This is a genomic window from Shewanella sp. BJSY2023SW007, assembly GCF_047314525.1.
Taxonomy (GTDB): domain Bacteria; phylum Pseudomonadota; class Gammaproteobacteria; order Enterobacterales; family Shewanellaceae; genus Shewanella; species Shewanella chilikensis.
Genome location: NZ_JBKORL010000075.1, coordinates 1 through 43,686, shown reverse-complemented (window position 1 = coordinate 43,686; position 43,686 = coordinate 1). Strand labels below are relative to the sequence as shown.

Sequence of the window (43,686 nt, the reverse complement as noted above, 5' to 3'; positions counted from 1 at the left end):
TAACTATTGAGCAAGGAAACCACCGGGTAATCGAGAATAAATACAGTATGATACTGTATTTATTCTCCCCACAAAGGCACGACCATAGTCGTTATTTGATGCCGGTAGAGATAGGCACAATCCCCACTCTCAGGCCAAAGGGTTTAAACAATCGGTCGAGAATATCAGTCTTATAGCTACCCCGATCGTTCTCAACGTCAGAGAGGGTCTTACGTGACACTTTAGCCAAATTTGCATACTCGTCTTGGGTTAGGCCTAAAACCTCAATACGTAAAGCTTTAAGAGCTTGCCCTTGAGTAAGTTCTCCGCGTAATAGCCTTTGCGTAACGCCTTCGATGGCCTTACGTCTCTCAACAGTACTCACCCTCCCGCTATGCTTGGAAGCACGTTGGGGAGGGGGAGCTTGCTTTGCGTGAGTCTCTTCAGCGTCTAGTGAGAGCTGATATTGTGACGCTTCAATTACAACGTCACCAGCTTGCCGACGATTAGCTCTAAGACGAGCAATAGCCTCTTTAGCAGACTCAAGGGTAGATGTTTTATCACTCATACCAATCCCCACCTTGTTAGCTTGTCTTCGATATAAGTAAAGCCAATCGCAGGCATATCGATAATCCGTTCCGGTACACCACGCGCAATTAAGCGCTGCTTCAAGTTAAGACATTGCTGGGCGGTGAGCTTTAATGCTGCCATTAACTCTTGAGCAGGCACCAAATCGGCCAACGAATCGGCAATACCTTGAAAGTCATACTCACCCCCAACTTCGAGCGGTGATTGCCACTTTGTGGTTCTGGCCACCCCTTCAGGATCAGCCTTCATTGGTGCAAAGTCATAGATAGGGGCAAGCTTTATCCAACCATCACCTTTAAGAAATGCGGTATTACGCCCGTGGTTATCGCTGTTACCAAATAGGATATTGAGTAAGTCTCTCTGAACCAACTCAAGCACAAAAGCCTGAATATCAAACTGATAACCTTGCTCTAAGACCATATGGCTATGAGTGATCTTGTGGACGAGCGTTCTTATGGTTTGCTCGTGATCTAAGGTAACTCCGGCAGCTTTACCCAGTATCGAGTAAACCGATTCCATTGCGTAACGCTGCTGGCCGAGTTCATTGAAATAAATATCAAAACGCGGCAGCCACAATGATGGGTAGGAATGGCCCTCCTCGAGTCGCATATTGGCCGTTGGAATAGTCTCAAAGCCCATTTCTGCCAGCTCGTGGTAATAGTGGTACTCTGCTCGCAAGATGTCACAATCAACGGGTGAACGTGAGCCTCTTGGGTATTTCACCAAATAATGCAGGTCTCGGTTTTGTTGGTCGTCCTGATAGCTATCAATCCAGATGTTTTGCTCATCGTCACAACGTAACAGCAACTTGGGTGCTTCCCCGCCAGCTCCTGTTGCACCACCAGCAGCAGCGCCTCGGTATTGTGCGTAATCCAGAATATCAGCCGCGCGATTTTTAACGTCATCCACGGTGAATGTCAGCCTGTCAGCAATGACTGAGCGCTCAGGCAATGATTCCTTGACCCGTAAATTACCTACCGGCGCGATAGTGCCAAACTTTAACAGGATAAAATTTTGCTCATCTAAGCTCAGATCTGCGATATCGAAGTACTTAAGCCAGTAGCGGCGACTTGCACCGTCAGGCATGATGTCATCGAGGAAACAAAGCCACCTCGGCTCTTCAAAAAACAGGCTGACAGGGTGGTTTATCGAAACGGCATGCATGTCGTCTTTATTGAGCTCTGCCAGGGCATAATCTTGCTCGTAATCTAACGAGGTAAGCCGATAATGACCTTGTGCGCTGTTTGGAAAAGAGAGCTTGGCAATATCTATCCATTGGCTATTGATAAAAGCCTGAATGGTTAAATGTTCCATGAGCGCTCCTAAAGACACTATGAGTAACTAAGTACTCATTAAATCCAAAAAAGACAATTAATGAGTAACTATTTACTCAAATTCTACTTTAGCCTAGAAAATACACAAATCTTTTATAAGCAATAAACAACAATAAGCTTAAATCAATAGATTAATGCCATTAAGCGAATACCCGATACCCTTCCCATGAGGCGGGTGTGGTAGCCCCACTCTCAAACCAAGAACCATCAGCATTGAGCACAGTCTCTGTGCTTGTCCCGCCCCGCTAGTCCCTCCAAGCTGCCATTCGGTTTCATTCCTGACCTCACAATTTGCTGCAACTTATTTTGGTATAAGTGAAAAATCAGGCTACTTTTATACCATTCTGCTTAGATATTGACTTAATTCCGATTAGTGCCAGCTTCTATCAGGAAGATTATTATTTAACTTCAAACTAAAAGACTAAAATATGAAACCTTACCAAGCGATAGATTGCGGCCGCTATGATTACCTCGAGTTGGCCTGTATTCGCGGTTATCCGCTGAAAATAGAGCTGTTGCAAGGAGAGATACTTCATGGCAAGGCGCTGATCACCGAGACCCGTCCCGACAAGAGCGAGTGGCTGTTGGTGCAAACGACCACCAGCAACCGCGCCATTCGTATGGATCAGCTGCTGGCAATCACTCCTGAGCAGGAAGGCGCTGAATTTGGCCGGGTGCTGATTGCCTCGGCCGGCAGTGAGATTTAAATCGCCGCGATAACTGAAATTTCCACCAGATACTCGGGCTCGGCAATCGCGGCCTCCACACAGGCTCTAGCCGGTGCATGCCCTGCCGGTAACCAGGCATCCCAGATGGCATTCATGGCATCATAATCACTCATCTGTTTCAGGTAGATAGTCGCTGAGAGGATCCGTTCACGACTGCTGCCAGCCCGCTTGAGCAGCTCATCCACTTCTTCGAGCATGGTTCGGGTTTGCTGCTGAATATCGGCGAACTTATCCTTGGCAACCTGACCACAAAGATAAACCGTGTTGTTGTGGATCACTATGCTGCTCATGCGTGGATTGGTATCGATACGTTGAATTGTCATCGGCTGGGTTCCGGGGCGAAAATTATTATTTTATCCGGCAAAAGCTCACTTGGGACAGCCGGGATTCAGATAAGTGAAAAAAACTATCAAACAACCAATTTTATCGCATATTTTTTGGACACTTGGAGATAAGAGCTATTCCTTAAGCCAGTGGCACTGATAGAATCAATATCTCATTCGCCCAACTATTTAAGGACTCCTGTATGAGCCTAGAATTACTGTCCAAACTGGAGACCAAAATCCAGGCTGCGCTCGAAAATATTGAGCTTCTGAAAATGGAGCTGGAAGAAGAAAAGCAGAAAAATGCTCATCTGATAGAGCAAAACCAACAACTTCAGCAAGATCTCAACTCGTGGAACGAGAAAGTTACCGGCCTTGTTGGTCTGCTCAACGACGAAGTCAACTGAATCTAAACGGTTTTAGCTTGACTATTCTGAGTTTCAATGAGTTCGTTCAATTCCATGATAGCCTGCTTTACCTTTGGCAGGCTTTTTCTCGGCAGCAAAAAGCGCCCCTTATCAAACTCTAATCTTCCCAGATCTTTCACCCAGACGGCGCCGGTCAAAAATATCCTTACGTGTTTGACAATCAGCTTGGGAGCATAGACAGGAAATACACGCACGAGAAACCTCCTTTAGTTGATTTCCGATCCCGAAGTTTTGACCTCCTAACCCGGCAGAAGGTTTCATCTCAATTCAGTAAAATGAGCCAAAAATCGTAAGTAGAAGTCTTTGTTGTAAAAATATTCCTGTTATACATCCATACCTGACAAGCAAAGTCAAAAACACATCACTTGCCAATTTTTTGACGCACTGTTAGAGTGATCGCGTTACTCAGGGTAAAAACTGAGCCTTATGGCTCTAATCCGTACTTCTTGCGACCAAGGAGTACGGTTTTTTTTGGGGTTTCTACCAGTATTTCCGGGTAACAAAAAAGGGCCATGTCGGCCCTTTTGGTATCTATATACCGAATTACTTCAACTGAGTCAGGTAGATAGCAATATCCAGCATCTCGTCATAAGACTTGATGGCACCAGTTTCAACTCGATACTTACCATTCACTACCAGCGCTGGCACACCTGAGATCTTGGCGTTTTCTGTGTTGCGCTTCATGTTGGCCATCATGCTGTTGACCATAAAAGAGTTGGCCGCAGAATCAAACTGCTTGGGATCTACGCCATTGGCCACAAAGAGCGCCTTGATGTCATCACGATTGGTGAAGTGTTGCTTCTTGTCCTGAATCGCACTGAACATGGCATGATTGACCTTGTCAGACACCTTCAGCACTTCGGCAGTGGCGAAAGCACGGGACATCTCCACCCCCATCTCGCGACCGATAAAGTCGACATGGTTTTGCTCAAAAGCGACTCCTTCGGGCAAACGCGCCTTCAGCTTGGGGATCACGTTCTTTTCGAAGTTATAGCAATGGGGACAGTAGAAAGAGAAAAACTCTGTGATTTCAGGCTTAGCGGACGCAGGGCCTTCACTGACCACAGTATAATGCACGCCTTCTTTGTACTGGGCCGCTGTGGCCGCCAGGGGAAGCAGCAAAAATGCTGCTGCCAACATCAGGATTTTCTTCATTGGAGTTCCTTGTTTATTAAAATTTCAGCCAACACTGCTGGAATTGCTGAATAACATAATCTTCTTTTTGAGTCGAACTCAAGCCCTGAGTTCCCTTTTTGTTAAATCCAAGCCCCTTCAGGTATCGCCTTTGGGTCTCAGTACCACTCAATAGGGAATAAGGCTCAGTGGCGCTTCGTCCAGACGCTGCCGTTGTTCTTTAAAGGCCTGCAACTGCTGTCGCCAGTATTCTTCGGTCGCAAACCAGGGAAAATGGCGCGGAAACGCGGGATCGTCCCAACGCTTGGCCAACCAGGCGTTGTAATGCAACATTCGCAGAGCCCTGAGTGGCTCTATCAACTGCAGCTCCTTGGTATCGAAGTTGGAGAAAGCCTCGTAGGCTTCCAGCAAGACTTCCAGTTGCAGCGTCTGTTGTTGCCTGTCACCGGATAGCATCATCCACAGATCCTGCACCGCAGGGCCGTTGCAGGCATCGTCGAGATCGACAAACCCAGGGCCATTGGGGGTCCAGAGAATATTGCCGGGATGCAGATCTCCATGCAGGCGCATACTCTGGTATTCGATACCTTGCCAGCGCAACTGCAGCTCAGAAAAGAGGCTGGATGCCGCCTCGAGCATATGTTCCCGCAAAGCGTTCGGGATCAGTTCTGTGTGCTGCAGTTGTTCCAGCGCCGGAGTCCCCAGGGTTGTCGGCGTCAGGTTCAAGCGCTGTTTGAACAGGCTGCCACGGGAATACTGGTGTAAACGGCCGATAAACTGGCCGGCGCCCTCTATCTGATCCAGGTTGTCCACCTCAAAGCTGCGACCTCCTATGGAAGGAAACAGCGCGAAACGCCACTCTTTGAAGTGATGCAGACTGCGGCCGTCGAGCACCACAGGGGCGGCAATGGGGATCTCGGCTTCGGCCAGCTCGAACGTAAATTCATGTTCTTCCAAAATCTGGGCATAGGTCCAACGTTCGGGGCGATAGAACTTAACCACGTACCTCTGACCGCGATCGCAGCGAAACTGATAGACCCGGTTCTCATAGCTGTTGAGTGGCGTCAGTCCCGTCTCCGGGTAAATCGCCAGACTTTCGATGGCATCCAAAATCAGTTCAGGGGAAAGATCCCGATAATGAAACTCCGCCGTGGCCTGCTTTTCTGTCATGCCTGTGACTCCAGTAAATGTTTCAGATATACCAATACTTCCCAGTCTTGTTCACTCTGGCAGCTTAACCAGCACACATCACCGTAGAACTCATAGTTGAGCCACAAGAGACTGCCTTCAAAATCCAGCAACCATTGGTGACGATCTGCCCCCCATTGCCGCTCCAGCACCTTGGCATCGAGCGCCCGGCACAGGTGCTCGGCAAAGCTGTCGAAGGCTTCAAACTCGACCCTGGCCGTCATCGACAAGGTTTTATGCTCGGGATCCAAGCTAAGATTTTGATACTGCATCTTTTAATCCTATTTCTTAACTGCTGCAGGACATGATCAACCCCTGCCCCCAATCCGGTGGTCGCTTGGCAAACTCCTGCATCTCAGGCTGCTCATCGAACGGACGCCTGAGGAGCTGGTACAACTGCTCAAGCGGCTGGCTATTGCCCTCCTCTTCGATGGCAATTATCGCTTCCTGAGCCAGATAGTTGCGCAAGATATATTTGGGGTTATGGGCCCGGCGCTCGGCCTGCCACTGTTCAAGCCCCTGGCGGATATCGATACGGCGCCGGTACTCGGGCAGCCAATCATCCCAGCCCTGACGATTGATAAAATCATCCCTCAGACTGCTGTTTTCTGCCTTGGGGTCCAGCTCGCCGAAGCGGCGCAGGCTCTGGGTGTAGTCCAAGGCGTTTTGTTCCAGCAAGCCGGTAAAAGCGCCGATAAGTGCCAGGTCCTTGTTGTCCTGCTCCAGCCGGTCATTAAGGCTTAAACCTTCGGCCAAGGGCGCCAGCCCCAACTTGGCGCGCATCAAGCCAAGATATTGCTGCACCAATTCGTGCTGATAGGTATTGAGCGCGGCTATCAAGTCATCGGAAGCCAGCACGGGCGTCAACGCCTGCGCCAAACGTTGCAAGTTCCACAAACCGATGCCGGGTTGCTGACCGAAGGCGTAACGCCCCTCGGGATCTGAATGGTTACAGATAAAGTCTTCCTTAAAGGTATCGAGGAAGGCGAAGGGGCCAAAGTCAAAACTGTCGCCGAGAATCGACATATTGTCGGTATTCATCACCCCGTGGGCAAAACCCACCGCTTGCCAGTGGGCTATCATGCGCGCGGTATCACGCACCACCAGCGCAAACCAGGCCTTGTAGCCCTCATAGTCCAGGCTGAGCTGGGGATAATGTTGGCTCAGGGTGAAATCGAGCAGCTGCTTGAGCTTGTCGGCCTGACCCTTCTCGCTGTAACAGAAATACTCGAAGTGACCAAAACGTATATGACTGCGGGCCAAGCGCACGGTAATGGCGCCTTTTTCCAGCGACTCACGCCACACCGGCAACTCAGAGCCGATCACCGCCAGCGCCCTGGTGGTGGGTACGCCCAAATGATACAGCGCCTCGGACACCAGAAACTCGCGCACCGCCGAACGCATCACAGCACGGCCATCACCGTGACGTGAGTATGGCGTGGGTCCCGCCCCCTTCAAGGCCAGATCCCAGGCACCTTCTGGCCCCAGTGCCTCACCGAGAATGATCGAACGGCCATCACCCAACCTGGGGCTGTAGCCGCCAAACTGATGCCCGCTATAGACCTGGGCGTAATATTCGGCGCCCGGCATTCTTTGGTTGCCGGCGAGTTGCTGCAGCAGGGTTTCACTGGGGCCATTCAGGCCCAAAAGCGCCGCCGCATCATCGCTCCAGGCCAACCAATGGGGCGAAGGTAACCCGGCGGGCAGTACCTGCTGGTAAAATCCCGCCAGGCGGGTGAAGTAATCCTGTTTAAATTTCATGTCCCTTAGGGGCCGTTATTGTGCCATTGGTCACAGATTACCATATCCCTGTCGTCGAGACGGCAGTTGTGACCACACTCGAAGCTGCCCTTGCCTTCATTGAGGTGTTGCATACCTCTGCCCTTGTCCTGACACTGCTGCAGAGTTTGATAGTAACCGGCAATAGCATGATAACGGTCCATTTTCTCGGCCGCTTGCGGCTGGGTATCCGGCTTGTCTATATCCAGCTGCTGTATATCCGGATAGTAAAACAGAGTCCATTGCGGTTGTTTGCTGCAAGCTGCCAGCAGCAACAGCGAAGTAAGTGCAACCCATAAAGTCGCTGGTTTCATTGCGGCTCTCCATCAATAAAAAAAGCGAACCCGCAGGCTCGCTTAGCTTGGGAAGAAGTGACACGGCAGTTAGCCCGGCCCTCCTTGCTTGATTCTACACATTGAATCGACTTTTGTACTCAAGCCAAGGCTTTATCTCTGGCCTTTTCGATACGCTTAATACGACCTTCAAAACCTGTGACTGTGCCATCTTGTAGCCCATATTCAATCGCCTTGTTGCACAGGGCTATGGCGGCATCGAAACGGCCGGCATCGTTGCACAGGGTGGAGAGCTGCATAAATCCTGTGCCCTTGAACTCAGCCTTGGGTGATTTGCTGATCACTTTCTCCCGACTGGCGGCAAACAATGCACTGTATGCGGTATCGTACTCTTGCCCCAACTGCAGATACTTGCTGTTTTTCCGCTGTTTGTAGCATTCACCTATCACGGCCAGTAAAGCATCATGCGCTTCGATGGCACCTTCAGCAGCCTGATATTGCTCCATCGCCCGCTTGAGGGTGATATTGCCCCAACTGATATCCGGTGCAGCCGCCTTGACTGGCTCTGGCTCTGGCTCTGGCTCTGGCTCTGGCTCTGGCTCTGGCTCTGGCTCTGGCTCTGGCTCTGGCTCTGGCTCTGGCTCTGGCTCTGGCTCTGGCTCTGGCTCTGGCTCTGGCTCTGGCTCTGGCTCTGGCTCTGGCTCTGGCTCTGGCAGGACAGTCTCGACCTCGGCGCGGCCGACTTCCACCTCTGACGCACTGTTTTCGGTTTGAGAATCAAGCTCAGGCGACTCGGTAACCACTTGCTCAGCCGACGGCTGAGATTCAGCTTGCTCTTTCGTTTCGGCAAAATCCAAATCGACACTCTGGTGCCCCTCCTGAGTCTCGCTTGCTGTCTCGGCCTGTGGCGCCTGAGGCATGGCTGAAGCCCTATCTTTGAGCTTGAGCGCCTCATCACGCTCCTCTTTTGCCAGACGCTGCGCTCTGTTGTAGAGGAAAATACCCGCTGCGACCAACAAGACTATGACCAGGATTTTAAACATCTTCGTCCACCATTTTTTGAGTGCCGGGCCAACTGACAGCCCTGTTTTGTGGTAATGGCAATCTGCCAAAGCCACCCTTCTCTGCACAGAGTTTAACCGATATTAATAGAGTATCGTCTTAGTATAAATCAAGTATTTATGCTTTTTCTTCCCGGTTTGAGACGCATTTTGCGAGTGAAACTCGGTCTGTGAAGCTCAATCTGCCATTAACAACGCCAAAACTGATACACTCTATGAGTTTTGATCCCAAGAATGGCAAACAAGGATTCAGATGCAAAAGTTACTGATAGTGGCGCATGCCAGCCCTTATGGCACAGAAAAGTTATTCAACACTTTGCGTATTGCCCTGGCGTTGAAAGACCAGGAGCAAACCGAAGTGGAACTCAAGTTATTCCTGATGTCAGACGCTGTCTTTGGAGCAGTAAAAGGCCAGAATACGCCGGATCTCAGCTACAACCTGCAGCAGATGTTCGAAATTCTTACCGCCCAAGGCGTCCCTCTACTGCTGTGCAAGACCTGTGTTGAGGCCCGCGGCGTAGTGGCCGACATGTTGCTGGATGGCGCTGCCATTGGCACGCTCGGCGATTTGAGCCGCTGGACCCTGGAAGCCGATAAAGTTATCCACATCTAGAGTAAACCTGCACTTTAACCTTGAGTGCGCATAAAGCTTCATTTTGTGCGCACCTTCATAATTCCTGCCACTGACTTTGAACCAGCCCCCTTCTCAGGACTAAGATAACCATAGTTGAGTCATTTACTAAGGTAAGGCTATGGAACTGCTGCAAGGAAAACTGCTGACCGAATTCCGCACTGTTTCTGCCATGGTGTGGATCTACTGCCGTGACCATCATCCCAGAAGCGACGATGGCAGCCTCTGTCCCGACTGTCAGGCCTTGATGGAATATGCCCATACCCGTCTCGACCGCTGCCCCTACGGTGAAAGCAAGCCCACCTGCAATAAATGTCCGGTACACTGCTACAAACCTGAACCCAAAGAGCAGATGCGTCAGGTAATGCGTTATGCCGGCCCAAGAATGCTGTTGAGCCATCCCATACTGGCTCTGCGCCACCTCTGGTGCGAACGCAAAGCCGCGCCGGGCAAGCCACCGAAAGACGCCTCAAACCGCCATAAACGCATGCAGAACAGCAGAAACTAACTATTTTTTTGTTGCGCCCCTCAAGTGGCTGAGATAAGAATGTCGTTAAGGGGGTCAGATGACTGCATTCAGCGACATTTTTACCCAAGCTTACTGGTGGCTATCGCTACTTGGAGGCCTGCATTGCCTGGTGTTATCCATCTACGCACGTTTTGTCTATCAGGACAGCCATAACCAACGTCTGCTACTCGCCGGTATCTTTGCCTTGATGGCGCTCTATTTCTTTACCGGCCTGTTCAACCACGATAATACTCCGGCGCCTATCCATCTACTGTTTCTGTTATTGCTGCCGTTGTACTTCCTGTTAATGCCGGCTCTGTACCAATACCTGAAGCAGCAACTCAGGCCGACTATAGATGCAAAGTTGCCGCTCAAGCATCTGTTGCCATCCATACTTGCCATGTGTCTGGTAATGTTGTTGTGGCTATTCAATCCCAGCCTGGTCACAGGTGTGGCCTTACTGGGGTACCACCCCAGCCTGAGTTGGGGTTCATTGCTATTACCGCTGTTGCTGTTACTGCAAACCACCCTGTATCTGGTATTGGTGTTACAGTTGATGCAGCACTACTACCATACGCTGGATCAACAGGAAAATCGGCTGCGACAACTACGCAACAACGGGCTGCTGGTGCTGACTCTGGCGCTGATTCTGAACTGGCTGGTTCGTAATATTGCCGTACTCTTGACTCTGTTTCTCGGCGATCAATTTTCGGTTGTGGCGCAGGCAATCCCGAGGCTGGCGCTGCTGCTGACCCTCTATCTGCTGGCCATCTACGGCCTCAATCAGCTCACCCGTGCCGCCTATCTGCGTGGACGCGAATCCCGTCCCCAGGGCACCTCTGTACCCAAACAGCCGCTCGATAAAGAGGAGCTGGATTTTCTCAATGAGATACTGCGCGAAAAAAAAGATAAGTAACATCGCCCAGGTTGTGGCCTTTACGTTAATCTAATGCGGCTTTTAATAACAAAAACAAAGGAACAGAGATGGGATTGCCTAACAGCTACAGCCTGCTGGCCCTATGCTTTATCGGTATGGGAACCCAGGCCTTGGCCGCAGAGCGGCAACATAAAATAACCAACCAGGACTTTTTCGAGATAGCCAACATGGGCCAGGTCGCTCTCAGCCCGGACGCCAAAATGGCTGCCTGGTTGGAGTCACGCTGGGACAAAAATCTGGATAAGGCTCAGAAAGACATCTGGCTGGTCGACAGCAAGAGCCGCCAAAGCAAACGCCTGACCTTCAGCAACGAGAGTGAAAGCGCTATCAGTTGGAGTCCCGATGGCCAATATATCTACTTCCTCAGCAGTCGCGGCGATGCCGAGCAGCCGGCCCCATTCAACGCCAAGCCACAGATTTATCGCCTTGCGATTCAGGGCGGCGAAGCCGTTCCCGTTACCCAGGAGGCCGGTGGCGTCAAGAGTTACCAACTGAGTGACGATGGCAGTCAGCTCTATTTCCTGACCCATAAAACCCTGACAGATAAAGATCCCTGGGCCGATATGCGCGCCGCTCACCAAGGCCCTGAGTATGCTCATGGCAGCCGCGATACCAACCCCCTTTACCGCCTGGATCTGCAGCATTTTCGCAAACAGTTGCTGCTGGATGATGACAAGGTGGTTTGGGAATTCAGCGTCAGCCAAGATGGCAATAAACTGGCACGGATCACCACAGAAGACAATGAGTTGGTCAATCTGGAAGGTGGGTCCCAGGTAGAAGTCTTCGATATCAAAAACGCCACCAATCAGATTCTGGCCGACCAGCGTTGGCGTGAACAGGCGCCCTCTCCCTACGGCTGGTTGCTGGGGCTGAGCTGGGCAGAGGACAACCTCCGCCTCGCCTTCAGAATCGACTTCGACGGCCATCCCGGCAATCTGTTTATCAGTGATACCAGTAAACCCGAACAGGCACCTTTGAGTGTTAAACGCCAGGGCGCTATGACACTCAGTGGCGGCGACATCCAATGGCGTCCGGGTAGCGAAGATATCTGCTATCGCGGTGCCGATCACGCACTGGTGCGCATCTACTGCACCGAAATCAATGATCTGAAACAAGGCAACACCCGAACCCTGCTACAGAATGATACCGTCATCGGCAGCTACAGTTTCAGTCACAACGGCAAGCAACTGGCGTTCAGCCATAACGGCCTGGATCACTTCTACGATCTGTTTATCGCCAACGCCGAGAAGCGCAAAGCACCGGCCAAACGCCTGACCCACATCAATCCGCAAACCGATTCCTGGCTGCTGCCACAGCTGAGCATAGTCAAGTGGCAAGCCGCCGATGGCACACAAGTTGAAGGCATACTGGAATTACCACCCGGCTATCGCAAAGCCGATGGCCCGCTGCCGCTTGTCGTGCAAATTCACGGCGGCCCCACTGCCGCCACCCCATTTGCACTGCAACACAGATCCTATGGCCGTGCCACTTTTGCCGCCAACGGCTGGGCCTTGTTGTCGCCCAACTACCGCGGCTCTACCGGCTATGGCGACAAGTTCCTCACTGACCTGGTGGGCCATGAACACGCGATTGAGGTAAACGACATCATGGCCGGCGTGGACAAACTCATTGCCGAAGGCCTGGTCGATGCCGACAAGTTAGCTGTCATGGGCTGGAGCAACGGCGGCTATCTGACCAATGCACTTATCGCCAGCAGCGACAGATTCAAGGCCGCCAGTTCTGGGGCCGGAGTATTCGATCAACGTCTGCAATGGATGCTGGAGGATACGCCCGGACATGTGGTCAACTTTATGCAAGGCTTACCATGGGAAAAACCCGAGGCCTATACCCATGGATCTTCGTTGACACAGGCAGACAAGATAAAGACCCCGACACTTATCCATATTGGAGAGAAAGACGCCAGGGTGCCTTTGGGCCATGCCCAAGGGTTGTACCGCGCCCTCAAACATTACCTGAATGTGCCGGTGGAGCTAATAACCTACCCGGGAGAAGGCCATGGTTTGAGCCACTATAAGCACAGGCAAGCCAAGATGGACTGGGATCAGGCCTGGTTTGAACATTATGTTCTCGGCAAACCCTTATCTTAGTACTTGAACGGAGCCGGGTTAACTGAACTCTGGTTAGCTGAACTCTAGTTAACTGAACTTTGGCTGACATTCACTCCAAAAAGCGCCATTGCCGGCGCTTTTTTAGTCTACCCCTCTGTATTTTTGCTGTCGGACAAGTAAGCTCAAGAGTAGCCAAAGGTATCCAGTCCCCATTGACCGGGAGCCCAAGACTCTCAATTTGGAGGTTCATTATGAAAACTATTTCAAATACCCTATTTACCCTCGTTGCTCTGGTAGGCAGCCTGCTACTGGCCCCGACAGCCAGCGCCAATGACAGCTACAGCAGCGCCATAGCCACCTTCAAACAAGCCAGCGAAACCCATAAATTCTTCGATTCAGCCTATGGTTATGCAATTTTCCCTACCATAGGGAAAGGGGGACTTGGTATAGGAGCTGCCTATGGTAAGGGGCGCGTCTATCGCGGTGGTGCCTATACAGGTGACTCGAGCATGACTCAGGTTTCCATTGGCTTCCAAATCGGCGGTCAAGCCTACAGTGAGATTATTTTCTTCAAGGATGCACAGGCCTACCGTGACTTTACCAGTGGCAGCTTTGAGTTCGGCGCCCAGGCTTCCGCCGTGGCCATCAATGCCGGTGCCAATGCTCAGGCCGGTACCACAGGTAACTCGGCCGGTGCCGGTCAGGCTGGCGGCAGTCAGGCTGCCAAGGCTGCCTATATCAACGGCATGGCGGTATTTACCGCAGCCAAAGGTGGCCTCATGGTAGAAGCCGCGCTGGCCGGGCAGTCATTTACCTTCGAAGCACAATAAGTCCATGGACGAGGCGTCCCCGGGCCGCCTCGTCCATTAGCCCGTTTTATTAATGTCCCCATGGTGCCGGTGGCGGCGTCACTTCATTACTCAAATTGAATTGCAACAGAAAGTCTCGATTTTCCCGGGTCAGGCGATAGCTGAAGTTTTGCTGATCCAACCCCAAGTGCCAAACATTGGTGACCGACTGGGCCAAACCATGCTGTTTAAAGTTGGCAATGGAAAATTCATCGACCGGAAAAGACTGCCAGAACTCGGTTCCCGGACTGCGACTGTCACCACCATATTGAGTCACAGCATCTTCGCTACCATCCTGATGACGATGATCATGCTTGAGCCGGAGGCCATCGGCCGTTTTACTGATCACCCAAGTACGGGATCTGTCCTCACCCACATGCAGCGGAATATGGATCTCAGTTTCTGAGCATTGACGAACATGCATCACCAGCGGCTTGCCAGTGAAACCATCACCGGCACTGCCCCCCTTAATCAACTCACCACTATAGGCCTTGCCGCACAAACCAGATAAATGGTCAAAAAACTGCTCGGCAGCGGTCAATTCCTGCCCCTGTACCGACGTTGTCAACAACAAAGCTGCCATCATTCCCAATCGTTTCATTATTCTTGTTCCTTCTTGACTAAATGAACAACTATAACGACGCAATTTGAAACCAAACTGAATCCCTACAACAAATCACCATAGTAAGCAAGTCACCAAGTCACAACGAATCAATTCCGAATATCTTTCACTATTTTACTTGAGTAAATTCACACCCTGAGAATAAAAACAGGCTATCGTTAATTTCACCTGCGGAAATAAGGTTTTTTCGCCTGACTAAATTTAGGAAGCAATTCATGTTTCAAATAATTAACTATTTCTCAATGTGATCTTAATCTTGGCAATAGCCTAACAATGAATTCATAGTAATGTCTCTGCAGAGCGGGGACAGTTGAATGAAAATTGACAGCCTTAATTACAACCAGTTAAAAGTTTTACTAGCTGTATATAAACATGGTCAAGGAAGCTTGGCAGCGGCTGAATTGGGCATATCCAGTTGTGCCGTCACTCGTACACTAAATGCACTACGTGATGTATTTATGGACTCTTTATTTGTCCGTAAATCAAACGGATTAATTCCTACACAAAAGACCGAAGAGTTAATCCCACATGCCAAATTATTAGTAGAGCAATATCAGCTGCTTGAAAGACAACACTCTGTATTTTCTCCCAGTCAATCCGGCGGTCATTTTGTTATCAGGGCCTATGATGAGTTTGTCTATGCTGTTCATAAAGTCATAAATAATTATATTCTTCCAGAAGCACCCAACTTACGGTTCGATATTCGTACACTCAGCCATGACTGCAGCAATGAGCTCATTGGTGGCGGCGTCGATTTCGTGGTGGTTTACGAAGGCTTCGATGACACCAGACTCAACTATGAAATCTTCTCTGAAACAGGTGACATCTACATCTTGGCCAGAAAAGACCACCCTGTGCTGGCTGAATCCATGTCATTGGAGCAGTTGTCCCACTATCCACTACTGGAAATCGACAACTACAACGATCTGACTTGTCCATTATTAGTAAATCTATGCCGGGACAACGGCCTACAAATGGATGTTGCCGGTTACACAGACAGTGTCGCCACCGCGATGCAAATCCTTGCTGAGTCAGACTATATCACTCTCAGTTGCAACCAATTTACCCGCAAATTTGTCGATATGTTACCTGCAGTCAGTTATCGAAGATTATCTGACAACATGATTGAAAATATAAAAGAAATTCGTAGCGAACATCGCACGGTAGGCAATTACATCCTTTATGGAAACATTAATAATTCCCCGGCTTTCAACTGGGTGAAATCAAAACTCGTTTATGGATTGGAACGAGAATGGCGTTTGGCTGCGGCCACATAAGAGATAAATCACAAGTGAAACAAGAGGTATCCAATGGAGTTCACATTATTTTGTATTACGGCCTATGCCGCTTATCTGGTTTATAAGAAACCAGAAAAAGAAAAACTGGCAGACAAACTTCTTTTCGGTTGTATCGGAATGAGTTTCTTTATTTGGATCATGATGTCCTGGGGCGTTTTACTTCCTGTCGGTAACTACTAAAGAGTCGTTATGAAAGAGCATATATTCAACAAGTTGGCATCCTTAGCTGCTATTGTCATCATGGCCTTACCTGTGGGTATTGCCTGTTTCTTTTTCGGATTTATCCTACTGGATAACCCTTGTGCATTTTGCTGGCAAGAACGTACAGCAATGATCTTGGTGGCGCTGACCGCTCTTTATATTGTGCGTTTTGGCCTCAAGCCCAAATATATTGCTGCACTGGTCTGGCTGGGTATCTATGGCGCCTTTATGGCATCAGTGCATACCTCCTTCAACCTGGCCAGCGATATCGGCCAAGGCTTCTCGCTGAAGATCATGGGCGCCCACACTTACACATGGGCACTGCTGGTCTTTATTGTGGTCCTTGTAGTTGTTGCTTTGCTGATGCTGACCCTGGGCAATAAATTCCCCAGTAATGCTTATGGTAACAAGCCGCTGAATTCACTACCCAAACTGGCATGCGGTATCTTCATGGTGGTTATTGCCGGCAACATAGTGCAAGCCTTTACCCAAACCGGCCCACTCCCCTTCGTCGGTCAGGATAGCCCAGGCCGCGTGTCCTTCAATCCCAAGTTCATGAGCTGGGAACTGGATCACTGGCCTACCTATGCTCCCAATGCCCGTGGTGCTTACGCCATCAGCAACCCGGACATGGATACCTGGAACAAGACGCCAGCATTGTTTGCCTCGGCTCCTGAAGCCAGATTACTGAGCCAGACAGCACTGCCTGAAGCGATTTCCGGCCGGGTAACCGCCATCGACTATCAGCCTGAGAGCCAGATCTATGCGCTGACCACTTCAGACAACTGGGTCTACATCCTGGATAACCAATTCAAACTGCTCACTCAGGCACAAATCGACGGCATGTATATGCTGCACATTGAAACCTTAAGCGGCGTTAGCTTTACCTCAGCCAACAGCCTGCTGGTAATGGGTTTCAACAAGGCCTGGGCCGAACTGGTTCTGGATCCTGCACAAAACTGGGAAATGAACTATCGCCGCTTCAACCAGAGCAGCGACGGCATTGGTGAAACCGCCCGTGGTCAGTTCAGCACTATCAGAGCCAAGACCAGCTATAGCCTGGCGCTGGGTTACAGCAAGGCGCTGGATCAATATGTGACTGTCACTACCCGCGATGAACTGAATGAAAACCTGGTGGTATCCCGTTTCGACAAGGGTGACATGACACTGTCTGCCGAAGCCAATTTCAAAGGACTGGAAGGCAAGGCGTTGCCACAACTGACAGGTATCAGCGTCGATGATGAGCAAGCCTGGCTGCTCAACACTGATGCCAGTGAAGTGCTGCAACTTAACCTGCTCACAGGCGAAGTCTACTCAGGCGTGAAACTGCCTGGTACTGACAACCCACAAGGCTTACTGGTTCGCGACGGTCAACTGCTGACTGTTAGCCAAATCAACGGCCGTAACCAACTGCAAACCTTTGTAATGTAACGCACCTTAGCTCCGGGGGAGTTTTCCCCCGGGGTAACGCCGGGAAACCGGCACAATAAAGGCCCTTGGGCCAACAATCATAACGGACTCAAGGTCCAAATTATGGTGAGTGATGACTATGAAAATCAATAGACGCACATTTCTACAGGGAGCCGGAGCCACAGCCGTGCTTTCGTCCCTGTCAGGGTTGACTCCCGGCGTAGCCAACGCCAAAGAGGCGGGAGCCAATTCAGGATTATTAGCCAAGCGCAATGGTAAAGTCGTGTACCATAGCTGTCTGCGTAACTGTGCTGCCCGCTGTCTGCTCAAGTTCCGAGTTCAGGATGGTCGAATGACTTACGTCACCGGCGCCGAGGAACAGGCCAAGACCGGTAAGGCTCCCTGCCTTAAAGGGCAAAGCTACGTGCAATACACCTATGCCCCCGACCGTATCCTGCACCCCATGGAGCGGGTCGGCAAGAAGGGTGAAGGCAAATGGCGCCGGATCACCTGGGACGAAGCCTACAGCAAGATTGCCAGCCGCTTTAAGCAGATCATCGATGAACATGGTTCTGAAGCAATTCTGCCCTACAGCTACTCAGGCAACTATGGTGCCATCGGCATGTCGGCCTCCGGCGAACGTTTCTGGAACCGTATCGGCTCCTCCATTTTGGAACGTAAAGTATGTACCTACGCCGCCTATGATGGTCTCAAGTCGCTCTACGGCACTTTCCTTGGCCCGGATCCTGAAGATGTAGTACTCAGTGACGTCTATTTGAACTGGGGACACGATGAAGTGGTCTCCAACACCATAGCTATTAAACTTATCAACGAAGCCAGGGATCGCGGTACCAAAATACTGGCGGTTAACCCACAGCGCACACCGCTATGTTCCCAGGCCGATATCTACCTGCAGCCTCGCCCCAGCACAGACGTACAACTGTGTGCCGGTATCATGAAGTATCTGGTAGAAAAAGATCTCGTTAATCATAAATTTATTGCCGAGCAGACCATAGGCTACGACGAGTTGCTCAAGCGCCTCGATGAAATCAGCTACGATGAAGTCGAAGCGATTACCGGAGTGCCCAGAGCCAAGATGTTCGAGTTCGCCCAGGTGCTGGGTGAAAACGAAAAGACCATGCTGCGTATGGGTTACGGTTTCCAACGTAACTTCAACGGTGGCCGTATGGCCCGCGCGGTTGCCATGCTGCTCGCGGTCACTGGCAACTTCGGTAAACGCGGTAACGGCCTTATCTATGACAACGTTCATGCGGGCGGTGGTTTGAACCAATATCAAGCCAGCGGCAAATATATGCGTCCGAATCCGGATGCCCAGCGGATCAATATGACTGAGCTGGCCAAGGCGTTGCACCCAACTAATCCCACCAGCCACGATAAGCCCAGTAAGCCTATCCACGGGATGATCATCTATAACGGTAACCCTGTGGTTGTCGCGCCAGATACCAATGCGGTCATCGAGGGAATGAAGCGCGAAGATCTGTTTGTTGTCGGTCACGACATGGTGATGACTGACTCACTGCAGTATTGCGACATCATAGTCCCGGCCGCCAGCCAGTTTGAAACCGATGATATTGTCGGTGACTACCATGGCTACTATGTACAGGTATGCCAGAAGGTGATTGAACCTCTGGGTGAATGTAAGTGTAACTGGACCTTCTTCCGCGAATTGGGTCAGGCTATGGGCTTTGAAGATCCTGCCTTCCAGGCCAGCAACGATGACATCATTCACGAGCTGCTGGATACAGATTCACCTTACTATAAAGGGGTGACTTATGACCGCTTGATGAAAGAGAAGTATATCAAGCTGGACATTCCTCAACCTGTATTAGCCGACGGTAAATATGAAACCCCAAGCGGCAAGATTGAGTTCAGTTCACAATTGATGGCCGATGCCGGTTTCCACCCAGTACTGGATTGGGGCCTGCCAGAGGATGAGATGGAGCCCAAAGAGCGCGAGTTGCCATTCCGCTTGCTATCTTCCGGGGTACCACAGCGGGTTAACAGCTCCTTCTACAACGTGAAATATATCCGCGCCATCCCAGCCTACTACGTCAAAATCAACCCCAAAGATGCCCAGCAATACGGCATTGTCAACAACGACACTGTCAAACTCAGCAACCACAGAGGCGAAGCTAAATTTGTTGCCATGGTCACCACAGGTGTGCCAGAGGGCTCACTGATGACCCCTAAGTGTAACTGGCTCAGACTCAACCCCAACGGCACTGATGGCTGCACCAACTCGTTGACCACAGATAAATTGACCGATATGGGCGGTTGCTCGGCCTACCACTCAACCCGCGTGGCACTGGCCAAAGCCTGAAGGAGATCCTCATGGAAAATAAACATCAACTCGGATTCGTCTTCAGACAGGAAAACTGTGTCGGCTGCCAGGCCTGCACCATAGCCTGCCAGATCCACAACGAACTGCCGGAAGACGTGCGCTTTCGCAAGGTAGACCGTTACGAAGTCAAACGTAACGACGGCATGGTAGACGTGTGGCTCAGTCACTCCTGCATGCATTGCGGTAACCCGGCTTGTCTCATGGTGTGTCCGTCTCAAGCCTATACAGTGCGTGACGATGGCCTGGTGGTACTGGATCGCGAGAAGTGTACCGGTTGCGGCCTGTGTGTCAGCGCCTGTCCTTATGATGCGGTAGTCATGCTGAAAACCGATGGTAAGGCTGCCAAGTGCAACATGTGTATTGAGCTTATCGATCAGGGACTCAAGCCCGCCTGTGTCGACGGTTGTCCGGTCAAGTGTCTGGATACCGACAGAATACAGCAGGTATTGGCCCAGAAACCTTCTGCCAGCAAGCAAGGCGTAGGTTACGGCGACTGCATCACCAAGCCCAATATGGTCATCATCAAGGAGCGACCATGACACACCTCGACCTCGGTCCGGTCGCCAACGGCTATCAGGCCTTGAAGGGGATGCTGTTTACCCCTTCGAGCCCTGAGTCGCTCAAGCGACTTATCGACTGGCTGGAGCTGGAGCAGCGTTATCCAGAGCTGCTTCAGGAAGCCAAACAGTGGCAATCAGAGCCTCTGGAACTTGAGTGTGACTTCAACCGTATGTGTATCGGCCCCACCAAATTGCTGGTGCCACCCTATGAATCTGTCTACCGCGATGTCGGTCGACAGCTGAATACGGACCGTACCATGAAAGTCGCTGACTTCTATCAACAACTGGGACTGGTGATAGATACCAGCTTCAACGAACCGGCAGACTACATAGGCAATGAGCTGGAATTTCTGTTTTGTGCTGAGGCCCTGCGCCATCAGCAACAAAGCGAAGATCCGGCCGCGGCCGAAGAGCTGGAACAGTTGGCGCAAGTCTTCCTCGAGCAACATATTGGCACTTGGTATCAGACGTTTACTGAAGGGATCTGCCAACATGCACGGCTGGATTTCTGGCGTTGCTATGCCCAGGTGCTGGAAGACTTCCTCACTTCCAGACTGAAGAATTCCGGGGTCGAGACTCCGACTGCAAAGCATCATTAAGATGTTTAAGGATTTGACATGAAAAGTTTGAATGCCTTTATCTCAGGTGCTGTGGCCTTAGTATTCAGCTTACCGCTGCTGGCCGCGGACACTCTGACACCCGAGCCACAACAATGGCAACCGATACAGGAAGTGGCCATTCAGGGCGATATCCCCGAACTCAGAGGCATGCCAGAACATGCCCAGTTCCCGGATGCACTGCCGCCAGTCAATCAAGGGTATCTTGATACTCTGGCGCCGGCCTCCTGGTGGGCCGACCTCCTGAGCTACAGCTTCTTTGGCATGATAGTGCTGCTGGCACTATTCGTGGCCATTAATGGCAAAGCCAAGCTGAGTCAGGGCTTTTCCGGCAAAAAAATCGACCGCTGGAGTGGCATGGATGTGCTGGTGCACTGGGTCGGCGCTATCGCCTGTCTACTGCTGATCATCACAGGCCTTATCATGGTTGCCGGCCGCTTCTGGCTGGAGCCCAACATGGGCGCCTCCCACTGGACCGGCTTTATCGGCACTTCGGTCGCCCTGCACGACCTGATGGCCTTCCCCTTCATCTTGGGATGGGCGGTCATGGTGGTCAAATGGGCTGGTAAGCAACTGCCGGAAGCCTGTGATATCGGCTGGCTCAAAGTGGTTGGCGGTTACCTGAACTTCGGCTCCTTCAAGGGCAAGCATCCTGATGCCGGTTTTGCCAACGCAGGTGAAAAACTCTGGTTCTGGTGTTTCGCCTTGTTCGGTGCCCTGATGGTCGGCTCGGGTCTGGTGCTCATGTTCCCAAGCCTGGTGGCCACCAAAGACGGTGCCAATCTGGCATTGATCCTCCACCTTGTCAGCGCCTTCGTGCTCGGCGCCTTTACCGTAGTACATATCTATATGGCCACAGTGATCTCTGAAGGCGGTATGGAATGTATGCTCAGCGGCAAGTGCGACGAAAACTGGGCGAAGCAACACCACAACCTCTGGTACAAAAGCCTCTCAAAAGGTAAATAACTCCCACGCCCTCCTCCAGCTCCCGGGGGAGGGCATCCCAAATCTATGATAGCCGCGGCCCTGACGGGTCGGGGATCCTTATACCCAAATGAGGGACAAACAGATGAGAACATCTACCCTGTGTTTACTCGGTTGTACCCTGCCGCTGACAGCAATGGCAGCAGACAATGGCAGCAACAACGATTGGCAAGAGCTCGATCAGCGTCTAAAGCGTCTGGAACAGCAACAAGTCAGCTCCAGTGCCCAAAACACCAGCTTCAGCCTCTATGGTTCACTGCGCCCTACCCTGGTTTACAGCGACAGTGACATCACAGATGAATGGGATGTGGGTGATGCCCTGTCCCGTATCGGCGTCAAGGGTCGCACCGAATTTGCCCCTGGTTGGGCATTGCTGGCTCAAGGTGAATGGAAAATCAATCTCAATGGTGATGGCAGCTTCGGCGATGCCCGGCTGGCATTTGCCGGGGTGGATTCCCCCTATGGTCAGCTCAGCTTCGGCCGCCAACGGCCGGTGCAATACACCCTGGTTGCCGAATATACAGACATATTCAACAACGCCAACAGCCCGTTTGCCTACAACCAGGAAAGCCCCTTCTTCGCCGACAATCTGGCGCTGTATCAGTTCAAACTGCAGCACTTTACCCTGATGGCCTCGGCACGCTTCGATGGTGAGGGCGATAACAGCGGCGCCGATGCAATCAACGCCGGTCTGGGATTTGACTGGCAGGGCTTGCATTTGGGGGTCAGCTATCTGGAACAGGACAATTTCGAAGGTGAGCTGAAAACCGGCAAAGATAAGACCAGCGCCGCCGCTGTGGCCTACAGCTTCGACAACGGCATCTATCTGGCGCTCGCCTACCAGTACAAGGACTATCAATTGACAGGCAGCGAAGACAGGGACGGCAGCACCCTGGACGCCGCACTGGCGATTCCCCTGTCGCAGGACTACAAACTCAAGCTGGGCTACTTCCGTTTCGATGATGGACTGGAGTCCGATATCAGCCTGGATTATCAGGGTTTCAACACCACCCTGGAATGGAATCCTGCCAGCAATGTGCGCTTGCACCTTGAATATCTGCAGCAAGACAACGAACAACGCGCCACCGACAAGAGCATTGCCTTCGGCATTCGCTACGACTTCGATCTGAATTGGAAAGGCTAACCCTAACCAGACGCCCTCCAGAAGAGGCCGACTCCGGCCTCTTCTATTCAGCGCATATCATGGAGTTAGCAACAAATGGGATTTAAGAAATCACTCGTGGCCTCTATGGTCACTTTAGTCGTCCTTAGCCTGTTGATCTCAAACTGGCTCTCCTATATCCAAATCAAAGAGGCCACCATCGCCGGGGTCAACGACAAACTCACAAGCGTTACCCGCAATGAGTCCGCCAAAGTCGCCACCTGGTTTGGCGCCAAAGCCCAGGCAATGGAGCAACTGGCCCGGCACTACCACCAAGGGAGCTATCGGGACAGCTACGCCAGCACGGCGCGCCTCACCACAGATCTCACCGGGGTTGCCCGCATCTACTTCGGCTTCGATGACGGCAGCGCCTATTCCACAGAAACCAGCGATAAGTGGTTTAACGGCAAAGCGATTCCGGGGAAATACGACCCCAGAACACGCCCCTGGTATCAACAAGGGAAGGCCACCAACCAGCTCGATGTCACCGATATCTATACCGATGATGGCACCGGCAACAAGGTGATCTCCATCTTGAAAAACTTGGGCAATGGCGTGGTTCTGGGCGACATAGAACTCACCTATCTTCATAAGGTGGTTAGCGCGATAGATTATCCGGGGGCGGTGGCCCTGATCACGGATCAGACAGGTAAAGTGCTGGCTTCGGAGTCTCCCAAATTGGTTACCGGCAGCCACTTTACCGATTTTGGCCTCCCCCAGGTGGAGCAGAAGCTGCTTGGCAATGATGAGATGATGCAGGAATATAATATCGATGGCATTGATAAGCTCGCCTTCTCGAAAGCAATTCCTTTGGTCAACGGCAAACAGTGGTATCTGTTCATCAGCGTGGATAAGTCGAGCGCCTATGCTGTTGTGGATCAGGCGCTGAGAAACGCTGTCATCTCTTCTGCCATCATGTTGCTATGTGCCATCACCATCTTGCTCGGGGTACTTTCTCTGCTTTATCGCCCTATCTTGTCTCTCAAGGAGATGGTCACCGAGTTGTCGAAAGGCAATGGCGATCTCACCAAACGGCTCGAGATACAGAGCCAAGATGATCTGGGGCAAATTTCCCAGGGGATCAATCAGTTTATCGCTAACCTGCAAGCCATGATGCAGGAAGTCATGCAGGCCTCGACACACATCTCAGGCGGTGTTGAACGGCTCAACACAGAAACTGAGACCAATCGCCAGATATTGTCGGCGCACACCAAAGAAACGGAACAGATTGTCGCGGCGGTGGAAGAGATGAGCGCCACGGCCAACGATGTCGCCCAAAATGGCAGCACAACCGCTTCCTTTACTCAGTTGACCAACAAACAGGCTCTGGCATCCAAACAAGTGGTTGCCGAGGCGACCGAAACTGTCAATCGCCTGGTCAGGGAAGTCGAGGATACTGCAGAGCAGATAGGTCAAATCGACCGGGATACTACCAATATCACTCAAGTGTTGAAGGTCATCGGCGACATCGCGGATCAGACCAACCTACTGGCGCTCAACGCAGCCATTGAGGCGGCGCGAGCCGGTGAGCAGGGACGAGGATTCGCCGTGGTGGCCGATGAAGTCAGAGCTCTGGCGGCGCGCACCCAGGACAGCACCGCAGAAATTGAGGTGACGCTGAACAACCTCAGAGAGGCATCCAATAGTGCGATCCACTCGATGGAGAAAACCAAACAGACCTGCCTGGAAACGGCCAAAACCACAGAGAGAGTCGCCACAGATCTCGATACCATAGGCGGGTCGGTCAATCAGATTAACGACCTCAATACCCAGATAGCCACCGCCGCCGAAGAGCAAAGCTCGGTCTCAGCGGAGATTACCCGTAACATGAGCGCTATCTGCGAAATGGCCAACGAGCTGGCTCGCAGCGGTGAAGCCAGCCGTAACGAAACCGTCAATCTGGCCACCGCCAACCAACAGCTGGAACAGATTGTGGGGCAATTTAAACTCAGTTAAACCAGTAGATCACGGGGGCTTTCACCCGAAGCCCCCTTTCCCAACTGTGACTGGAACAACCCCTTAAGCAAGGTTTAGTGTAAAACCGGCTTAAGAGTACTCGCTTAGTCAAACCAACGCTTCAGCGTCTGATCGGCTTCCTGTTTCACCTCGGCGTTCACATAAAAACTCACCATGGCAAGTGCCGCCGCCAAGGCACCGAGATCATCACTGAAACCCACTAACGGGGTCAGATCCGGAATGGCATCCAAAGGAGTAATAAAATAGGCCAAGGCACCAAATATCGCGGCTTTGGCCCATTTTGGGGTATCTGGCCTTTGGGCTGCATAGTATAACCAGAGCGCCTTCTGGACGACTTCCCGACCTGCCTGCTTGGCGTAATCCTTGAGCTTGGCCCAAAAACCACTGTCACTGTACTGCTCTTGTTCCATCTCACTCTCCACAACCAATAAAAAGGACAGTATTCAACCCTGACCTGGCTAACGTCAAGCATCACTCAAAAGAGTCATTATTGGAATAATCAACCCACTTATTTACCTTTGTGCAACAACCTTGGCTAGCCGAATATTAATTCGGTGAAATTAGATAAAAAGCCATGATTAATAGATCGTGCCACATAAATATTTAACCCAGACAATTACCATCTCATTAATTATCTACACCAAATATAACTATAAAGTGTAAATTTTTAATACAAGCTATTAAAAACAATAATTTTTTAAATCACTCAGATACATTTCTTAACAACTAATTAGAAGTATGACTTGGCTCATATTTTTATTTTTTGGCTAGATATAAACTCGCCATTAAGTTATCACCAGTGCTTTTCTCTAGACGTAACGGAGTTGTATATGAAGAGAAAGTCTAAAATCATGGCGCATATAAGGCGCACCCGACATATCATGATGCCGACCCATCGTGATTATTTTGACCACTCTTTCTTTTTCCCTGCAATAGCCCTCTCCAACTAATGGAGATAGGCTGCTCCGCGCATCCATCTCCTTAGTATCCCCATTACATACAATTAGTTGCTTTTACTCGGCCGGTAATATCCTGCACGCGTAACGGTAAGGCTTTCTGATACCTTTTCTCTGGCGAAGCATTCGTCATGGTATCTCTACGCCTTACATAAATATCGCTGCTTGAATATACCAGCCCAGGGCTGACTTTATCTAAATTTTAATATTGGAATTTATTTTCCGATACGAGCCCTGCTGACTTTTTTAAATAAGGTTATTTTATGAAATCATTAAAAATTGCAGCAAGTTTATCTGTTCGTTCTTGTTTTGATACTGAAAGAGAAGTTGTCAACGTATTAACTACCGATTTTTGCGATATTGGTGCCGTGGTTGTTTCAGTCACTGACGTTAATAACGGCATAGTCGACAAAATCAATAATACAGGCCTGAAGCTACCCATTTTCGTCGCCGTATGTTGTGAAGAAACCTTCCCGGATGATATCTGCTCTGCCATTACCGGCGTATTCGAGCTTTGCGCCAGCAGCAGTACCGCGTTTTACGGCAAACAGGTAGAAACTGCACTCAATAAATATGAGCAAGCGCTGCTGCCTCCTTTCTTCGGCACGCTGAAAAAGTATGTCGACATGGGTAACTCCACCTTTGCCTGCCCAGGACACCAAGGCGGCCAGTTCTTCCGCAAGCACCCGGTTGGTCGCCAGTTTTTTGATTTCTTTGGTGAAACAGTATTCCGCGCCGACATGTGTAACGCCGACGTCAGACTGGGCGACCTGCTGATCCACGAAGGCGCCCCCTGTGATGCCCAGAAGCATGCCGCCAAGGTATTCAATGCCGACAAGACTTACTTTGTCCTCAACGGTACTTCAGCCTCCAACAAGGTTGTGTGTAATGCGCTGCTGACCAAAGGCGATCTGGTACTGTTTGACCGCAATAACCATAAGTCAAACCACCACGGCGCGCTGATCCAGGCCGGTGCTACCCCGGTTTATCTGGAAACTGCCCGTAACCCCTTCGGCTTTATCGGCGGTATCGACGCCCATTGTTTCAGCGAAAACTATCTGCGCGAAGAAGTGCGCAAAGTTGACCCCAGCCGCGCCGATGCCAAGCGCCCCTTCCGTCTGGCGGTGATCCAGCTGGGTACCTACGACGGCACCATATATAACGCCCGTCAGGTCGTGGACAAGATAGGCCACCTGTGTGACTACATACTGTTTGACTCCGCCTGGGTGGGCTATGAGCAGTTTATCCCCATGATGAACGACTGCTCACCGCTGTTGCTGGAGCTGACTGAAGAAGATCCGGGGATCCTGGTGACCCAGTCGGTGCACAAACAGCAGGCCGGTTTCTCACAAACCTCGCAAATCCACAAGAAAGACAGCCATATCAAGGGCCAGGACAGATACTGCAACCATAAACGTTTCAACAACGCCTTTATGTTGCACGCCTCCACCAGCCCCTTCTATCCGCTGTTTGCCGCCCTGGATGTCAACGCCAAGATGCACGAAGGCGCCAGCGGCCGCTTCCTGTGGCGTGAAGCGGTGAAAGCCGGTATCGAAGCCCGTAAACTGCTGCTGAAAAAATGCAAATATATCAAGCCCTTCATTCCACCAATGATAGAAGGCACCCCATGGCAGGATCATGAGACCGAACAGATGGCCGATGACCTGCGCTTCTTCGAATTCGAACCCGGTCAGAAATGGCATGCCTTCGAGGGATACGAGAAAGGCCAATACTTCGTCGACCCTTGTAAGTTCCTGCTGACGACTCCGGGTATCGATGCCGAAACCGGCAAATACACCAACTTCGGTATTCCGGCGACGATTCTGGCCAACTTCCTGCGTGAAAATAACATCATTCCGGAGAAGTGCGACCTCAACTCGATTCTGTTCCTGATCACCCCGGCCGAAAACATGGCCAAGATGCAGCATCTGGTATCTCAGATTGCCCGCTTCGAGAAGCTGGTCGATGAAGATGCGCCGCTGTCTGAAGTGCTGCCCAATGTCTACAACGCCAACAAGGAACGCTATCAGGGTTACACCATACGTCAGCTGTGTCAGGAGATGCATGACCTCTATGTCAGTCATGATGTGAAACAGCTGCAAAAAGAGATGTTCCGTCAGGTCCACTTCCCCAAAGCCGTGATGAACCCACAGGAAGCCAACATAGAGTTTATCCGCGGCAATGTGGAGCTGGTGCCCCTGTCACAGGTGGAAGGTCGCATCGCGGCCGAAGGCGCCCTGCCTTACCCACCGGGAGTGCTCTGTGTGGTTCCCGGCGAGATTTGGGGCGGCGCGGTTCAACGTTACTTCCTCGCCCTGGAAGAAGGGATCAATCTGCTGCCGGGTTTCTCACCTGAGCTGCAGGGTGTGTATCTGGAACAAACCCCTGAAGGCCGGCAACAGGCCATGGGCTATGTCCTGAAAGCTTAACCATAAGCGGCGGGGCATGGCGCCCCGCCACCTGGCAACATGACTTAGGTAAATAATTATGAGCAAAGCAAATAATAAAATTGGCGTGGTTCAGTTAACCATACTCACCATAGTGAACATGATGGGCTCAGGTATCATTATGCTGCCAACCCAGCTGGCTCAGGTGGGAACGATTTCAATTCTGTCCTGGTTGGTGACAGCAGCAGGTTCAACGGCATTGGCCTACGCCTTCGCCAAGTGCGGTATGTTCAGCAAAAAATCCGGTGGTATGGGCGGTTATGCCGAGTACGCCTTCGGTCGCAGTGGCAACTTTATGGCCAACTATACCTACGCGGTATCTCTGCTGATCGCCAACGTGGCCATCGCGATTTCCGCCGTGGGTTATGGTGCCGTGCTGTTCGGTGTCGAACTCAGCCCCATAGCCATCTGTCTGTCCACCATAGGCGTGCTCTGGTTGGCCACTGTGGCCAACTTCGGTGGTGCCCGCATCACAGGTCAGGTATCCAGTATCACAGTATGGGGGATCATCATTCCGGTTATCGGGGTATCCATCATAGGTTGGTACTGGTTCGACTTAGACCTGTACAAGGCAGCATGGAACCCCCACGACATGCCATTCTTCAAGGCTCTGGGTGGCTCAATCGCCATGACACTGTGGGCCTTCCTGGGATTGGAATCTGCCTGTGCCAACTCTGAAGCAGTAGAGAACCCAGAGAAAAACGTGCCTATCGCGGTAATGGGCGGCACCATAGGTGCAGCGGTTATCTACATCATCTCTACCAACGTGATCGCCGGTATTGTGCCCAACGGTGAGCTGGCGCTGTCCAACGCACCTTTCGGGCTGGCCTTTGCGCAAATGTTCAACCCTACTATTGGTTCCATCGTCATGGCCTGCGCCATCATCTCTTGTACCGGTTCCCTGCTGGGTTGGCAGTTCACCATCGCCCAGGTGTTCAAGTCATCTGCCGATGAAGGTTTCTTCCCTAAAGCCTTCTCCAAGGTGACCAAGAAAGACGCCCCGGTTGTCGGCATGCTGATCATCGTTTCGGTACAAACCGTACTGTCACTGATGACCATCAGTCCCTCACTGAGCAAACAGTTTGAGGCGCTGGTTAACCTGGCCGTGGTCACCAACATCATCCCTTACATCCTTTCCATGGCGGCTCTGGGTGTGATGCAAAAGCAATTGAATATCCCTGTAAAACAAGCCCGAATTGCCAACTTTATGGCCGTAATTGGTGCCCTGTACAGCTTCTATGCCCTCTATAGCTCAGGGGAAACCGCCGTGATGCTGGGGTCTATCGCCACCTTCTTCGGTTGGACCCTGTTCGGCGTCATCTCCAACAAAAATGCCAAACAGCAATTGAAACACGCTTAAGGCGTACGGGCGTGCACACCCCAGCGTGCGCGCCACCCAAAAGTTAAATCAATAACAATATTGGATGAGGTGGACTATGAACAAGACAATACTGGCGCTGGCAATCCCTGCGCTGCTGCTCTGCGGCTCAGCCCAGGCAATCGAGCTGTACAAGGATGACAGCAATAGCTTTGGCATCAGCGGCTGGCTGGGTTTCGCCGCCTACAATGATGGCCACGAGACCTCGGTAATTGACGACACGTCAAGAATACGTTTGAGCTTCGAGCGTAAAGAGCGCAACGGCTGGACCGCCTATGCCGTCACCGAATGGGGCATCAATATGGTCACCAGTGATGACAATCTGGTGCTACAGGGCGGCAGACTCGCCGCAGAGAAAACCGATGATTTCCTTAACAACCGCCTGGGTTATGTCGGTCTGTCCCACGATACCTGGGGTAGCCTGACCTTCGGGAAGCAGTGGGGCGCCTATTATGATGTGGCCGGTACTACAGACTTACCCAATGTCGTGGCCGGTTATGCCGTCGGCGCTTACACCTTCGGTGATGGTGGCCTGACGGGTACCGGACGCGCCGATGCCGCATTCCAATACCGCAATGACTTTGGCCCGCTGCATCTGGCACTGCAATACGCCGCCAAGCAAGATGGTGAGGTCTCGGTACAGGACAGCAACGGCGAACCACTGGCCAACTCTGAACTGGACTTTGATTCCAGCTACGGTGCCAGCCTGACCTACAGCGTCACCGACAAGTTCAAGCTGCTGGCCGGCTTCAACCGTGGTGATATCGACGGCCACCTGGAAGGCAGCGAACTCAAGGTGACCAACCAGATAATAGGCATAGGTGCCATGTATGGTGACTATTATCACTATGCGCCCAACCGTGAAGCCAGCGGTTTGTATGTGGGTTTCAACGCCCACAAGAGTGACAACAACGAACTGGTTGGCGGTGAACTGTACGACGCCACCGGCGCCGAGCTGATGCTAGCCTACCAATACGACAACGGCTTTGTGCCCATTGCCATGCTGAGCTACCTGGATCTGGATACAGATCAGCACAGTGCCATTCAAGGGAACTGGCGTCGCCAATTTGCCATGCTGGGTCTGCACTACAGATACAGCAAAGACACTGTGATGTTCTTTGAGGCCAAGCTGGACTTCAGCGACATGGATGACCCGGCCGAAGATGCCGCCCAGGACAATAACTTCGCCGTGGGGATCAACTACTTCTTTTAACTGAACTTCTATAGCGGCACACTCCCGCTCCATTGCTGGCAACCTCCTTTTGCCAGGCACGCTCGGCCACCCTGCCCACTTCCTTCCAGGGTGGTCTTTTTTTACTTAAAACCGAAAAGTTTGGCGGGAGATATGCCCCCCAGGCTCCACTCAAAACGACCGGCATCAAGGCGCATTTCTGGAAAGCTTACGCCTAAACCGTTAGGATACTTGCCATCCCGCGGCTTCAGTGGACGCAGCCGCGCCAACGCAAAAAAGTAGTCAAGGTCATGCCCGCCAAACCATTACTCGCTTACTACCAGGATTGCTATAAGGAAGATTGTGTCGACCTTAATCTGTGGCACCTTGGCAAACTAAACCAGGAAGACAGGCTGTTTATTGAGGGCGAGGATTCGCTGCTTTCAGGCTTCCTGCCAAGACAGCCAATCGCCCATGAAGCCGGGGCGCAGCTCCTGCCCAGAATCGCCATGTACCAGCGCGAGCGCCAACTGCTTTACGTTTCCCATTTTGTGGTCGGCCAGTTAAAGGAAGAGGGGCAGACCCGCACTGTACTCAGCCCTCTGGTTTTTAAAGAAGCCCTGTTGGAAGAAGATGACGGCAGCTTCTATGTTTCCCTCAAAGAGGGGGCGCTGCAGATTAGCGAACCCTTGCTGCGGCTGTTGCTGCCGGAAGACAGTATGGAAGCCGGCTTTGACGCCATCTTAGCTCCCGAGCGCCCCGACAGCTGGACCTCGCTGTTGAGCCAGAGCCACCAGAACATAGATACCCTGGGGCTGCTGGGATTCCCCAAACTGACAGGTTATGACAGCCTCGCCCGCCTGGCCCGCAAGCGTAAGTTAACTCTGGTGCCGGCATCGGCGCTGGTGTTTCTGAAACGCCCCAGCGCCAGTCGCGGCATTCTGCATGAGATCTCTGCCATGATGAATGCAGCCGAACTCTCGGCGCCGCTGCAGAATCTGATGGGAACACAACTGCCACCCAAGACCGAAGCCAAGCGCCGGCTCAAAAGCCAGTACCTGCCCTGCCTCCTGTCCCGGGCACAGCAGCAAGTGCTGGAGATAGGCGCCGGCCACAGTCTTGGCTGCGTTGTCGGGCCGCCGGGAACCGGCAAGAGTTATACCATAGCCGCCGTCGCGGCCGAGCATATGGCCCGGGGCGAGTCTGTGCTGGTCGTCGCCAACAACGAGCATGCGCTCGATGTCATCAACGACAAGCTTGAGAGTCAGTTCGGGCTCAAGGACATCAGCCTGCGAGCGGGACAAAAGGCCTTCCTGAAACAGCTCAAAGATTATCTCAGCAATCTGCTGAACGGCTATCATTCACTTGAGCACACACCACCGCAGCAGTTGGAAAGCCAGCTCAATTTATTGAACCGGCAACTGGACAACTCAGAACGCCGGCTGCTGCAGTTTTTGCGCCGCGCCATTCGCCGCGGTCAAAGGCTGCACAAACTGGAACGCTCACAGCGGCGCTGGTTATTGCAGCTCTATCTTGCTCTGTTTGGCCACAGCATGGAAAACCTGAGCCAACATTGGGACACCCTGGATGAGTTGAACGATAGTCTGACAACCAAGGAGGCGCTGGCGGCCAAGTTGCTGCAAAATGTCAAAACCAGCCGGGTTGCCGACTTGCTGAACAACCACAGGCAACAACTGCAAACTTTCAATCAAGCGATTCGTTCCCGCACCTCACAACGGCAGTTTGCCCTGTTCGATACCTTGGATTACCAGGTGTTGCAGCAAGCGTTTCCCATCTGGCTGGTTAGCCTCAACACCCTGCATAAGGTATTGCCGCTGCAGCGGGAACTATTCGATCTGGTTATCTTCGATGAAGCCAGCCAGAGCAATATCACCAGCGCCTTACCGGCGCTGTTTCGGGCCAAACGGGCACTGGTCGTCGGCGATGGCAAGCAGCTCAGGCATATCTCTTTCCTGTCCCGCAGCAAAGAGCAGGCGTTGCAACAACTGCATGGCGTGTCCACAGCGCAACCCGGCATCTGCAGCTATCGCGATAAATCGATTTTGGATCTGGTGGCCGAGCAGATAGCCTCCCAGCAGCAGGTTGCCTTTCTCGATGAGCACTTTCGCAGCGCTCCCGAGCTTATCAATTTCAGCAACTCGCAGTTTTATCAGCAGCGACTGCGGATAATGCAGCACAGACCCTGTACCAGCAGCGGCCATCTGCATCTGCACTCAGTGATGGGCGAGCGCAATGAACAGGGAGTCAACCAGGCTGAAATCAGTGCACTGTGCAACCTGATAAGGCAGCAGATAGACAGCTGCGAACAAGCGGGCATGACCAAGTCGCTGGGAGTGTTATCGCCTTTTAGGGCTCAGGCCGATGCGCTGGCCGATACTTTGTTCAAACAGTTTTCCGCCACCGAACTGAAAAAGTATCGCCTGCGGGCCGACACCCCCTTTGGTTTTCAGGGGGAGGAGCGCGACATTATGTATCTCTCATTTGCCGTTGACCCACAGAGCAAGAGAGCCGCGGTATATCTCAACCGCGAAGATGTGTTCAATGTGGCTATTACCCGCGCCAGAGAGCAACAACACCTGTTTGTTTCAGTAGCGGCCCAAGAGCTGCCGAGTCATTCCCTGCTGCGCCGCTATCTGGAATCCAGCCGTCAATTCAATGCTCGGCACAGGCAAAATGATCACCTTGATAAGTTTCAGCGCCAGCTCTGTGACGCCTTGGCCGGACACAATATCGAAACCTGGCCGGGCTATGAGCTAGCCGGCACAGAGGTGGATATCCTCTGCCGCTGGCAGGGCGAGTATCTGGCGCTGGATCTCATCGGCTTTCCCGGCCCCTGGATGGACTTTTTTGAACTGGACACATACAAGATACTGCAGCGGGCCAAGGTGCCCACGTTGCCCATCAGCTATGGACTCTGGTTGAAGAATCCCAGTGCCTGTATCGAGCGCATTCGCAGTAAGCTTGGCCAGGTAAGGACCTTATCCGGCGCAGAGACTTAGGGATAGCCTCTGAGAAGTGTTGGAGGGAGCGCGGCCCCTTGGCTCAGCGCTCCTACTTTCCACTTTAGCGATAATGGTTGGTGCTTGAGTTCTTACTTGGGTTTCTTACCTTGGCTTTTACCCTGATTTTTACCCTGAGCATGGCTTTGTGCATGGCCAAAGACAGGCCTGGCACCGGGTCTGGCTTTGCCACTGCCGGGCTTGGAGCCTTTAGCTGTTGCCACTTTGCCTGTTGTTGTGTGGTCGCCGCCCTTGCCTTTTCCGGCCTTGTTACCGCCTTTGGCCCCTTCGGTTGGCTTACCCTTGGCGGCTTTGCCGCTGCGCTCTGCAAACTGATTGTCGCTGAAACGGGTGAGTCCCTGGCGACCCTTGTCGGCCCCCTTGCGGTTATGCTTACCGGCCCAGGCTTCGGCGCGGCCTTCCGGGGGCACCAGATGCTGTGGCCCGGTGCCGATAAGATGCTGTTTCCCCATGGCGATAAGCGCCTCGCGGATCAACGGCCAACCTGCGCTGTCGTGATAGCGCAGCAAGGCCTTGTGCAGTCGCCGCTGACGCCCCTTCTTGGCCACCGGCACCTCTTCGCTGCTGTGTTTGACGTTTTTCAACGAGTTCAGCTCTGTGTGGTAGATGGTCGTGGCATTGGCCATAGGCGATGGGTAGAAGTTCTGCACCTGATCCAGCTTGAACTTACGCTCCTTGAGCCACAGCGCCAGGTTGAGCATGTCCTCGTCCGTGGTGCCCGGGTGAGCCGAAATAAAATAGGGGATCAGATACTGCTGCTTACCCGCTTCGGCCGAGTATTGGTCGAACAGCTCCTTGAACTTGTCGTAGGTGCCCATACCTGGCTTCATCATCTTGGATAAAGGCCCCTCTTCGGTATGTTCCGGTGCTATCTTGAGATAGCCACCCACATGGTGCTTGGCCAGCTCTTTAACGTAACGAGGATCTTCAATCGCCAGGTCATACCGCACGCCGGAGGCAATCAGTACCTTCTTGATCCCGGGAACATCCCGGGCGGCACGGTAAAGATCTATGGTGTGCTGATGATCTGTGTCCAAATGGCCACAAATACCGGGAAAGACACAGGATAAGCGCCGACAGGTCTTTTCGGCCTTTTCGCTCTTGCAGCCGAGACGATACATGTTGGCCGTTGGGCCGCCGAGATCGGAAATCACCCCGGTAAAGCCGGGCACTTTCTGCTGTATATCTTTAATTTCTTTGATAATGGATTCTTTCGAGCGGCTCTGGATAATGCGCCCTTCATGCTCGGTTATCGAGCAAAATGAGCAGCCACCGAAACAACCTCGCATGATATTGATTGAGGTCTTGATCATGTCGTAGGCCGGGATCTTGGCCTTGCCGTAAACCGGGTGTGGCACCCTGGCATAAGGCAAGTCGAATACCGCATCCATCTCATCTGTGTTGAGCGGCCAGGCCGGTGGGTTGACCCAAACACCACGGTCGCCGTGGGGCTGGAACAGGGCTCTGGCACAACCTGGGTTTTGCTCCTGATGCAAAATCCTCGATGCATGGGCGTACAGGTATCTGTCTTCACTCACCCGCTCGAAGGCCGGCAGCAACACATAGGTCTGCTCCCAGGGCCGTGGCTTGGGTGGCTGCACGCTGATGGGCTTGGGAGCGTCGTTGTCGAAGATCTTCTTGTCGGATGGCCCGGACAAATTCTGGCAGCCGACATCATCGGCGCCATAGGGATTGGGGATAGGGTCAATTTTATGCAACTGATCTATCTTGCGCGAGTCCATGCCGCGCCATTCTGGCAGAGGCTCTTTACGGATAACCGCTGTGCCGCGGATATTCTGCATCTGCGCCATGGTTTCACCCTTGGCGAGACGGTGCGCCACTTCCACCAGCGGCCGCTCGGCATTGCCGTAGATCAGGATGTCGGCCTTGGCATCAAAAATAACACTGCGGCGCACTTTGTCGGACCAATAGTCATAGTGGGCAATCCGCCGTAGGCTGGCCTCAATACCGCCTATGACCACGGGCACCTCTTTAAAGGCTTCCTTACAGCGCTGGGTATAAACAGTCACGGCGCGATCCGGGCGCTTGCCGCCTTCATTGCCTGCGGTATAGGCATCGTCGTGGCGCAGTTTACGATCGGCAGTATAACGGTTGATCATCGAATCCATATTGCCTGCAGTGACCCCGAAAAACAGATTCGGCTTACCCAGGCTCATAAAAGCCTCTTTGCTGGACCAATCCGGCTGCGAGATGATCCCCACTCTGAATCCCTGCGCTTCCAGCAAACGGCCTATCACCGCCATGCCAAAACTGGGGTGATCCACATAGGCATCACCTGTCACCAGGATCACATCACAGCTGTCCCATCCCAGTTGTTCCATCTCCTTGCGGGACATGGGCAAAAAGGGAGCCGTGCCGTAACACTCGGCCCAATACTTGGGATACTGAAATAAGCTGGATTCGACTTGCATTTGAGACTGACCATCAGAGGATTCGACACACGGCAGCCACGCTGCCTCAGGGCCGCGGAGTATAACAGGCTAACCGGGTTAAGTGTGACTGATTTTTCACCAACTGCCGACTATTTATCCCCCTTGCTTGTGCCTGCAAGCCAAGGCCCTACTTGGATTGTGGCTTCTCTCGGGTTCAGAGCAGCAAGCGCCCCACATACTGCCAGAGGTTAAACAGCGCCAGCACGAGTATGCTTATCCAGGTGAACAAGGTGCCGAGGAATCGGCCCGGGTGGTAACCGCCCTTGCCTTGGGTCAGACCTATGGCATGCAGCAATCTGGCCACCAGCCAAATCGTCCCCAGTAGATGTAACCAAACGCCGGCCATGCCGTTGGCTTCGGCCAACACCAAAAGCAGCAAGGCTATCGGGGCATTTTCCAGCAGGTTACCGTGTACCCGGTTGGCCAGATACAGTGCATCGTTGCCGCCATCACCCAGGCCTATCTTGTAAGCACGGCGCAGCCCTACCACCCGGTAAGCCAAAACCAAGACCAAAAGTCCCGTCAAGGCGGCATAAAAACCCGATATAAACAATGACATAATTTCAAACTCTCCTTTTTAACCTTCTCTATTCAGCCCCTATTGGCCCCATAAAATCCAGGTGTGCGCATCAACCTTAACGCAACAAGCTTGCACTTAGGCTCACATAAAGGAAATAATTTTTAAAATGTCATTAACCGGATTCAGCCCCCTTGCTGTAGAATCCGCGCGGGCAAAAAACCGTCCGTCCAACCAAGGGCACAGTGGGAAACCGAGTGGATAATCAAGAATTCATTGAAAAGCGCCGTTTTATCATCAAGTTGGGTAAGGCTCTGCATAAGTTCGGCACTCCGGCTTATCGGCTCGAAACCCACTTGCAGACAGTGGCCAAGACGCTCGGCATCGAAGGCTATTTTCTGATCTCCCCCACTTCGATGACCTTTGTGCTGCAACACGACACAGATCAGGAATACAACCATGTTGCCAGGGTCAAACCCGGCGAGCTGGATCTGGGGTCGCTGGCCCGCACCGACGCTTTAGTGCAGGAGCTGAGCCTGGGGCAACGCAGCCTGAGTGAAGCGCTGGAACGGCTGGATGAGATAGCCAACAAGCCCAATCCCTATGGCCCTGTGTTAACCCTGGGTGCCTTTGGCACCTCGGCCGCCGCCTTTGCCATGCTGATGGGCAGCAGCTGGAATGATGTATTCTGGTCGGCCTTGATAGGCATGCTGGTCTATGGTTTGGTATTCAGCGCCGAACGCTCGCGGCGAATGGCCGAACTGCTGGAGCCTTTAGCCGCCATGCTGGCCGGTTTCGCCGCCTGTGGCCTGGCGCAACTGGATGCCGGGCTGAATATCCCTGTGGTGGTGCTGTCGGGGATCATCGTCTTTATTCCCGGCCTGGCACTGACCCTGGGCCTAGCCGAACTGGCGGCAAGGGATCTTATGTCAGGCACCATGAGGATCATGGATGCGGTAATGCTGCTGTTCAAGCTCTACTTCGGTGCCGTACTCGGCGTGGCAATAGGCAATGCCCTGTTCGGAGAATCCCTCTATATCGAACCCATGCCACTGCCTCGCTGGGCCATCTGGTCGGCGGTGCCCATCCTCTCCATGGCGCTGGTATTTATCTTCAAGGCCAGGCTCAAAGATGCCCCCTGGGGCGTACTGGCGGGTATTGTGGCCTTCTTCTCCGCCATGTTCGGCGGCCTCTATCTGGGGGATTCTCTGGGGATCTTCTTCGGCGCCCTGGCCGTGGGTATTTACGCCAACCTGTTTGCCCGCTGGATGAAGGCACCGGCCTCCATTGCCCTGCTGCAGGGGATAGTCATCCTGGTGCCTGGCTCCAAGACCTATATCGGTCTCAATGTGCTTATCTCGGGTGAAACCATGTTGAACCAGTCGCATCTGGGGTCGCAGATCTTTCTGATATTCATGTCACTGATCGCCGGGCTCATCTTCTCCAACGTGGTGGTGCCGCCGAGAAACACCCTCTAAACGCTGCTGCCGTGGGCATTAGCGCCGGGGAAAGATAGTTTATTACAAGCTAAATCATTACTTTATTTCGCCAGCCTTCTTGACTAACCGCCTATTCGGTTGTGTTATTGAAGTGTGAATATCAGCCCGATATTCACTACCGAGAGGAGGCAGTCTATGGCAATAAGCCGCAGTGTCTTGCTTCTGGCAACCCTGTTTGCCAGCCTCTCCGTTTTGGCCAAAACCGGCACCGCAGGCAATGGCACCACCTCGTCTTCCCAAGGCCAAAATCCACTCCCTGAGCGGTTCAAGGTTGGCAATATTGTGGTGGTCAGCAACCCGATTTTCGACGAGTCTGCCAAGAATGCCATCTTCCTGCACAATTGGGCCAACGCCTTGCATATCAATACCCGGGAGTCGGTGATCCTTAATCGCCTCAGTATTCAGGAGGGGCAGGAAGTGACCCCAAGGCAGTTGGAAGAAGCGCAGCGAATTCTCAGGCGTGAGCCCTATCTCAGAGACGCCAAGGTCTCTGTGGTCAAGGCCGACCCCAGCGCCGATCAACAGCCTGATGGCGAAACCCTGCTGGTAGAAACCTGGGATCAATGGTCGCTGCTGCCCACCATCAGCCTGGGACGCAGCGGCGGCAACAACAGCTTCTCCGTAGGGCTGAAAGACGACAATATTCTTGGCCTGGGGATCCGCACCCGTTTGAAGTACCAATCCGACGAGGACAGAACCGGCTACAAAGTCGCGTTCGAAATGCCGCTGAACATCATCAAAAATGCCACTGTGGCGGCCAACTTCTATGACAACAGCGATGGTCAGGCCAAACAGCTGTATTTCGACAAGCCTTTCTATACTCTGGACGACACCCGCGCCTACGGCGCCGAGTATCTGGATGAAGACAGAATCGACACCATTCGCCAAAACGGCCTCGACATCAACGAATTCGATGAAGAGCTCCGCTATCGCAACCTCTACTGGGGCTTTATGTTCGCCAAAGAGAACCAGAGTCGGCAAAGATTACGCCTTGGAGTTACCCAGGATAAGCACAGCTTTCACGCCCTGCCTCAATACCCGCAGCAGCCCTTGCCTCAGGACAGAGACTTTCTCTACCCCTGGGTAGAATGGGAGTACCTGCAGGATGACTTTCGGGTGCTGACCAATATTCACCTGGTCAACTATAACGAAGACTTCAACCTCGGCTGGCATCACAGCGTTAAACTGGGGCTGGAAACCAAAGACAGTGATAGCCTGGGCTATCACCTCAACTGGCGCAGCAGTCGCGGCTATTTTGAGGGTAAGGAGCTGCTGTTGCTGGCATTTGGCGGTGAAGCCACCCTGGCCACCCGGCAACGGGACTTTTATCAAGTGAATGTTGCCGCCGAGTATTTCTATAAGTTCACCCCCAAGTGGACCGCCTATTCCAAGGCGCGGCTGTCCAACTCCAACAACAACTATATCGACCGTCCCTTTGCCCTGGGGGATGAAACCGGCATTCGCGGTTATCCCAACGACTACCAGCACGGTGACAATCAATGGCTGCTGACCGGCGAAATCCGCTATTACCCCAATATCAACCTCTACCAACTGGCAGAATTGGGCTGGGCCGCCTTTATCGATGTCGGTCAGGCCCTTGGTGGTGCCATGGCCAATGACAACGAAGTCTCAGGCCCCATAGGCTCAGTCGGCATAGGTGCCAGAGTCTACTCTTCCCGCTCCAGTTATGGTCATGTCGCCCACATAGATTTCAGCGTGCCCTTTACCCGGGGCGATGAAGTGGACGGCTGGGAATGGCGCTTTCAAGTGAAGCAGAGTTTCTAGGCTGATTTTGCCACCCCAGCGGCAAACTCTGCCGTATACCAATGCGTACACCTTATTCACTTCGAGACTAAGTGCATGAGATTAAGTACACACTCAAAATCTCCCCAAAATTGAAACGTAATATAGGGATTCCAGCATAACCGGTATCAAGAATTGGCCTTGGACTCATCAATACCAAACGCTAGCTTGTTGGTACCACCCAAGGCATACAATTCTCGGTGTCATAAAACTATAGTCATCGGATAGAGACCATCCTAGACTATGTCAATCCTTTAAAAAAAATTGAGCACCCAAGCCAAGCACGCTTTAACCGCTTCACCTGTAAGCGCCGCCACTTCAGTGACAGGAAGAAAAAACGACCAACCTTGAGTTCTAGACGCAACCCACAACAAGGAAACCGCAGCATGAACAAAAGAGAAAATCACTAATGACAGCAGGACCAGTCTTGCATAACTCAACTTGCTTGCCATGCTAGTTCTAAAATCTGAGATAGCCTTATACGCATCCTCGCTCTTCTTCTCCAGTCTCCCCATCAAACTTTCATATTCGAGCCTTATTGATTCAATAGACTTTAACTCATATATCATTGCTAATGAAAAAACTAGAGACACAATTAAAGCAACCAATCCCACCCCAATATTGACAGCCATAATTTCACTTACGGTTTCTCCAGATTTAGCGGTAGCAATCGCCTGAGTGCGAGTAGATGTGATAAATATGGTTGCTGGAATAGCAAGTGACTTAGTTAGCGAAGATGTCACCAAGTCATTGACCTTAACCATGTAATCTCTGTAACGCTCTTCATGCTCAGCCCTTAACTTATCAAAAGAAAAGCCAACTGAGTACGCCTGATAAGCTTCATCAAACTTAAGACTAAATGAACTGAAATTATTAAGCAGATAGGTAAACTTATCTTCTTCCTTTACATGGTATAGAAATGAATAAAGAGTGTTTTGTAAAATATGCCCTTTCTCCACCTCGTGATGTTCGTCTTTTTGAAGCACAGATAGAAATTTTGTCAACCCATCAAACCCATTTTCAAGGCATGAAGAGCTATAAACTCCTCTCAGATAGAGCTTACCCTTATACAAGAAGGTTAATCCATTTGCTGTGACATCATCGCTCTTTTCAAGCAAGGCAGCCCACAGACGATGCACCTCCAAATAGTGCATCAGCCTTCCAGAAGGGTTTTCACAAGGATAATAAATTACCCCCTCCACCTCCGAAGTCACAACAAAACCATCAGGCCTCTCCGTTGGATGGGAGGCTATCAATTCGTCAAAACTTTTAAAAAATCTAATCGAACCACTGTCTACGTTAAAAGAAATATTTAACGTTTCACCGTAATTATCAGAAGACAATTGCTTTATTTCTTTAGACCTTTTAACCCTCGCCCCAACAACTCCCGCAAATTCAGCCACAAGTTCACAATCCGCAGCCCTTTTTATAAGCTCCAAATTGCTATCATTCAAAACAACGGCTGCACCCAGACATGATGAAGCCTCACTCCAAGTAGGCGACAGCGCCTCATATATCTCTTTGGCCTCAAGAGGGGTTACCTTAATCACTCCGCTCTCCTATTGGAGGTAAATACGCTAGAACCTCGTCCAGAATGTCTTTAGGGAGATTGCTAAAAGTTAGGGTTTCACGCTTTCTGTCGAAGATTACCGATTTATTCAGCGCCCCTTTATTGAAACTAAGCTTATAATCCTTATTCTCACCTTGAATTCGTGAAAATGACCTAAGCGCACTTCTATCAATTCCAATAGTGTCACTCAACTTGAATTCTTCATGAGCTATTTCCAGGAATTGATTACGTTCCTCTTCTTCGATAAATAGGTTTGCTGACAATCCCTCAAGGCTAACCCGCTCTTCGTCGTAATTTCTTAATCTGTCATTGCAGTAAGATTGCGCTGACTCGCACAAAATAACTGCCCTCTCAGGTGCGATACCCATTCGAGCGCATGCCTCATTTATGGCATCTTTTAATGCGTATGTGTCCGCTTTGTAATCGCTAGGTTCAGTGCACCCCAGAAAATCCTGAAAGTAACGTCTAACATCACCCGTACCCCTCCCCAGCTTGAAAGAGATAGGTCTTGGCTCACCTGCAACCCAATCATTAATACATATTTTAGCCCCAAGATTCAGGGAGTCCAAGTTAATGCGCTCTATGTCCTCAAAGGTTAATTCAGCATCATTAATGTCTGTACCATCTATACGATGAAGAAAGACAATACAGAGATAGTAAACCTCTTCATCACCAAAAGTCTGAGAATAATAATATGTAATAAGAAAACCATCCTTAGCATTAATCGCCTGAGCTTTATTTAACTTTCTAGCTAACAGCTCGGCAAAGCGCGAAGACAGCAATCTGTATTCTTTAAAGCTATTATCTTGACGAATAAAGCTACCTTTCATTAAATTTGAAAATGCTGACTCCTCTGGTTCCGTGACAAACTCCCCCACCTTCATCCCACCACCTTTAAATAAAGTAGTTAGTTTGGTGGTTACATTCTCAGATAGCTTGGTGACATCATTTTCTTTATCTCTTGTTTTAGAGATGGCGGTATTTTTATCATCACGCTTGATTGATGAAATGATTAGATTGTGAATAGTTCCGTCCATGGGGCTCCTAGTAAATTCCTATCAAGAGGGCTGCTAGCACGATTACACTACATAAGGTAAGAAAAATCAATCAACGGAAACCAACTCCATCTGAGTTGAGAGTTGGACAACAAACCATTTAAAAACAATATCTTGCACCTGATTTTGGAATTTCTACGAAACAAAGACTTCCCCTCAGTTAACCACTAGATACCTCGATATAAACTCCACTAGAACTCCCACAACGCCTACCATCCATCTAGTGAATCAACCACAAAAAAACAATGACTTAACCTTAAAATCATGAGTATACCTGTTAGATATACCCAACTCAGATTTCTCATGACCAACAACCGTCTGGAATAGTGAAGTAGGAACACGACACTCCTGTACCTTAGTTATAAATGTGTGACGGAAACTATGGAGAGAGAACCTTTTCCCCTTATCGTTTTCAGGAGGGATTTCTACTGAGTCCATTAGTACCCTAGCGTGATACGTCAATCTGTTATGATTCTTAACTATCTCGGGAAACAGCGGACCTTCCAATGCTTCAACGAACTCAATAACAGAGAATATGGACACCCAACGTTAATGGCGCGGTAGTTAGCCTCCGACTATGCTTTGTTTAAGCATTTAACAAGGAGGTTATTATGATCCGCACCGCTAATACAGGACACGCTACTAAGCAACACTCTTTAGTTCGTAGTTTTCTGGACTGTTATAGCCCAGAGCACTGTGCCTTCTTGTTCGATTGTAATCAACCTCGATGTATTCAAACACAGCCCGACGCATTGTTTCTCGATTCATGATTGGC

At 51.5% G+C, this 43,686-nt stretch carries 40 protein-coding genes; 23 read left to right on the top strand and 17 right to left on the bottom strand.

All coding sequences use genetic code 11. The features are described 5' to 3' along the window. Window positions 1–91: 91 nt before the first annotated feature. Complete coding sequence (locus ACMHXE_RS12765) at window positions 92–547, bottom strand: helix-turn-helix transcriptional regulator (protein WP_101057660.1); 456 nt, start codon at window positions 545–547, stop codon at window positions 92–94. Then, the gene (locus tag ACMHXE_RS12760; RefSeq protein ID WP_101057662.1) at window positions 544–1,881 is read right to left on the bottom strand and encodes a type II toxin-antitoxin system HipA family toxin; all 1,338 of its coding nucleotides are present in this window, start codon (window positions 1,879–1,881) and stop codon (window positions 544–546) included. Before ACMHXE_RS12760 ends, ACMHXE_RS12765 begins: the two co-directional genes overlap by 4 nt. Before the next feature lie 448 nt (window positions 1,882–2,329). On the opposite strand from ACMHXE_RS12760, the gene ACMHXE_RS12755 reads away from it, so the two are divergent. Then, window positions 2,330–2,608: a Rho-binding antiterminator gene (locus tag ACMHXE_RS12755; protein ID WP_101057664.1), complete on the top strand. Its 279-nt coding sequence runs from the start codon at window positions 2,330–2,332 to the stop codon at window positions 2,606–2,608. On the opposite strand, the gene ACMHXE_RS12750 is transcribed toward ACMHXE_RS12755, so the two are convergent. Further along, window positions 2,605–2,952, bottom strand: a complete 348-nt coding sequence (locus ACMHXE_RS12750; protein WP_101057665.1) for a RidA family protein — start codon at window positions 2,950–2,952, stop codon at window positions 2,605–2,607. The genes ACMHXE_RS12755 and ACMHXE_RS12750 overlap by 4 nt on opposite strands. A 203-nt stretch (window positions 2,953–3,155) precedes the next feature. Here ACMHXE_RS12750 and zapB point away from each other — a divergent pair, with 203 nt between their 5' ends. Continuing rightward, window positions 3,156–3,359, top strand: coding sequence for a cell division protein ZapB (gene zapB, locus ACMHXE_RS12745; protein ID WP_025010851.1), 204 nt, complete (start codon window positions 3,156–3,158; stop codon window positions 3,357–3,359). A 2-nt stretch (window positions 3,360–3,361) separates the two neighbouring features. On the opposite strand, the gene ACMHXE_RS12740 is transcribed toward zapB, so the two are convergent. The 7 genes from ACMHXE_RS12740 to ACMHXE_RS12710 form a co-directional block, all read right to left on the bottom strand. Continuing rightward, window positions 3,362–3,574, bottom strand: coding sequence for a DUF1107 domain-containing protein (locus tag ACMHXE_RS12740; RefSeq protein ID WP_025010850.1), 213 nt, complete (start codon window positions 3,572–3,574; stop codon window positions 3,362–3,364). A 349-nt stretch (window positions 3,575–3,923) separates the two neighbouring features. After that, the gene (locus tag ACMHXE_RS12735; RefSeq protein WP_101057667.1) at window positions 3,924–4,535 is read right to left on the bottom strand and encodes a thiol:disulfide interchange protein DsbA/DsbL; all 612 of its coding nucleotides are present in this window, start codon (window positions 4,533–4,535) and stop codon (window positions 3,924–3,926) included. A gap of 147 nt (window positions 4,536–4,682) precedes the next feature. Further along, entirely contained in the window at window positions 4,683–5,684 is a 1,002-nt protein-coding gene (locus ACMHXE_RS12730; protein WP_101057669.1) for a serine/threonine protein kinase, read from the bottom strand. Continuing rightward, complete coding sequence (locus ACMHXE_RS12725) at window positions 5,681–5,974, bottom strand: DUF3630 family protein (protein WP_101057671.1); 294 nt, start codon at window positions 5,972–5,974, stop codon at window positions 5,681–5,683. The genes ACMHXE_RS12730 and ACMHXE_RS12725 overlap by 4 nt, the downstream gene beginning before the upstream one ends. A gap of 16 nt (window positions 5,975–5,990) precedes the next feature. Then, window positions 5,991–7,463 carry a protein adenylyltransferase SelO gene (locus tag ACMHXE_RS12720; protein WP_101057673.1) on the bottom strand — a complete coding sequence of 491 codons (1,473 nt, stop codon included), beginning with the start codon at window positions 7,461–7,463 and terminating at the stop codon, window positions 5,991–5,993. Between the two features lie 5 nt (window positions 7,464–7,468). Then, on the bottom strand, window positions 7,469–7,795 hold the full coding sequence (locus ACMHXE_RS12715) for a hypothetical protein (RefSeq protein ID WP_101057675.1): 327 nt from the start codon (window positions 7,793–7,795) through the stop codon (window positions 7,469–7,471). A 119-nt stretch (window positions 7,796–7,914) separates the two neighbouring features. After that, window positions 7,915–8,817 (bottom strand): hypothetical protein, encoded by a 903-nt coding sequence (locus tag ACMHXE_RS12710; RefSeq protein WP_413732410.1) that lies wholly within the window; start codon window positions 8,815–8,817, stop codon window positions 7,915–7,917. Between the two features lie 271 nt (window positions 8,818–9,088). On the opposite strand from ACMHXE_RS12710, the gene ACMHXE_RS12705 reads away from it, so the two are divergent. The 5 genes from ACMHXE_RS12705 (at window position 9,089) to ACMHXE_RS12685 (ending at window position 13,810) form a co-directional block, all read left to right on the top strand. Then, window positions 9,089–9,448 (top strand): DsrE/DsrF/TusD sulfur relay family protein, encoded by a 360-nt coding sequence (locus tag ACMHXE_RS12705; protein ID WP_025011924.1) that lies wholly within the window; start codon window positions 9,089–9,091, stop codon window positions 9,446–9,448. A 139-nt stretch (window positions 9,449–9,587) separates the two neighbouring features. After that, window positions 9,588–9,974, top strand: coding sequence for a nitrous oxide-stimulated promoter family protein (locus ACMHXE_RS12700; RefSeq protein WP_101056781.1), 387 nt, complete (start codon window positions 9,588–9,590; stop codon window positions 9,972–9,974). 58 nt (window positions 9,975–10,032) lie between these two features. Continuing rightward, a complete protein-coding gene (locus tag ACMHXE_RS12695; protein ID WP_101056782.1) occupies window positions 10,033–10,890 on the top strand; it encodes a hypothetical protein in 858 nt (285 codons plus the stop codon). A gap of 68 nt (window positions 10,891–10,958) precedes the next feature. Further along, window positions 10,959–13,019: an alpha/beta hydrolase family protein gene (locus tag ACMHXE_RS12690; protein ID WP_286996641.1), complete on the top strand. Its 2,061-nt coding sequence runs from the start codon at window positions 10,959–10,961 to the stop codon at window positions 13,017–13,019. A 212-nt stretch (window positions 13,020–13,231) separates the two neighbouring features. Continuing rightward, the gene (locus tag ACMHXE_RS12685) at window positions 13,232–13,810 is read left to right on the top strand and encodes a YSC84-related protein (protein ID WP_101056784.1); all 579 of its coding nucleotides are present in this window, start codon (window positions 13,232–13,234) and stop codon (window positions 13,808–13,810) included. 49 nt (window positions 13,811–13,859) lie between these two features. Here the strand turns inward: ACMHXE_RS12685 and ACMHXE_RS12680 are convergent, their stop codons facing one another. Continuing rightward, on the bottom strand, window positions 13,860–14,429 hold the full coding sequence (locus ACMHXE_RS12680; RefSeq protein WP_224867648.1) for a hypothetical protein: 570 nt from the start codon (window positions 14,427–14,429) through the stop codon (window positions 13,860–13,862). 335 nt (window positions 14,430–14,764) lie between these two features. On the opposite strand from ACMHXE_RS12680, the gene ACMHXE_RS12675 reads away from it, so the two are divergent. The 9 genes from ACMHXE_RS12675 to ACMHXE_RS12635 all read left to right on the top strand — a co-directional run bounded on the left by ACMHXE_RS12675 (window position 14,765) and on the right by ACMHXE_RS12635 (window position 25,000). Further along, window positions 14,765–15,727 carry a LysR family transcriptional regulator gene (locus ACMHXE_RS12675; RefSeq protein WP_101056785.1) on the top strand — a complete coding sequence of 321 codons (963 nt, stop codon included), beginning with the start codon at window positions 14,765–14,767 and terminating at the stop codon, window positions 15,725–15,727. Window positions 15,728–15,760: 33 nt separating this feature from the next. After that, window positions 15,761–15,928, top strand: a complete 168-nt coding sequence (locus ACMHXE_RS12670) for a hypothetical protein (RefSeq protein WP_162835837.1) — start codon at window positions 15,761–15,763, stop codon at window positions 15,926–15,928. A gap of 9 nt (window positions 15,929–15,937) precedes the next feature. Then, window positions 15,938–17,380, top strand: coding sequence for a disulfide bond formation protein B (locus tag ACMHXE_RS12665; RefSeq protein ID WP_101056786.1), 1,443 nt, complete (start codon window positions 15,938–15,940; stop codon window positions 17,378–17,380). Window positions 17,381–17,498: 118 nt separating this feature from the next. After that, entirely contained in the window at window positions 17,499–19,700 is a 2,202-nt protein-coding gene (locus tag ACMHXE_RS12660; protein ID WP_101056787.1) for a molybdopterin-dependent oxidoreductase, read from the top strand. Window positions 19,701–19,711: 11 nt separating this feature from the next. Then, window positions 19,712–20,260, top strand: a complete 549-nt coding sequence (locus tag ACMHXE_RS12655; RefSeq protein WP_039035838.1) for a 4Fe-4S dicluster domain-containing protein — start codon at window positions 19,712–19,714, stop codon at window positions 20,258–20,260. Continuing rightward, entirely contained in the window at window positions 20,257–20,880 is a 624-nt protein-coding gene (locus tag ACMHXE_RS12650) for a molecular chaperone (protein WP_101056788.1), read from the top strand. The genes ACMHXE_RS12655 and ACMHXE_RS12650 overlap by 4 nt, the downstream gene beginning before the upstream one ends. Window positions 20,881–20,898: 18 nt before the next feature. Next, window positions 20,899–21,864 (top strand): formate dehydrogenase subunit gamma, encoded by a 966-nt coding sequence (locus tag ACMHXE_RS12645; protein ID WP_101056789.1) that lies wholly within the window; start codon window positions 20,899–20,901, stop codon window positions 21,862–21,864. Between the two features lie 103 nt (window positions 21,865–21,967). Beyond that, a complete protein-coding gene (locus tag ACMHXE_RS12640; RefSeq protein ID WP_101056790.1) occupies window positions 21,968–23,026 on the top strand; it encodes a porin in 1,059 nt (352 codons plus the stop codon). Between the two features lie 75 nt (window positions 23,027–23,101). Further along, window positions 23,102–25,000: a methyl-accepting chemotaxis protein gene (locus ACMHXE_RS12635; RefSeq protein ID WP_101056791.1), complete on the top strand. Its 1,899-nt coding sequence runs from the start codon at window positions 23,102–23,104 to the stop codon at window positions 24,998–25,000. Between the two features lie 104 nt (window positions 25,001–25,104). Here ACMHXE_RS12635 and ACMHXE_RS12630 read toward each other — a convergent pair whose 3' ends face one another. Further along, on the bottom strand, window positions 25,105–25,431 hold the full coding sequence (locus ACMHXE_RS12630) for a YkvA family protein (protein WP_224867645.1): 327 nt from the start codon (window positions 25,429–25,431) through the stop codon (window positions 25,105–25,107). 420 nt (window positions 25,432–25,851) lie between these two features. On the opposite strand from ACMHXE_RS12630, the gene speFL reads away from it, so the two are divergent. The 5 genes from speFL (at window position 25,852) to ACMHXE_RS12605 (ending at window position 33,993) form a co-directional block, all read left to right on the top strand. After that, complete coding sequence (gene speFL, locus ACMHXE_RS12625) at window positions 25,852–25,971, top strand: leader peptide SpeFL (RefSeq protein WP_165564311.1); 120 nt, start codon at window positions 25,852–25,854, stop codon at window positions 25,969–25,971. Between the two features lie 269 nt (window positions 25,972–26,240). Continuing rightward, on the top strand, window positions 26,241–28,406 hold the full coding sequence (gene speF, locus ACMHXE_RS12620) for an ornithine decarboxylase SpeF (protein ID WP_226684834.1): 2,166 nt from the start codon (window positions 26,241–26,243) through the stop codon (window positions 28,404–28,406). 58 nt (window positions 28,407–28,464) lie between these two features. Then, window positions 28,465–29,784, top strand: coding sequence for a putrescine-ornithine antiporter (gene potE / locus ACMHXE_RS12615; RefSeq protein WP_101056793.1), 1,320 nt, complete (start codon window positions 28,465–28,467; stop codon window positions 29,782–29,784). A 76-nt stretch (window positions 29,785–29,860) separates the two neighbouring features. Beyond that, a complete protein-coding gene (locus ACMHXE_RS12610; RefSeq protein WP_101056794.1) occupies window positions 29,861–31,015 on the top strand; it encodes a porin in 1,155 nt (384 codons plus the stop codon). Window positions 31,016–31,284: 269 nt separating this feature from the next. Further along, window positions 31,285–33,993 (top strand): DEAD/DEAH box helicase, encoded by a 2,709-nt coding sequence (locus ACMHXE_RS12605; protein ID WP_101056795.1) that lies wholly within the window; start codon window positions 31,285–31,287, stop codon window positions 33,991–33,993. A 92-nt stretch (window positions 33,994–34,085) separates the two neighbouring features. On the opposite strand, the gene ACMHXE_RS12600 is transcribed toward ACMHXE_RS12605, so the two are convergent. Continuing rightward, complete coding sequence (locus ACMHXE_RS12600) at window positions 34,086–36,446, bottom strand: YgiQ family radical SAM protein (RefSeq protein ID WP_101056796.1); 2,361 nt, start codon at window positions 36,444–36,446, stop codon at window positions 34,086–34,088. Between the two features lie 175 nt (window positions 36,447–36,621). Beyond that, entirely contained in the window at window positions 36,622–37,026 is a 405-nt protein-coding gene (locus ACMHXE_RS12595) for an MAPEG family protein (protein ID WP_039035849.1), read from the bottom strand. Window positions 37,027–37,241: 215 nt separating this feature from the next. On the opposite strand from ACMHXE_RS12595, the gene ACMHXE_RS12590 reads away from it, so the two are divergent. Next, on the top strand, window positions 37,242–38,462 hold the full coding sequence (locus ACMHXE_RS12590) for a threonine/serine ThrE exporter family protein (protein WP_071237684.1): 1,221 nt from the start codon (window positions 37,242–37,244) through the stop codon (window positions 38,460–38,462). 156 nt (window positions 38,463–38,618) lie between these two features. After that, window positions 38,619–40,268: a ShlB/FhaC/HecB family hemolysin secretion/activation protein gene (locus ACMHXE_RS12585; protein ID WP_229839801.1), complete on the top strand. Its 1,650-nt coding sequence runs from the start codon at window positions 38,619–38,621 to the stop codon at window positions 40,266–40,268. 272 nt (window positions 40,269–40,540) lie between these two features. Here the strand turns inward: ACMHXE_RS12585 and ACMHXE_RS12580 are convergent, their stop codons facing one another. The 3 genes from ACMHXE_RS12580 to ACMHXE_RS12570 all read right to left on the bottom strand — a co-directional run. Continuing rightward, a complete protein-coding gene (locus ACMHXE_RS12580; RefSeq protein ID WP_413732401.1) occupies window positions 40,541–41,836 on the bottom strand; it encodes a hypothetical protein in 1,296 nt (431 codons plus the stop codon). Beyond that, on the bottom strand, window positions 41,829–42,893 hold the full coding sequence (locus tag ACMHXE_RS12575) for a nucleoid-associated protein (protein WP_413732399.1): 1,065 nt from the start codon (window positions 42,891–42,893) through the stop codon (window positions 41,829–41,831). Before ACMHXE_RS12575 ends, ACMHXE_RS12580 begins: the two co-directional genes overlap by 8 nt. A gap of 660 nt (window positions 42,894–43,553) precedes the next feature. After that, a partial coding sequence (locus ACMHXE_RS12570) for an IS3 family transposase (protein ID WP_413732415.1) occupies window positions 43,554–43,686 on the bottom strand: 133 nt, incomplete at its 5' end.

Excerpts from the sequence above, each read along its gene's own strand:
- ACMHXE_RS12640 (WP_101056790.1), top strand. The coding sequence starts at position 21,968 with ATGAGAACATCTACCCTGTGTTTACTCGGTTGTACCCTGCCGCTGACA.
- ACMHXE_RS12720 (WP_101057673.1), bottom strand. The coding sequence starts at position 7,463 with ATGAAATTTAAACAGGATTACTTCACCCGCCTGGCGGGATTTTACCAG.
- speF (WP_226684834.1), top strand. The coding sequence starts at position 26,241 with ATGAAATCATTAAAAATTGCAGCAAGTTTATCTGTTCGTTCTTGTTTT.
- ACMHXE_RS12710 (WP_413732410.1), bottom strand. The coding sequence starts at position 8,817 with ATGTTTAAAATCCTGGTCATAGTCTTGTTGGTCGCAGCGGGTATTTTC.
- ACMHXE_RS12675 (WP_101056785.1), top strand. The coding sequence starts at position 14,765 with ATGAAAATTGACAGCCTTAATTACAACCAGTTAAAAGTTTTACTAGCT.
- speFL (WP_165564311.1), top strand. The coding sequence starts at position 25,852 with ATGAAGAGAAAGTCTAAAATCATGGCGCATATAAGGCGCACCCGACAT.
- ACMHXE_RS12585 (WP_229839801.1), top strand. The coding sequence starts at position 38,619 with ATGGCAATAAGCCGCAGTGTCTTGCTTCTGGCAACCCTGTTTGCCAGC.
- ACMHXE_RS12705 (WP_025011924.1), top strand. The coding sequence starts at position 9,089 with ATGCAAAAGTTACTGATAGTGGCGCATGCCAGCCCTTATGGCACAGAA.
- ACMHXE_RS12680 (WP_224867648.1), bottom strand. The coding sequence starts at position 14,429 with ATGAAACGATTGGGAATGATGGCAGCTTTGTTGTTGACAACGTCGGTA.
- ACMHXE_RS12610 (WP_101056794.1), top strand. The coding sequence starts at position 29,861 with ATGAACAAGACAATACTGGCGCTGGCAATCCCTGCGCTGCTGCTCTGC.
- ACMHXE_RS12765 (WP_101057660.1), bottom strand. The coding sequence starts at position 547 with ATGAGTGATAAAACATCTACCCTTGAGTCTGCTAAAGAGGCTATTGCT.
- ACMHXE_RS12660 (WP_101056787.1), top strand. The coding sequence starts at position 17,499 with ATGAAAATCAATAGACGCACATTTCTACAGGGAGCCGGAGCCACAGCC.
- ACMHXE_RS12695 (WP_101056782.1), top strand. The coding sequence starts at position 10,033 with ATGACTGCATTCAGCGACATTTTTACCCAAGCTTACTGGTGGCTATCG.
- ACMHXE_RS12635 (WP_101056791.1), top strand. The coding sequence starts at position 23,102 with ATGGGATTTAAGAAATCACTCGTGGCCTCTATGGTCACTTTAGTCGTC.
- ACMHXE_RS12715 (WP_101057675.1), bottom strand. The coding sequence starts at position 7,795 with ATGAAACCAGCGACTTTATGGGTTGCACTTACTTCGCTGTTGCTGCTG.
- ACMHXE_RS12755 (WP_101057664.1), top strand. The coding sequence starts at position 2,330 with ATGAAACCTTACCAAGCGATAGATTGCGGCCGCTATGATTACCTCGAG.
- ACMHXE_RS12595 (WP_039035849.1), bottom strand. The coding sequence starts at position 37,026 with ATGTCATTGTTTATATCGGGTTTTTATGCCGCCTTGACGGGACTTTTG.
- ACMHXE_RS12650 (WP_101056788.1), top strand. The coding sequence starts at position 20,257 with ATGACACACCTCGACCTCGGTCCGGTCGCCAACGGCTATCAGGCCTTG.
- ACMHXE_RS12690 (WP_286996641.1), top strand. The coding sequence starts at position 10,959 with ATGGGATTGCCTAACAGCTACAGCCTGCTGGCCCTATGCTTTATCGGT.
- ACMHXE_RS12735 (WP_101057667.1), bottom strand. The coding sequence starts at position 4,535 with ATGAAGAAAATCCTGATGTTGGCAGCAGCATTTTTGCTGCTTCCCCTG.
- ACMHXE_RS12750 (WP_101057665.1), bottom strand. The coding sequence starts at position 2,952 with ATGACAATTCAACGTATCGATACCAATCCACGCATGAGCAGCATAGTG.
- ACMHXE_RS12575 (WP_413732399.1), bottom strand. The coding sequence starts at position 42,893 with ATGGACGGAACTATTCACAATCTAATCATTTCATCAATCAAGCGTGAT.
- ACMHXE_RS12685 (WP_101056784.1), top strand. The coding sequence starts at position 13,232 with ATGAAAACTATTTCAAATACCCTATTTACCCTCGTTGCTCTGGTAGGC.
- ACMHXE_RS12725 (WP_101057671.1), bottom strand. The coding sequence starts at position 5,974 with ATGCAGTATCAAAATCTTAGCTTGGATCCCGAGCATAAAACCTTGTCG.
- ACMHXE_RS12700 (WP_101056781.1), top strand. The coding sequence starts at position 9,588 with ATGGAACTGCTGCAAGGAAAACTGCTGACCGAATTCCGCACTGTTTCT.
- ACMHXE_RS12600 (WP_101056796.1), bottom strand. The coding sequence starts at position 36,446 with ATGCAAGTCGAATCCAGCTTATTTCAGTATCCCAAGTATTGGGCCGAG.
- ACMHXE_RS12670 (WP_162835837.1), top strand. The coding sequence starts at position 15,761 with ATGGAGTTCACATTATTTTGTATTACGGCCTATGCCGCTTATCTGGTT.
- potE (WP_101056793.1), top strand. The coding sequence starts at position 28,465 with ATGAGCAAAGCAAATAATAAAATTGGCGTGGTTCAGTTAACCATACTC.
- ACMHXE_RS12630 (WP_224867645.1), bottom strand. The coding sequence starts at position 25,431 with ATGGAACAAGAGCAGTACAGTGACAGTGGTTTTTGGGCCAAGCTCAAG.
- ACMHXE_RS12645 (WP_101056789.1), top strand. The coding sequence starts at position 20,899 with ATGAAAAGTTTGAATGCCTTTATCTCAGGTGCTGTGGCCTTAGTATTC.
- ACMHXE_RS12655 (WP_039035838.1), top strand. The coding sequence starts at position 19,712 with ATGGAAAATAAACATCAACTCGGATTCGTCTTCAGACAGGAAAACTGT.
- ACMHXE_RS12760 (WP_101057662.1), bottom strand. The coding sequence starts at position 1,881 with ATGGAACATTTAACCATTCAGGCTTTTATCAATAGCCAATGGATAGAT.
- zapB (WP_025010851.1), top strand. The coding sequence starts at position 3,156 with ATGAGCCTAGAATTACTGTCCAAACTGGAGACCAAAATCCAGGCTGCG.
- ACMHXE_RS12730 (WP_101057669.1), bottom strand. The coding sequence starts at position 5,684 with ATGACAGAAAAGCAGGCCACGGCGGAGTTTCATTATCGGGATCTTTCC.
- ACMHXE_RS12605 (WP_101056795.1), top strand. The coding sequence starts at position 31,285 with ATGCCCGCCAAACCATTACTCGCTTACTACCAGGATTGCTATAAGGAA.
- ACMHXE_RS12665 (WP_101056786.1), top strand. The coding sequence starts at position 15,938 with ATGAAAGAGCATATATTCAACAAGTTGGCATCCTTAGCTGCTATTGTC.